Source organism: Actinomadura formosensis NBRC 14204 (assembly GCF_001552155.1).
Classification (GTDB): domain Bacteria; phylum Actinomycetota; class Actinomycetes; order Streptosporangiales; family Streptosporangiaceae; genus Spirillospora; species Spirillospora formosensis.
Genome location: NZ_BCQQ01000056.1, coordinates 1 through 41,815, shown reverse-complemented (window position 1 = coordinate 41,815; position 41,815 = coordinate 1). Strand labels below are relative to the sequence as shown.

39 protein-coding genes and 1 pseudogene are annotated in these 41,815 nt (G+C 71.4%); 13 read left to right on the top strand and 27 right to left on the bottom strand.

Going from position 1 to position 41,815, the window contains the following annotated elements; genetic code table 11:
• Nucleotides 1-173: 173 nt before the first annotated feature.
• From AF1_RS16545 to guaB, 5 genes are all read right to left on the bottom strand, one after another.
• A complete protein-coding gene (locus tag AF1_RS16545) occupies nt 174-1,925 on the bottom strand; it encodes a GMC oxidoreductase (RefSeq protein ID WP_067799319.1) in 1,752 nt (583 codons plus the stop codon).
• Nucleotides 1,926-1,934: 9 nt separating this feature from the next.
• On the bottom strand, nt 1,935-3,515 hold the full coding sequence (locus tag AF1_RS16540) for a succinic semialdehyde dehydrogenase (RefSeq protein ID WP_067799315.1): 1,581 nt from the start codon (nt 3,513-3,515) through the stop codon (nt 1,935-1,937).
• A 90-nt stretch (nt 3,516-3,605) separates the two neighbouring features.
• The gene (gene glpD, locus AF1_RS16535; protein WP_067799312.1) at nt 3,606-5,345 is read right to left on the bottom strand and encodes a glycerol-3-phosphate dehydrogenase; all 1,740 of its coding nucleotides are present in this window, start codon (nt 5,343-5,345) and stop codon (nt 3,606-3,608) included.
• 136 nt (nt 5,346-5,481) lie between these two features.
• Nucleotides 5,482-6,597, bottom strand: a complete 1,116-nt coding sequence (locus AF1_RS16530) for a GuaB3 family IMP dehydrogenase-related protein (protein ID WP_067799310.1) — start codon at nt 6,595-6,597, stop codon at nt 5,482-5,484.
• 113 nt (nt 6,598-6,710) lie between these two features.
• Nucleotides 6,711-8,207, bottom strand: coding sequence for an IMP dehydrogenase (gene guaB / locus AF1_RS16525; RefSeq protein ID WP_067799308.1), 1,497 nt, complete (start codon nt 8,205-8,207; stop codon nt 6,711-6,713).
• A gap of 254 nt (nt 8,208-8,461) precedes the next feature.
• Between guaB and AF1_RS16520 the strand changes: the two genes are divergently transcribed.
• Nucleotides 8,462-8,851: a DUF5319 domain-containing protein gene (locus AF1_RS16520; RefSeq protein ID WP_067799304.1), complete on the top strand. Its 390-nt coding sequence runs from the start codon at nt 8,462-8,464 to the stop codon at nt 8,849-8,851.
• A 41-nt stretch (nt 8,852-8,892) separates the two neighbouring features.
• On the opposite strand, the gene AF1_RS16515 is transcribed toward AF1_RS16520, so the two are convergent.
• From AF1_RS16515 to groES, 4 genes are all read right to left on the bottom strand, one after another.
• Nucleotides 8,893-9,702, bottom strand: coding sequence for a hypothetical protein (locus AF1_RS16515; RefSeq protein ID WP_067799301.1), 810 nt, complete (start codon nt 9,700-9,702; stop codon nt 8,893-8,895).
• A complete protein-coding gene (locus AF1_RS16510; RefSeq protein ID WP_084263008.1) occupies nt 9,699-10,355 on the bottom strand; it encodes a sigma-70 family RNA polymerase sigma factor in 657 nt (218 codons plus the stop codon). The genes AF1_RS16515 and AF1_RS16510 overlap by 4 nt, the downstream gene beginning before the upstream one ends.
• A gap of 276 nt (nt 10,356-10,631) precedes the next feature.
• The gene (gene groL, locus AF1_RS16505) at nt 10,632-12,260 is read right to left on the bottom strand and encodes a chaperonin GroEL (RefSeq protein ID WP_067799298.1); all 1,629 of its coding nucleotides are present in this window, start codon (nt 12,258-12,260) and stop codon (nt 10,632-10,634) included.
• 85 nt (nt 12,261-12,345) lie between these two features.
• Complete coding sequence (gene groES / locus AF1_RS16500) at nt 12,346-12,654, bottom strand: co-chaperone GroES (protein ID WP_067799295.1); 309 nt, start codon at nt 12,652-12,654, stop codon at nt 12,346-12,348.
• 233 nt (nt 12,655-12,887) lie between these two features.
• Here groES and AF1_RS16495 point away from each other — a divergent pair, with 233 nt between their 5' ends.
• From AF1_RS16495 to AF1_RS16490, 3 genes are all read left to right on the top strand, one after another.
• Nucleotides 12,888-14,117 carry a class I SAM-dependent methyltransferase gene (locus AF1_RS16495; protein ID WP_067799294.1) on the top strand — a complete coding sequence of 410 codons (1,230 nt, stop codon included), beginning with the start codon at nt 12,888-12,890 and terminating at the stop codon, nt 14,115-14,117.
• A gap of 219 nt (nt 14,118-14,336) precedes the next feature.
• The gene (locus AF1_RS34450) at nt 14,337-14,867 is read left to right on the top strand and encodes a hypothetical protein (RefSeq protein ID WP_131732698.1); all 531 of its coding nucleotides are present in this window, start codon (nt 14,337-14,339) and stop codon (nt 14,865-14,867) included.
• Nucleotides 14,855-15,790, top strand: coding sequence for an aminoglycoside phosphotransferase family protein (locus tag AF1_RS16490; protein ID WP_067799291.1), 936 nt, complete (start codon nt 14,855-14,857; stop codon nt 15,788-15,790). The genes AF1_RS34450 and AF1_RS16490 overlap by 13 nt, the downstream gene beginning before the upstream one ends.
• Nucleotides 15,791-15,813: 23 nt before the next feature.
• Here AF1_RS16490 and tsaD read toward each other — a convergent pair whose 3' ends face one another.
• The 8 genes from tsaD to AF1_RS16450 form a co-directional block, all read right to left on the bottom strand.
• On the bottom strand, nt 15,814-16,848 hold the full coding sequence (gene tsaD / locus AF1_RS16485; RefSeq protein WP_207394074.1) for a tRNA (adenosine(37)-N6)-threonylcarbamoyltransferase complex transferase subunit TsaD: 1,035 nt from the start codon (nt 16,846-16,848) through the stop codon (nt 15,814-15,816).
• Nucleotides 16,845-17,339, bottom strand: coding sequence for a ribosomal protein S18-alanine N-acetyltransferase (gene rimI / locus AF1_RS16480; RefSeq protein ID WP_067799288.1), 495 nt, complete (start codon nt 17,337-17,339; stop codon nt 16,845-16,847). Before rimI ends, tsaD begins: the two co-directional genes overlap by 4 nt.
• On the bottom strand, nt 17,336-18,004 hold the full coding sequence (gene tsaB, locus AF1_RS16475) for a tRNA (adenosine(37)-N6)-threonylcarbamoyltransferase complex dimerization subunit type 1 TsaB (RefSeq protein ID WP_067799286.1): 669 nt from the start codon (nt 18,002-18,004) through the stop codon (nt 17,336-17,338). Before tsaB ends, rimI begins: the two co-directional genes overlap by 4 nt.
• 32 nt (nt 18,005-18,036) lie before the next feature.
• Nucleotides 18,037-19,074, bottom strand: coding sequence for a hypothetical protein (locus tag AF1_RS16470; RefSeq protein ID WP_131732697.1), 1,038 nt, complete (start codon nt 19,072-19,074; stop codon nt 18,037-18,039).
• Nucleotides 19,075-19,201: 127 nt separating this feature from the next.
• Entirely contained in the window at nt 19,202-19,633 is a 432-nt protein-coding gene (gene tsaE / locus AF1_RS16465; protein WP_084263007.1) for a tRNA (adenosine(37)-N6)-threonylcarbamoyltransferase complex ATPase subunit type 1 TsaE, read from the bottom strand.
• 35 nt (nt 19,634-19,668) lie between these two features.
• Nucleotides 19,669-20,760 carry an alpha/beta fold hydrolase gene (locus tag AF1_RS16460; RefSeq protein WP_067799276.1) on the bottom strand — a complete coding sequence of 364 codons (1,092 nt, stop codon included), beginning with the start codon at nt 20,758-20,760 and terminating at the stop codon, nt 19,669-19,671.
• A gap of 11 nt (nt 20,761-20,771) precedes the next feature.
• Nucleotides 20,772-21,896 carry an alanine racemase gene (alr, locus tag AF1_RS16455; RefSeq protein WP_067799325.1) on the bottom strand — a complete coding sequence of 375 codons (1,125 nt, stop codon included), beginning with the start codon at nt 21,894-21,896 and terminating at the stop codon, nt 20,772-20,774.
• 140 nt (nt 21,897-22,036) lie between these two features.
• Nucleotides 22,037-23,509: a bifunctional ADP-dependent NAD(P)H-hydrate dehydratase/NAD(P)H-hydrate epimerase gene (locus AF1_RS16450; RefSeq protein ID WP_067799275.1), complete on the bottom strand. Its 1,473-nt coding sequence runs from the start codon at nt 23,507-23,509 to the stop codon at nt 22,037-22,039.
• A 237-nt stretch (nt 23,510-23,746) separates the two neighbouring features.
• On the opposite strand from AF1_RS16450, the gene AF1_RS16445 reads away from it, so the two are divergent.
• From AF1_RS16445 to AF1_RS16440, 3 genes are all read left to right on the top strand, one after another.
• Nucleotides 23,747-24,607, top strand: coding sequence for a helix-turn-helix domain-containing protein (locus tag AF1_RS16445; RefSeq protein WP_067799274.1), 861 nt, complete (start codon nt 23,747-23,749; stop codon nt 24,605-24,607).
• Nucleotides 24,564-24,869 (top strand): DUF397 domain-containing protein, encoded by a 306-nt coding sequence (locus AF1_RS33365; protein WP_084263006.1) that lies wholly within the window; start codon nt 24,564-24,566, stop codon nt 24,867-24,869. The genes AF1_RS16445 and AF1_RS33365 overlap by 44 nt, the downstream gene beginning before the upstream one ends.
• Nucleotides 24,870-25,128: 259 nt before the next feature.
• Nucleotides 25,129-25,335, top strand: coding sequence for a DUF397 domain-containing protein (locus tag AF1_RS16440; RefSeq protein WP_067799271.1), 207 nt, complete (start codon nt 25,129-25,131; stop codon nt 25,333-25,335).
• A gap of 282 nt (nt 25,336-25,617) precedes the next feature.
• On the opposite strand, the gene glmS is transcribed toward AF1_RS16440, so the two are convergent.
• The gene (glmS, locus tag AF1_RS16435) at nt 25,618-27,462 is read right to left on the bottom strand and encodes a glutamine--fructose-6-phosphate transaminase (isomerizing) (RefSeq protein ID WP_067799268.1); all 1,845 of its coding nucleotides are present in this window, start codon (nt 27,460-27,462) and stop codon (nt 25,618-25,620) included.
• A gap of 123 nt (nt 27,463-27,585) precedes the next feature.
• Between glmS and coaA the strand changes: the two genes are divergently transcribed.
• The gene (coaA, locus tag AF1_RS16430) at nt 27,586-28,527 is read left to right on the top strand and encodes a type I pantothenate kinase (protein WP_084263005.1); all 942 of its coding nucleotides are present in this window, start codon (nt 27,586-27,588) and stop codon (nt 28,525-28,527) included.
• A gap of 42 nt (nt 28,528-28,569) precedes the next feature.
• Here coaA and AF1_RS16425 read toward each other — a convergent pair whose 3' ends face one another.
• The 6 genes from AF1_RS16425 to AF1_RS16400 form a co-directional block, all read right to left on the bottom strand.
• Nucleotides 28,570-29,895, bottom strand: a complete 1,326-nt coding sequence (locus AF1_RS16425; protein ID WP_217999826.1) for an alkaline phosphatase PhoX — start codon at nt 29,893-29,895, stop codon at nt 28,570-28,572.
• 188 nt (nt 29,896-30,083) lie between these two features.
• Nucleotides 30,084-30,800 carry an ABC transporter permease gene (locus tag AF1_RS16420; protein WP_067799261.1) on the bottom strand — a complete coding sequence of 239 codons (717 nt, stop codon included), beginning with the start codon at nt 30,798-30,800 and terminating at the stop codon, nt 30,084-30,086.
• The gene (locus AF1_RS16415; protein WP_067799258.1) at nt 30,797-31,708 is read right to left on the bottom strand and encodes an ABC transporter ATP-binding protein; all 912 of its coding nucleotides are present in this window, start codon (nt 31,706-31,708) and stop codon (nt 30,797-30,799) included. Before AF1_RS16415 ends, AF1_RS16420 begins: the two co-directional genes overlap by 4 nt.
• Nucleotides 31,705-32,583, bottom strand: a complete 879-nt coding sequence (locus tag AF1_RS16410) for an ABC transporter permease (RefSeq protein WP_067799255.1) — start codon at nt 32,581-32,583, stop codon at nt 31,705-31,707. Before AF1_RS16410 ends, AF1_RS16415 begins: the two co-directional genes overlap by 4 nt.
• The gene (locus AF1_RS16405) at nt 32,580-33,527 is read right to left on the bottom strand and encodes an ABC transporter ATP-binding protein (RefSeq protein WP_067799252.1); all 948 of its coding nucleotides are present in this window, start codon (nt 33,525-33,527) and stop codon (nt 32,580-32,582) included. The genes AF1_RS16410 and AF1_RS16405 overlap by 4 nt, the downstream gene beginning before the upstream one ends.
• Nucleotides 33,528-33,612: 85 nt before the next feature.
• Nucleotides 33,613-34,605 carry a DUF389 domain-containing protein gene (locus AF1_RS16400; protein WP_067799246.1) on the bottom strand — a complete coding sequence of 331 codons (993 nt, stop codon included), beginning with the start codon at nt 34,603-34,605 and terminating at the stop codon, nt 33,613-33,615.
• 141 nt (nt 34,606-34,746) lie between these two features.
• Here AF1_RS16400 and AF1_RS16395 point away from each other — a divergent pair, with 141 nt between their 5' ends.
• Both AF1_RS16395 and AF1_RS16390 read left to right on the top strand, forming a co-directional pair.
• Nucleotides 34,747-35,415 (top strand): HNH endonuclease family protein, encoded by a 669-nt coding sequence (locus AF1_RS16395; RefSeq protein ID WP_242608858.1) that lies wholly within the window; start codon nt 34,747-34,749, stop codon nt 35,413-35,415.
• 18 nt (nt 35,416-35,433) lie between these two features.
• The gene (locus tag AF1_RS16390) at nt 35,434-35,739 is read left to right on the top strand and encodes a hypothetical protein (protein WP_067799243.1); all 306 of its coding nucleotides are present in this window, start codon (nt 35,434-35,436) and stop codon (nt 35,737-35,739) included.
• Nucleotides 35,740-35,746: 7 nt separating this feature from the next.
• Here the strand turns inward: AF1_RS16390 and glmM are convergent, their stop codons facing one another.
• The 3 genes from glmM to rplM all read right to left on the bottom strand — a co-directional run bounded on the left by glmM (nt 35,747) and on the right by rplM (nt 38,269).
• Nucleotides 35,747-37,090, bottom strand: a complete 1,344-nt coding sequence (glmM, locus tag AF1_RS16385) for a phosphoglucosamine mutase (RefSeq protein ID WP_067799241.1) — start codon at nt 37,088-37,090, stop codon at nt 35,747-35,749.
• Nucleotides 37,091-37,209: 119 nt separating this feature from the next.
• Nucleotides 37,210-37,725, bottom strand: coding sequence for a 30S ribosomal protein S9 (gene rpsI / locus AF1_RS16380; protein ID WP_067799238.1), 516 nt, complete (start codon nt 37,723-37,725; stop codon nt 37,210-37,212).
• 91 nt (nt 37,726-37,816) lie between these two features.
• Complete coding sequence (rplM, locus tag AF1_RS16375) at nt 37,817-38,269, bottom strand: 50S ribosomal protein L13 (protein WP_067799235.1); 453 nt, start codon at nt 38,267-38,269, stop codon at nt 37,817-37,819.
• Nucleotides 38,270-38,730: 461 nt separating this feature from the next.
• Here rplM and AF1_RS16370 point away from each other — a divergent pair, with 461 nt between their 5' ends.
• The 3 genes and pseudogenes from AF1_RS16370 to AF1_RS16360 all read left to right on the top strand — a co-directional run.
• Nucleotides 38,731-39,732, top strand: coding sequence for a CAP domain-containing protein (locus AF1_RS16370; RefSeq protein WP_131732696.1), 1,002 nt, complete (start codon nt 38,731-38,733; stop codon nt 39,730-39,732).
• A 121-nt stretch (nt 39,733-39,853) separates the two neighbouring features.
• Nucleotides 39,854-40,990: a hypothetical protein gene (locus AF1_RS16365; RefSeq protein ID WP_067799231.1), complete on the top strand. Its 1,137-nt coding sequence runs from the start codon at nt 39,854-39,856 to the stop codon at nt 40,988-40,990.
• Between the two features lie 25 nt (nt 40,991-41,015).
• Nucleotides 41,016-41,815: pseudogene (locus tag AF1_RS16360) on the top strand (hypothetical protein); the annotation flags it as partial.

Here is a 41,815-nt window from a genome sequence, read left to right as displayed (position 1 = left end):
GGCACTGGACCTGATCCTGAAGCACCGGATGTCCCCCACCAGGCAATGGGGTCAGCCGCATTGAGGGCACGGCGGACCACAGCGCGCCGTTTTCCACAGGATCGCGTTCTGCTTCCAAGCCGTTCGCGGCGGCCCGAGAATCCGGTCAACGAGTCTGATCGGGGGTTGTCGTGTCAGGTGATGTCGACGATCGGAAGGTTCAGGGCCGCCGGGGCGGCGGCCGGGACGACCGGGTTCTTCGGGGCGACCGGGCTGAGACGGCGGTACGGCTCCCCCAGGGCGGGGCGAAGGTCGTCCTCGGAGCGGTTCGGCCAGAACGACATCGCGCGCTCGGCCTGGGCGGTGATGGTCAGGGACGGGTTGACGCCCAGGTTGGCCGAGACGGCGGAGCCGTCCACGATGTGCAGGCCGGGGTGTCCGTAGACGCGGTGGTAGGCGTCGATCACGCCGGACTCGGCGGAGTCGCCGATGACGCAGCCGCCGAGGAAGTGCGCGGTCATCGGGATGTCGAACAGATCGCCCCAGGAGCCGCCGGGGATGCCGCCGATCTCCTCGGCGATCCGGCGCGTCGCCTCGTGCCCCTCCGGGATCCAGGTCGGGTTCGGCTCACCGTGCCCGGCGGACGCGCGGACGTCCCACCCGAACGGCCCCCTCTTCGGGCGCAGCGTGATCGAGTTGTCGCGGGTCTGCATGACCAGCGCGATGACCGTCCGCTCCGACCAGTGCCGCACGTCGAACAGCTGGACGAGGTCGCGGGGGCGGCGCACCGCCTGGCGGGCGAACTTCAGGATGCGGGGCGTGTGCCGCTCGCCCGGACGGTCACCGTCCACGAGAAGCGTCTGCAGGCCGGCGAGGAGGTTGGAGCCCCGGCCGTAGCGGACGGGCTCGATGTGCGTGTCCGGGGCGGGATGGAACGACGAGGTGATCGCGACGCCCTCGGAGAAGTCGGGGCCGGGCCTGCCGTTGCGGCGGCCACCGCCGAGGATCGCCTCGGAGTTCGTGCGGGTCAGGGCGCCCAGCCGGCCCGACAGGCGGGGCAGGGCCCCGGCCGACTTGAGCTTGTGCAGGAGCTTCTGCGTCCCGTAGGTACCGGCGGCGAAGACGACCTGCTCGGTGGTGAACGTCTTGCGGTTGCGCCCGAACGAGCCCGTCCGGACGATCTCGACCTCGTAGCCGCCGCCGGGCAGCGGCCTGACCGACGTGACGCGGCTGAGCGGCATCACGCGGGCACCGGCCTTCTCGGCAAGGTACAGGTAGTTCTCGGTGAGCATGTTCTTCGCGCCGTGGCGGCAGCCCACCATGCACTCGCCGCACTCAAGGCAGCCGCGCCGGCGCGGGCCCGCCCCGCCGAAGTACGGGTCGGCGCTCTCGATCCCGGCGCCGCGCCCGAAGTAGACGCCGACCGGGGTCTTCACGAACGTGTCGCCCTTGCCCATCCCGTCGGCGACCTTCTTCATGACCTTGTCGGCCTCGGTCGTCGTGGGGTTCTGGACGACGCCGAGCATCCGCTTGGCCTGGTCGTAGTAGGGCGCCAGCTCGTCCCGCCAGTCGGTGATGTGCGCCCACTGCCGGTCCTTGAAGAACGGCTCCGGCGGGACGTACAGGGTGTTGGCGTAGTTGAGCGACCCGCCGCCCACGCCCGCGCCCGCGAGCACCATCACCCGGCTCGACTTCGCCCCCCGGATGAGGTGCATCCGCTGGATGCCGGTCAGGCCGAGCGCCGGTGCCCAGAGATACCGCCCGATGCGCCAGTTCGTCTTGGGCAGCTCCGGATACCGGGATCCCGGCGCGCCCGACGGGTTCGTGTCGAAGCGGCGGCCCGCCTCGATCACGCCGACCTTGTAGCCCTTCTCGGTCAGCCGCAGCGCCGAGACGCTGCCGCCGAATCCCGACCCGACGACGAGCACGTCGAAGTCATGCTTCACGAACGATCCCTACTTGATGTGCAGCTTCTTCATGAGCTTGATGCCGGACGCCATGTAGTCGGCGAACTTGTCGTAGCCGATGCCGGCCGGCGGTTCGAGGTCCATGAGGTGCTGGCTGGCGATCGTCTGCACCTCGGTGAACTTCAGCAGGCCCTCGGCCCCGTGGCGGCGTCCCACACCGGACTGCTTCATCCCGCCCATCGGCGAGTCGTAGGACGCGTACGCGGCGCCGTAGCCGTCGTTGATGTTCACCGTCCCCGCCTGGATGCGGGCGGCGAGCCGGCGGGCCCGCGCCGGGTTCTTCGTCCACACCGACGCGTTCAGCCCGTACGGGGTGTCGTTGGCGCGGGCGACGACCTCGTCCTCGTCCCGGTACTTGTAGACCGCGACGACGGGCCCGAACGTCTCGTTCGCGCACAGGTCCATGTCGCCGTTGACGTCCGCGAGGATCGTCGGCTCGTAGAAAAGCGGGCCCACGTCGGGACGGGCCTTGCCGCCGGCGAGGACGGTCGCACCCTCCTTGACGGCCTGGTCGACATGCCGCGTCACCGCGTCCAGCTGGCGCCGGTGGGTCAGCGAGCCCATGTCGGCGTCGAAGTCGAGTCCCGCGCCGAGCCTCATGTCCTTGGCCAGCTCGACGAACCGGGGGACGAACCGGTCGTAGATGTCCTCGTGCACGTACAGCCGCTCGATCGAGATGCACAGCTGGCCGGCGTTGGTGAAGCACGCGCGGACGGCGCCGCGCGCGGTCCGCTCGACGTCGGCGTCCGGCAGGACGATCATCGGGTTCTTGCCGCCGAGCTCCAGCGAGTAGCCGACGAGGCGCGGCGCGACCTTCTCGGCGATGGCCTTGCCGCCGCGCGTCGACCCGGTGAACGAGACATAGTCGGCGTTCTCCACCAGCGGGTCGCCGATCTCGGCCGGCTCGCCGACGACGATCTGCCACAGGTCCTTGGGCAGCCCGAGCGCGACCAGCAGGTCCAGCACCCACAGGCTCGACAGGCACGTCTGGGTGTCCGGCTTGTGGATCACCGCATTGCCCGCCATCAGCGCGGGCGCGATGTCGCTGGCCCCCAGCGCGAAGGGGTAGTTCCACGGGGCGATCAGCGCGACGACGCCCTTCGGGTGCCGCAGTTCCCGCACCCGTGTCAGCCCCGTCACCATGCCCTGCCGGCGTTTCGGCTTCAGCAGCCTCGGGGCCCGCCGGGCGTAGTACAGCGAGCACAGCGCCACATCGAGGAACTCCTCCATCGCGTGGCGGCGCGCCTTGCCGGTCTCCAGCTGGATGATGTCGAGGATCTCCGCACGCCGGTCGACCAGCGCGTCCGCCAGGCGGAGGAACGGCTTGACCCGCTCGCCGGCCGGCAGCGCCGCCCAGGCCCGCTGTGCCTCGCGGGCGCGCTCATAGGCCCCGCGGACGTCGCCGGCACCGGAGCGCGGAACGGTCGCGAGGGGCTCACCCGTGAACGGGCTGGGGATCGTCGCGCTGTCGGTGCCGTCCGAGACGACGTGGGAGGCCAGCCGGTCGATCAGGGGCTGGGGGAGCCTGTGCTCTGCCGCACCTTTGGCAGGGACCGTGGGGGATGCCATGCAGGCAGCGTAGGACCCCGCGATCATTTTTGCTACCCGCAAGTAACGCACTACTTGCAGTGATATGCCCCACCCGGTTCCGTTCCCAGGTCAGGGGGTGGCGATTGGGACGATGTCGGGGGCGCCTCGGCGGTGGGCGTCGGCTTCCTGGTCGCCGTCCTGGGTCTGGGAGGCTCGTTCGGCTTCCACCCGCTTGCGGTAGTACTCGATCTCGCGGTCGCGCTGCTTCTTGGACCAGCCGAGGACGGGGGTGAGGAGGTCGGCGGCCTCCTGCGCGACGCCCACGCCGCGGTCCCAGGTCTCGATGGAGATGCGGGTGCGGCGGGCCAGGACGTCGTTGAGATGGCGGGCGCCCTCGTGGGTGGCGGCGTAGACGACCTCGGCGCGGAGGTAGTCCTCGGCACCGGTCAGCGGTTTGCCCAGGTCGGGCTTGTCAGAGATCAGGTCGAGCAGGTCGTCCACGAGGGTGCCGTAGCGGCGGAGAAGGTGCTCGACGCGGGCCACGTGCAGGCCGGAGCGGGCGGCCAGGCGGTGGCGGGCGTTCCACATGGCCTGGAAGCCGTCACCGCCGACGAGGGGCACGCGGTCCGTGCAGGATTGGGGGATCTTGCCGTCGAGGCCGTGGGCGACGGCGTCGATGGCGTCCTTGGCCATGACGCGGTACGTGGTGTACTTGCCGCCGGCGACGAGGACCAGGCCGGGGACGGGGTGCGCGACGACGTGCTCGCGGGAGAGCTTGGAGGTCTCCTCGGTCTCCCCGGTGAGCAGCGGGCGCAGGCCCGCGTAGACGCCCTCCACGTCGTCGTGGGTGAGGGGGGTGTTGAGGACGGCGTTGACGTGGTCCAGGACGTAGTCGATGTCGGCCTTGGAGGCGGCGGGGTGGGCCCGGTCGAGGTCCCAGGCGGTGTCGGTGGTGCCGATGATCCAGTGGCGCCCCCACGGGATCACGAACAGGACGGATTTCTCCGTGCGCAGGATGATGCCCGCCGAGGAGTGGATGCGGTCCTTCGGGACGACGAGGTGGATGCCCTTCGACGCCTTCACGTGGATCTGGCCGCGACCGCCGACGAGTTCCTGGATGTCGTCCGTCCACACTCCGGTGGCGTTGACGACCTGCTTGGCGCGGACCTCGCTGGTCGTGTTCGCTTCGAGATCGCGGATGCGCAGGCCGGTGACGCGCTCCCCTTCGCGGAGGAAGCCGACGCACTGGGTGCGGGACGCGATCTGGGCGCCGTACTCGGCGGCCGTCCGCAGCACGGTCATGACGTAGCGGGCGTCGTCGACCTGCGCGTCCCAGTACTGGATCGCGCCCGTGAAGGCGTCCTTGCGCAGGGACGGCGCGAGCCGCAGCGCGCCGCGCCGGGTCAGGTGCCGGTGGTGCGGGACGCCCCGGGTGCTGCCCATCTGGAACGCCAGCACGTCGTACAGCGCCACACCCGCGCCGAAGTACGCGCGTTCCCACACGCGGTGGGTGGTCGGCAGCAGGAACGGGACGGGCTGCACCAGATGCGGCGCGATCTGCTGCAGCAGCAGGCTGCGCTCGGTCAGCGCCTCCCGGACGAGGTCGAAGTTGTACTGCTCCAGGTAGCGCAGCCCGCCGTGGATCAGCTTGGACGAGCGCGACGACGTTCCTGACGCGAAGTCGCGGGCCTCGACCACCGCGACCGACAGTCCCCGGGTGGCCGCGTCCAGCGCCGCGCCCGCGCCGACGATGCCGCCGCCCACGACGACGACGTCGAACTCCTCGCGCGCCATGCGGTCGAGCGCCGCGGCCCGCTCGGCAGGGCCCAGCCGCGAGCTTCCAAGGCCGGTCACCGGTGATGCCGTCATCGCATATCCCCCCATAGCGTTCGGTTTCCCAGCAGTACCTACCCAAGAGTAGGGATGGGCCCACCCCGGAAACGATCGAGTTCCCTCCGGGGAGGTCCAACAGCCGGGACAAACCCCGACGCGCGAGGGGGTCCGCTCAGTCGGTGGACCGGCGGGGAGCCACCACGACCTGGACCCGCTGGAACTCCTTCAGCTCCGTGTAACCGGAGGTCGCCATGGCGCGGCGCAGCGCGCCGATGAGGTTCATGGAGCCGTCCGCGACATGGGACGGCCCGTGCAGGATCTGCTCCATCGTCCCGATCGTCCCGAGTTCGAGGCGGGTGCCGCGCGGGACGTCGCCGTGGTGCGCCTCGCTGCCCCAGTGGTAGCCGCGTCCGGGCGCCTCGGCGCAACGGGCGAACGGCGACCCGACCATCACGGCGTCGGAGCCGCAGGCGAACGCCTTGGCGATGTCGCCGCTGTTGACCATGCCGCCGTCGGCGATCACGTGGACGTACCGTCCGCCGGACTCGTCCATGTAGTCGCGGCGGGCGGCGGCGACGTCCGCGACCGCGGTGGCCATCGGGACGGCGACGCCGAGGACGGTCCGGGTCGTGTGCCCGGAACCGCCGCCGAACCCGACCAGCACCCCGGCCGCGCCGGTGCGCATCAGGTGCAGCGCGGCCGTGTAGGTGGAGCAGCCGCCGACGATCACGGGGACGTCGAGGTCGTAGATGAACTGCTTGAGGTTCAGCGGCTCGGCGCGTCCCGACACGTGCTCGGCGGACACGGTCGTCCCGCGGATCACGAACAGGTCGACGCCCGCGTCGATGACGGCCTTGTGGAACTGCGCGGTGCGCTGCGGCGACAGCCGTGCCGCGACGGTGACGCCCGCGTCCCGGACCTCCTGGATCCGGCGGCCGATCAGCTCCTCCTTGATCGGCTCGGTGTAGATCTCCTGGAGCCGCCGGGTGGCAGCCGCGTCGTCCAGCGAGGCGATCTCGGCGAGCAGCGGCTCGGGGTTGTCGTACCGGGTCCACAGCCCTTCGAGGTCGAGGACGGCGAGGCCGCCGAGCCGGCCGACGGCGATCGCGGTGGCGGGGCTGACGACGCTGTCCATCGGGGCGACGAGCAGCGGGATCTCGAACCGGTAGGCGTCGATCTGCCAGGCGACGCTGACCTCCTTGGGATCGCGCGTCCGGCGGGACGGCACGATGCCGATGTCGTCGAAGGCGTACGCCCGGCGGCCGCTCTTGCCACGGCCGATCTCCACCTCAGCAGCCACTGCGCCCTTCCTCCACGTGATCGGTGTTCCCGGCGACCCCGGAACCAAGCCCCGGAAGAGCTTACGTCACCCGTCCCGGCACGTCGCACGGGCGGCGGGCGTCAGCGGCCCTGGTAGTTCGGGGCTTCCACCGTCATCTGGATGTCGTGGGGGTGGCTTTCGCGGAGGCCGGCGACGCTGATGCGCATGAGCTGGCCGCGCTCCTGGAGTTCGGGGATCGTGCGCGTCCCCGCGTACCACATGGACTGGTGGAGGCCGCCGACGAGCTGGTGCGCGACGTTGGCGAGCGGGCCGCGGTAGGGCACCTGGCCCTCGACGCCCTCGGGGATCAGCTTCTCCTCGGAGGTGACGTCGGCCTGCGCGTAGCGGTCCTTGGAGAACGAGGCGCCGCGCTCGCGGTTGCGCATCGCGCCGAGCGAGCCCATGCCGCGGTACGACTTGTACTGCTTGCCGTGGACGAAGATCAGCTCGCCCGGGGACTCCTCGATGCCGGCGAGCAGGCTGCCGAGCATCACCGTGTCGGCGCCCGCGACCAGGGCCTTGGCGATGTCACCGGAGTACTGCACGCCGCCGTCCCCGATCACCGGGACGCCCGCCTCCTTCGCCGCGCGGGACGCCTCGTGGATCGCGGTGATCTGCGGGACGCCGACGCCGGCGACGACGCGGGTGGTGCAGATCGAGCCGGGGCCGACGCCGACCTTGACCGCGTCGGCGCCCGCCTCCACCAGGGTCTTCGCGCCCGCGTAGGTGGCGACGTTGCCGCCGACGACCTGGACGGACGAGCTCCCCTTGATCGCGGCGATGGTGTCGGCGACGCCCTTGGAGTGGCCGTGCGCGGTGTCCACGATGATCACGTCGGTGCCGGCCTCGATCAGGGCGCGGGCCCGGCGGACGGCGTCCTCGCCGACACCGACGGCCGCGGCGACGAGCAGCCGCCCGCCGGCGTCCTTGGTGGAGTTGGGATACTGCTCGCTCTTGGTGAAGTCCTTGGTGGTGATCAAGCCCTTGAGCCGGCCGTCGGCGTCCACCAGCGGGAGCTTTTCCACCTTGTTGCCCCGCAGCAATCGGAACGCCTCGTCCCGCGACACGCCCACCGGCGCGGTCACCAGCGGCATCGGCGTCATGACCTCGCGGACCGGACGGGACAGGTCCGACTCGAAGCGCATGTCACGGTTGGTCACGATGCCGACCAGGACGCCCCGCACATCGGTGACCGGCACGCCGGAGATCCGGTAGTGCGCGCACAGGGCCTCGACGTCGGCGAGCGTGGCGTCCGGCAGGCAGGTCACCGGGTTGGTGATCATCCCGGACTCGGACCGCTTGACCCGGTCGGCCTCCTCGGCCTGCTCCTCGATCGGCATGTTGCGGTGCAGGACGCCGATGCCGCCCTGCCGCGCCATCGCGACCGCCGTCCGGGCCTCGGTCACGGTGTCCATCGCCGCCGAGACGAGCGGGATGCGCAGCGAGATCTCGCGGGTGAGGCGGGTCGTGGTGTCGGCCTCGCCGGGCTGCATGTCGGAGTAGCCCGGCAGCAGGAGCACATCGTCGAAGGTCAGGCCCTGCGGGAGGAACTTGTCGGGCTCGGCGGCGGGGTTCATGACAACCTTCCCGTGGTGGTGGCGGCATCGGGCCAGGTCGCGAGGGCCCTGCTTCCATGGTAGGGCGTGCGCCCGCGCCGGGACGGGCTGTTGCCCGCGACCGCCGCGTGGTCTTGCTGACATCACGCAACAAGCAGGACGGTCCTGAACATTCCCGGCCTATTTCGGACACGCGCGCACGCCGCGTGATTGTTCACGCACAAAGAAGACTCGGGGGGTGCACCTCGCGGGGCGTCCCGCAGTAGCGTGGGAGTGTGCACGACGACGCACCGCTCGACCCGTTCGCCGGAGATCCGGATGACCCGGCGGCGGCGCTCGGCGACCCAGGTGGCGATACCGCTCCGCTCAGCGTGACGGAGCGGGAGGACGTGCTGGCCGACATCGCCGACCTGGAGGTGTTCCGGGCCCTGCTGGAGCCGCTCGGGGTGCGCGGGCTCACCGTCGACTGCGGCGACTGCGGCAAACTCCACTACATCGACTGGGAACTGCTGCACGGAAACCTGCGCCACCTGCTGGACGAGGGCCTGCCCCGCGTGCACGAACCCGCCCTGTCCCCCGATCCCGTCGACTACGTGAGCTGGGAATACGCCCGCGGCTACGTCGATGGCGTGATCGACAGCGAAGAGGGACGCGACGACGGCTGACCCCGCCGCCCTGGCCGCCCGCTAGTCGTCCCAGCGGGCCGTTAGTCGTCCCAGCGGGGGTTGTCGTAGCGGTTCGCCTGTTTCCCGGCTTCGCGGCGCAGGTCGTCCAGGCGGCGGAGCGGGTCGTCGTCCGGCGGGGTGTTCGGACGGGCGGCCGGGGCCGAGCGCGTGATCAGGGTGGGGACATCCGGGCGGCCGGCGCGGGGACGGGGCGGGAACAGGTACTCCAGGCGCCGCTTGAGGCGCGCCATGTCCTCGCGTTCCGGGTCGCCGGACGGCTCGCGCGCCGCCGGGGGCGCCGGTGCGGGACGGGCGGCGGCCTGCGGGCGGGTACGCGTCTCGGCATCGAGGTCGCGGACGGGTTTGTCCGCCTTCCCCGAGATGCCGGACGCGCTCGGCACCGGGGCCGCGGACGTGCGGTCGGCGACGCCGCCGCCCGCCGCCGCGACGCCGGTGCTGGCGAGGACGGCACCCGCCACGCCCAAGGCCACGATCGTGCGCGACCCCCGGCGGCGGGAACCGGGGCCGGGCGGCGCGGGCGGCGGTGCGGACGGGCCGGGGTCGCCGTCGCGGCCGGGGTCCTGGTCGTCCACGTCGATGATCAGTGCGCGCAGCAGCCGCACCGCCGGGTCGGAGTCGTCGGCCTGGCGTCCGGCCCCGCCCTCGGGGCGGACGGCGCGCCGCGCGGCCAGCGCCTCGATGAGCGCGTCGGTACGGCGGACCGCGGCCAGGTCCACGGCCGGGACGGCGGCGGGCGGGCGGCCCGCCGGCGCCGGGGCATCGCCGGAGTGCGAGGACCCGGCCGGATTCGGGGCGCCCCCGATGCCGGTACGGGGGCCTCGCTCCGTCAAGCGATCGACTCCTCTCTGGCCATTGCCCGGAGCCGGGTGAGGGCCCGGTGCTGCGCGACCCGCACCGCGCCCGCGGACATGCCGAGCACGTTGCCGGTCTCCTCGGCCGACAGGCCCGCGACGACCCGCAGCAGCACCAGTTCGCGCTGGTGGTCGGGCAGCCGCGTCAGCAGGTCGCGGGCGCGCTGGGCCTCGATGCAGCGGACCACCGTCTCCTCGGGCCCCGGGCGGTCGTCCGGACCGTCCGGCAGGTCCTCGGTGGGGACGGCCGCGCGGACCGCGCTGCGCAGCGCGTCCGCGATCTTGTGCGCGGCGATGCCGAAGACGAAGGACGCGAAGGGGCGGCCCATGTCACGGTAGCGGGGCAGGGCCGACACGACCGCGATGCAGACCTCCTGGGCCACGTCGTCGGCGATGTGGTACTGCCCGGAGATCCGTCCGAGCCGGGCCCGGCAGTACCGGACGACCATGGGGCGCACCTCGGCGATGAGGACCTCGATCGCGCTCGGGTCGCCCTGCACGGCGAGGTTCGCCAGTTCCCTGAGATCGCCGTCGGCGCTGTCCGCCGCGCGCCGGGCCCGCGCCCCGCGGCCGGGGTCGCGGGGCTGTGGAGGGGCGGGCCCTCCCGAGGGTTCGGCAGCGCGCGCGGTCATGGTCCCGGCGTAGCATCCCTCGGTCACGTCAAGCATGATGCCCAGCACCGCCGGTCATGTCTGCCCCGTCCTTTACAACGGAATGGTCACAGTGCTGGAACGAACCTGGGGTTATTACTCCACGCGTTCATCTGACTGCCCGGCGTTACTGAATCTTAAATAGCCCATTAGGTGATGAACACCCCATTAGCCGACATAAAGGCAAGACCCCCGGCCCGGGACGGGACGGGGGTCTGCCGACGCGCTCCGGACGGGACGGACCCGTCCGGAAGGCGATCAGTGGCCGTGACCGTGGCCGTGGCCGTGACCGCCGCCGGCGGCCTCCTCGGCCTCCTCCGGCTTGTCGACCACGAGCACCTCGGTGGTGAGCAGCATGCCCGCGATCGAGGCGGCGTTGGTGACCGCCGAGCGGGTGACCTTCACCGGGTCGATGACGCCCTGGGCGACCAGGTCGCCGTACTCGCCGGTGGCGGCGTTGTAGCCGTGCCCGGCCTTCAGCTCCTGCACCTTGGAGACGACGACGTAGCCCTCCTGGCCGGCGTTCTCGGAGATCCAGCGCAGCGGCTCGCTGAGCGCACGGCGGACGGCCTCGGCGCCGGTGGCCTCGTCGCCGGACAGGCCGAGCGCGTCGAAGCCCTCCTTGGCGACGTGGACCAGCGCGCTGCCGCCGCCGGACACGATGCCCTCCTCGATCGCCGCGCGGGTCGCCGAGATGGCGTCCTCCAGGCGGTGCTTCTTCTCCTTCAGCTCCACCTCGGTGGCGGCGCCGACACGCAGCACGCAGACCCCGCCGGCCAGCTTGGCCAGGCGCTCCTGGAGCTTCTCGCGGTCCCAGTCGGAGTCGCTGTTCTCGATCTCGACCTTGATCTGGTTGATCCGCGCGCTCACGTCCTCCGCGGAGCCCTCACCGTCGACGATGGTGGTGTTGTCCTTGGTGACGGTGATCCGGCGGGCGCGGCCGAGGTCCTCCAGCCCGATGGAGTCGAGCTTGAGGCCGATGGCCTCGCTGACGACCTGGCCGCCGGTCAGGGTGGCCATGTCGCCCAGCATCGCCTTGCGGCGGTCGCCGAAGCCCGGCGCCTTCACCGCGACGGACGTGAACGTGCCGCGGATCTTGTTGGCGACCAGCAGCGCCAGGGCCTCGCCCTCGACGTCCTCGGCCACCACGAGCAGCGGCTTCTTGGTCTGCGCGACCTTCTCGGCCAGCGGCAGGAACTCCTGCACGTTGGAGATCTTGCCGTCCACGATGAGCACGTAGGCGTCCTCCAGGACGGCCTCCATGCGCTCGGGGTCGGTCACCATGTGCGGCGACAGGTAGCCCTTGTCGAACTGGAGGCCCTCGGTGAACTCCAGCTCCAGGCCCATGGTGTGGGCCTCCTCGACGGTGATGACACCGTCCTTGCCGACCTTCTCGAACGCCTCGGCGATCAGCTCGCCGATCTGCGGGTCCTGCGCGGAGATGGTCGCGACGTGCGCGATCTCGCCCTTCTCCTCGACCTCGCGGGCCGACTTGAGGAGCCGGTCGGACACGTACTGGGCGGCCGCGTCGATACCGCGCTTGAGCGCGAGCGGCGACGCGCCGGCCGCCACGTTGCGGGTGCCCTCCCGGACCATCGCCTGCGCCAGGACGGTCGCCGTGGTGGTGCCGTCGCCCGCGATGTCGTTGGTCTTGGTCGCCACCTCCTTGGCGAGCTGGGCCCCGAGGTTCTCGTAGGGGTCCTCCAGCTCGACCTCGCGGGCGATGGTGACGCCGTCGTTGGTGATCGTCGGCGCCCCGAACTTCTTGTCGATGACGACGTTGCGGCCGCGCGGGCCGATCGTCACCTTGACGGCGTCCGCGAGAGCGTTGACGCCGCGCTCAAGAGCCCGGCGAGCGTCCTCATCGAACTCCAGGATCTTCGCCATGCGGATACTCCTCTCCACGCGATCCGCCCCGGCGGGCCCGCCGAAGGCGGCGCCGACCGGGGCGGGTGCATCACGTTCTCGGTGATTACTTCTCGATGACCGCGAGCACGTCGCGGGCGGAGAGAACGAGGTACTCCTCGTTGTTGTACTTGACCTCGGTGCCGCCGTACTTGCTGTAAAGCACGACCTCGCCGACCTTCACGTCGACCGGGATACGCTCGCCCTTGTCGTCGACACGACCCGGGCCAACGGCAAGGACGGTGCCCTCCTGGGGCTTCTCCTTGGCCGTGTCCGGAATCACCAGACCCGACGCGGTGGTGGTCTCGGCCTCAAGCGGCTGGACGACGATGCGGTCCTCAAGCGGCTTGAGAGCAACCTTGGTGGCGGTCGTCACGATCTGACCTCCCCTTCGATTGGTCCTCGGCCGGCCATGGATGACCGGCCAGCACATGTGGCAGAAGAGGCGACCCTGGACCGGCCTGTCGTCGCGGGTGCCAGACCGACCTTGTCGCTTGTTGGCACTCTCAGTACGAGAGTGCCAGTCATGGAGACTATTCCGTGCCCGGGAGCCCGTCAACACGGACACGGAGGAGCCCGGCGGTGTTCACCGGCGGCTAACTTCTCTTTGTGGACATCGCGTCGTTCCGGGCTCTGCTCGCCCCCTCCGGCCAGGCGGTCCTCAGCGAGGCGTCCGCCGCGGACCTGAGCGAGGACGGTCTGCTCGGCACGGCGACGCGGCTGCGCGAACGGCACGATCCCGCGCTCGTCGCGGCGGCGCTCACGCAGGTGCGGTTGCGGGAGCGGGCGCGGGCCAAGTTCGGCGCGGACGCCGGCCGCATGTACTTCACGCAGGCGGGGCTTGAGCAGGCGACCCGGGCGAGTGTGGCGGCGCATCGTGCCCGGCGGTTCGCTGCTCGCCTGGACGGCGCGCGTGTGCTGGAACTGGGATGCGGGATAGGAGCGGATCTCCTCGCACGCGGGCGCGCGGGCCTTGCCGGGGAGGGTGTGGAACTCGACCCGCTGACGGCTGAGGTGGCGCGGGCGAACGTGGCCGTTTTCGGACTGGACGCCCCTGTGCGCGTGGGGGACGCGACCAAGGTCTCTTTGGACGGGGCCGCCCTGGACGAGTTCGACGCGCTGTTCGCCGACCCTGGACGCCGTACTGCCCGGGGCAGGGTCTTCGATCCCCGCTCCTACGAGCCGCCGCTTGATGCCGTCCTGGACATGGCCGCGAAGGTGCCTGCGGCGTGCGTGAAGGTGGCGCCGGGCATTCCGCATGAGGCCGTGCCGGACAGCGCGGAGGCCGAGTGGATCTCGGTCCACGGTGACGTTAAGGAGGCGGCCCTCTGGCTGGGTGGGCTCGCAGGGGACGTGGAGCGCCGGGCCACCCTGCTCTCGTCCGACATCGACCCGGAGGTCTCGACGCTGACCCCGCAGGGCTTGGACGACCCGGATGTGCGCGCGTGGGGGCGTTACCTGTACGAGCCCGATGGAGCGGTGATCCGCGCCCATCTGGTGGGTGAGGTCGCCCAGTTGGTGGACGGCGGGCTAGCGGACTCGCACATCGCCTACATCACGTCCGACCGGCTGCGTCCGACACCATTCGCGACCGCCTACGAGGTCGAGGACGTGATGCCGTTCTCCGTGAAGCGCCTGCGCGCGGAGCTGCGGCGCCGCGGGATCGGCGTGCTGACCGTCAAGAAGCGCGGCTCGGCCGTGGACGTCGACCGGCTGCGCCGCGACCTCGGCTTCGGCGGACGCAAGGCGGGCCGGGGCGCGCAGGAGCTCACCCTGGTCGTGACCCGTGTCGGACGCGACCCGGTCGCGCTCCTCACCCGTCCGGTCCCGGGCCGGTGACCCGCCCGGCACCGCGGCCGGTCCTGACCCTTTCCGAAGATCTTACGCCCGGCCGAAAACACCAAGGCGGGTTCATCGGAATGCCGTCCGAAAGCGACGCACGGCGCCACGGCCCGGCCGACGCGTGCCGGCCACCCGTATTCGCCACCGGTTCGGGAGCCGCTGATTTCGGGCGTGATGCGCGGACACGTCCCCCACCGTCCGCACCACCCCGTCACCATGATCACCCCGATGGCCGCGAAGCGGGAGAACAACCTGTACCCGGCCGTTTCTCTCTATTCACCCCAGCCGGATAAGAGGCACATTCCACAGAACTCACATTCTTCTCTGCCCCTCGTTTTCAGCGGCGCTCCGTGTGCGCACTACAGTGGCCATCTCAGCGATTCATCTGCCGTGCATCATTTCGTCGCGCCGGCACACGAAGGAGCATTGGGTGGAAACGAGGCACAACTTCCCGTGGACCGGGGATCGACCGATCTCGGCGAGATGTCCGAGCGGATCGGCCGGCTCCCCGGCACGCCGGAGATCGCCGAGCCGCACCGCCCGCTGACCCGAACCGCGCGGCGTCCGATGCGGGCCCCGCCCGGTCCACTCGGATGCCCAACGGAATCCGTGGCATTTGTCCGGTCAACCGCCGCGACGACCGAAGCCGCACCGACCAACCATCCCGATGACGTGCAGTTTGTCACGATACGTCCTCGGAAAATCACTCCCAACACCCTTCGGAATCCGTTTTCATGGATCAGGTGACTCACACACCGGCCCCCTGCCTGCCGACCGGCGCCCCACCCGGCCCCACCACTTTGCGCTGGGTCGAGAACTGCCTCGGCAAGGGCGCCGAAGTCCGCATGGTGCGGCCCCTCGCAGGCGGCACGGCGCACACCAACCACGCCCTCCTCGTGGAGAGCGGCTCCGGCAGCGCCCACCGTCTCGTCCTGCGCCGCTGGACGGCCCGCGACCCGGCACGCCGCTCCCCCGGCGACGCCGGTTTCTCCCCCGAACGCGAGATCGCCGCGCTCGCCCTCCTCGCCGGCTGCGAGATCCCCACCCCGCAGCTCGTCGCCGCCGACCCCGCGGGCGCCTACTGTGACGTCCCCGCCCTGCTCGTCACCCGGCTCGGCGGCCACCCGCCCCGCCCGTCCCCCGACGACCTGCCCGAATACCTCATCCAGTGGGCCGCCGCGCTGCTGCCGGTGCACGCGCTGAACGGCGCGGCCACGATGCCGCCGTACGTCCCGCACAACCGGCTCGACGTGCGCCGCCCGCCCGAGCACGCGCTCCGCCCCGCCCTGTGGGAACGCGCCTTCGAGGTCGCCGCCCGGCCCGCCCCCGAGGCGCCCGCCCGCTTCATCCACCGCGACTACCACACCGACAACACCCTGTGGTCCTACGGCAGGCTCACCGGCGTCGTCGACTGGTCGGACGCCTCGTCCGGCCCCGCCGCCGTCGACATCGCCCGCATGCGCCGCGGCCTGGCCCTCCGCTACGGCCCGTCCGTCGCCGACCGCTTCCTGTCCGCCTTCGACCAGGTCTCCGGCGGCCACCTCCACGACCCCTACTGGGACGTCCGCTGCCTCCTGGACCTGCTCCCCGAAACCGACGACCGCCCCTTGGACGAGGCGGCAGTCCCCCTCTACGAGGACTACCTGAGCAGGCTCCTGGCCGACTGCTGACCCCGAAGCCAGAGGGTGCAGGGTCAGAGGGTGATGGACTCTATGGGGAGGCTGGAGTCGGCCGGCAGGTCCAGGGCCGAGGGCGCTCTGCCGGTGGCGACCAGTTCGGACCCCAGGGCGGCCACCATCGCGCCGTTGTCGGTGCACAGTTTGGGGCGGGGGACGCGGAGGCGGACGCCGGCCGCTTCGCAGCGTTCGGCCGCCAGGGCGCGCAGGCGGGAATTGGCGGCCACGCCGCCGCCGATCAGGAGGTCGTGGACGCCGTTGTCCTTGCAGACCTTCAGTGCCTTCTGCGTGAGGACGTCCACGACCGCCTCCTGGAAGGACGCGGCGACGTCGGCGACCGGAACGGGCTCGCCGGCGCGCTCCTTGGCCTCGACCCAGCGGGCCACGGCCGTTTTCAGGCCGGAGAACGAGAAGTCGTAGGTGCCGTCCTTGTACTTGCCGCGCGGGAACGCGATCGCGGCCGGGTCGCCCTCGCGGGCCATGCGGTCGATGACCGGGCCGCCCGGGAAGCCGAGGTCGAGGACGCGGGCGACCTTGTCGAACGCCTCACCCGCCGCGTCGTCCACCGTGCTGCCGAGCGAGCGGACATCGGCCGCCACGTCCGGGACGAGGAGGATCGAGGAGTGGCCGCCCGACACCAGGAGCGCGACGCACGGCTTGGGCAGCGGGCCGTGTTCGAGCTGGTCGACGCACACGTGCGCGGCCAGGTGGTTGACGCCGTACAGCGGCTTGCCCAGCGACAGCGCGTACGCCTTGGCGGCGGCGACGCCGACCATGAGGGCGCCCGGCAGGCCGGGGCCGGCGGTGACCGCGAACGCGTCCACGTCGGCGAACCTCACGCCGGCGTCCGCCAGCGCGCGTTCCACGGTCGGCGCCATCGCCTCCAGGTGCGCGCGGGACGCGACCTCCGGCACGACGCCGCCGAACCGGGCGTGCTGGTCGACGCTGGAGGCGATGGCGTCCGCGAGCAGGGTGTGCCCCCGCACGATCCCGACCCCGGTCTCGTCGCACGAGGTCTCAATCCCGAGCACCAGCGGCTCGTCCCGAATCACGTGTTCTCCCTGTTGAAACCCATGGGCGGACGCGGCGTGAACCGGCGGCTCATGACGATCGCGTCCACGTTCGAGGGCTGGTAGTAGCGCTTGCGGAGACCCACCCTGGCGAAGCCGAACCGCTCGTAGAGGCGGCGGGCCGCGTCGTTGTCGGCGCGGACCTCCAGGAACACCGCCTCGCTGCCCCGGCGTACGGCCTCGTCCAGCAGTTCGGTGAGCAGCGCGGCGCCGATGCCGTTCTTGCGGTGGTCGGCGCGCACCCCGATGGTCTGCACGTCGGCCTGCCCTCCGGCCGCGGCGAGGCCCGCGTAGCCGACGATCTCGCCGCCGGGGCCCTCCGCGACGACGTAGTGGCGGGTGCGGGGCTGGTCGGCGAGCTCGCCGCGGAGCATCTCCTCGCTCCAGGCGTCCTCGGGGAACAGCAGCCGCTCCAGGCGGTGGACGGCGGGCAGGTCCGCGCCGGTCATGGGCCGCAGGACGACGCCGGTCATGCGGGAGTCACCTTCTTGCGGGGGCCGGGCTCCCTCGCGTCCGGTCTGCGCAGGTAGAGCGGTTCCGGGGGGAGGAGGCCGGGTCCCTTGAGGCCCGCGAGGCGGGCGACGGTCAGTTCCGCGAGGGCACTGGCGGTGGGGAGCAGGGGGTCGTGGCAGGAATCGCCGAGGATCTCCGGGTACAGGGCCGCCCCCTCGCCGACGACGGGGAGCCCTTCCGGGACGTCCGACGGCGGGCCCACGGCCGGGCCGGTGACGCGCGTGCGAAACGAGTCGTACCGCGCCCAGTAGACCTCCTTGCGGCGGGCGTCGGTGGCGACGACGAACGGCTCCGCACGCCCGGTGGCCCAGGCGATGACGTCCAGCGTGCAGACACCGTGCACGGGGATGGTCAGGGCCTCGCCCATGGCGCGGGCGCTGACCAGGCCGACACGCAGACCCGTGTACGGTCCAGGCCCGACACCGACGGCGATGGCGCTCAGGTCGTCCGGCGCCGCCCCGGCCTCCGCCATCACCGCCGCGATGGAGGGGGTGAGCAGTTCGGTGTGCCTGCGCCGGTCGACGGCCTCGGCCACACCGCGCGGCACGGCACCCTCGCCCGGAGTCCACTCGTACAGCGCCACGGTGATCGCGGCGGTTGCGGTGTCGAAAGCCAAGACCAGCACGGATTGTAAGCCTACCGGTCGGCGGGAATGGCTCAGCCCTGGTTGAGGGCCTCCACCACGGCCTTGGCGACCTCGGTGGCGCCACCGGTGGCGGCCTTCGACGACAGCGGGTCGCCGGAGTTGGAGCCCGAGTAGTGAATCGTGATGAGGACGTTCACCAGCCGGACGTTGCCGACGGCCTCGCCCGCTCCCTGCTTGTCGTCGACGCTGTAGACGATGTAGCCGTCGTCGCCGACGCCCGTCAGGCGGATCTTCTCGGTGAGCTTCTGGCCGCTCAGCAGTGCCTTGCCGGACTCGTCCGCGGCGCGCTCGGCCATGAACGTCTTGACGGCGGTGCCCGTGGGCGTCTGGCCGCCGCTCCCGGCGATCGTGCGCAACTCGATGGTGAGCTGGCGCTTGTTGTCGCCCGTGTAGGCGCCCCACACACACTGGTTCTGCTGGTCGTTGCCCTGGTAGTTGTCGGCCTGGGTGCGCTCTGAGCCGGGGGCGAGCCTGTCGATGAGGCCCTGCCCGACGATCGTGCAGGAGTCGGGAACGAGGGTGCGCTCGCCCTTGGCCGCCGGGGAGTTCTCGGTGGCGCCGCTGCCGACGATCTGGCCGCCGTCCTTCTCCTTGTCCGCGCCGGCGCCGCTCAGCACGAGGAACACGGCGAGGACGCAGACGCCGACGCCCGCGCCGGCCCCCGCGAGGATCGCGGCCCAGTGCCGTCCGCCGCGGCGCCTGCGCGCGACCCGGTGGCTGCCGGTGCGGGATCCGCCGCTGCCGCGCGGGTAGCCGCCGTCCGCGCGGTAGCCGCCGGTGCCGGTCCGATGGCCGCCGGTGTCGGTGCGATATCCGCCGGAGCCGGACCGGTAATCGCCGCTACCGGTCTGGTACGGGCCGGTCTCCCGCTGATACGGACCGCTGTCCCGCTGGTACGGGTCGGCCTCGCGCCGGTAGGGGCCACTCTCCTCCTGATAGGGCGTGCCGTATCCACCGCCGTCCGGCCGGTAACCGCCGCCTTGCCCCTGGCCACCGCCCAAGCCGCGGTAGCTGTCGCGGTCACTGCCGCTGCGATCGCTACCACTCACCGGTTCCACTCCTGCTGAGGAAAACGATATGTCGCGTAGTGGGGTTCGTTCCGGCAAAGAGTACGACACGCAACCGTAAAGTGGCTCAACCCGCCCGGCGAAAAACGCAGAAGTTGCCGGACACCTGTCATCCGGCGTCGAGTTCCAGGTCAGACCAGCGATGACCGACCCCGACGATCCTTACTTCGCGCTCCTCGCCGGACCCGGCTCCGCGTGAAATGATCACTTCCAGACGATCTTCGGCAAGGCCCTCGGCGAGCCCTTCTCCCCATTCCACGACCGTCACCGATTCCGCGACCGACGCGTCGAGATCGAGATCGTCCAGTTCCGCGAAACCCCCCAGCCGGTAAGCGTCGACGTGCACCAGCGGCGGCCCGCCCGCGAGCGACGGATGCACCCGCGCGATGACGAACGTCGGCGAGGTGATCGGGCCCCGCACCTTCAGGCCCTCGCCGATGCCCTGGGTGAGCGTCGTCTTGCCCGCACCCAGGTCACCCGTCATCACCAGCAGGTCGCCCGCGCGGACCAGCCCGGCAAGGCGCACGCCCAGCTCGTGCATGTCCGCCGCGGTCGGGACGGTGACGGTGATCGCGTTCACGCGGTGCGCTCCTCCTCGTCGTACTCGGACCCGCCGTACTCGGACCGGACGCGCTCGACCAGCCGGCGCAGCCCGCCGGTCACCACCCCCGGACACTCCAGCGGCAGCACATGCCCGGCCACTTCCACCTCTACCAGCTCCGCGTCCGCCAGCACCTCCGCGATGCGGCGCGAGTGCCCGGCCGGGGTGAGCCGGTCCCGCCCCCCGGCCAGCACCAGGACCGGCACCCTGCCGAGGACGCCGAGGGAGCCGCTCTTGTCGTGGCCCATCAGCTCCGGGTAGAACTCCGCGATCACGTCGATCGGCGTCGCCCTGATCATCTGCTCCAGGAAGTCGACGACGGACGGGCTGACGTACTTGTCGGCGAACGCCATCTTCCGGGTGATGACGAACGCGAGGTCGGCGCCGAGGCCGCGCGCCTTGTCCACGAGGCCAGGGCGGCGGCCGAGGCCGCGCAGCGTCCCGGGCGCCAGCGGCCGGACGGCCTTCGCCAGCACCAGCGGCAGCCCCAGCGTCATCTCCGCCAGATCACCGCAGGAGGTGTTGACCAGCGCGACCCCGGCGACCTGCCGGTCGAACAGCTCGGGATGCCGCTCGGCCAGCGCCATGATCGTCATCCCGCCCATGGAGTGCCCGACGAGGATGACGGGCTCGTCCGGGCGCACGGTCGCCCCCAGCACGGCGTACAGGTCGTCGCCGGTCTGGTCGATCGTCGCGTGCGCCGGCCGGCTGCGCCCCGACCGGCCGTGGCTGCGCTGGTCCCAGAACACCATCCGCAGCCCCCGCAGGTCGCGGCGCTGATAGTGCCACGAGTCCTGGTTGAGGGTGTAGCCGTGGCAGAACACCAGGGTGAGTCCGGCGTCGTCGGGACCGTCCACCTCCACGTGCAGCGGGACGCCATCGTCGGCCTCGACGGTCAGCTCCCGCCCGCGCAGTTCGCCGAACGGCTCGCCGGCGTCCGGGTCGGGCTGCAGCCGCACCCGGCCGACGGCGAAGTGCCGCAGCCCGACGGCCGCGCCCACGCCCGCGGCGCCGATGCCCGCGACGGCGCCGAGGACGCCGATCCTGCGCTTGCTCTTGCTGTCCATGCACGCGCCCCCTACAGCGCCCGTCCCGGATACGCCCTCGGCACCCGGGACCCGATGCGGGTGACGATCTCGTAGGAGATCGTTCCCAGCGCGTCCGCCCACTCCTGCGCGGTCGGCTCGCCCTGGTCGCCCGGCCCGAACAGGATGATCTCCTCACCCGCCGACAGCCGGTCGTCGCCGAGGTCGATGACGAACTGGTCCATGCAGACCCGTCCGGCGATCGTCCTGCGGCGGCCACCCGCGAGGACCTCCAGGAGGTTGGACCCGTGCCTGGGGATTCCGTCGCCGTACCCCACGGGCACCACAGCCAGATTGGTCTCCCGCGGAGTGGTGTACGTGTGACCGTACGACACTCCACGACCTGCTGGGACCCGCTTGACCAGCGCGGTGTCCGCCACCAGCGTCATCGCGGGCCGCAGCCCGAACGTCCCGAGCGCCGGGACCGGTGTCAGCCCGTACGTCGCGATCCCCGGGCGGACGAGGTCGAACCGGGCCTCCGGAAGCGTCAGCGCGGCGGCCGAGTTCGCGATGTGCCGGACCTCGAACCGCGCTCCCGCGCGCTCCGCGTACGCCACCATCGCGGTGAACGCTTCGAGCTGCGCGGCGATCGACGGGTGGCCCGGCTCGTCCGCGCAGGCGAAGTGCGACATGACCCCGACGACCCGCACGTGGCCGGCGGCCTCCGCCTTCAGCGCCGCGTCGACCAGCGCCTCCCAGTCCCCGCCGCTCACGCCGCCCCGGGACATGCCCGTGTCCGCCTTGAGGTGGACGCGCGCCCGGCGTCCCGCCCGCTCCGCCGCCCGGACGATCTCGTCCAGCAGCCACACCGCCCCCACGGTCAGGTCGATGTCGCGGGCGACGGCCTCCTCGTACGGCTCGCCGGGCACACCGATGCACGTCAGCGTCCGGGCGGTGAGACCCGCCTCCCGCAGCCGCAGTGCCTCGGCCAGTTTCGCGACCCCGAGCCATGCCGCGCCCCCGGCGAGCGCGGCCCGCGCCGCCTCGACCAGCCCGTGCCCGTACGCCTCGGCCTTCACCATGGCCATGACCTCGGCGCCCCGGGCGCGCTCGCGCAGCAGTCCGATGTTGGCGCCGATGGCGCCGAGATCGACGCGCGCCTCCGCAGGAACCTTCATGGTCACCCAGTGTGCCGTCCCGGCGGCAATGCCCGGGCATTATCGCCAGGTCAGGCCCGGGAGGCCGCCGTCCAGTGAGCGCTCCGTCAGCCCTCCACACCCGGTAGGACGCGTGGGCCCGCCCCGGAGTTCGCCGCCGGTCAGGCGACGCCGCGGAAGGCGGCGGGGAGGGCGTCGATCACGTCGCAGGCGCTGATCGGGGCTTCGGGGCCCGGGGCCGGGGCGGCGGCCAGGCGGGCGGCCAGGCCGTGCAGGTAGGCGCCGGACGCGGCCGCCTCCAGGGCCGGCAGGCCGCCGGCCAGCAGGGCGCCGATCAGGCCGGACAGGACGTCGCCGGTGCCGGCCGTCGCCAGGCGGGGAGTGCCGGTCGGGTTCACGCGGACGGGGCGGTCCGCCTCCGCGACCAGGGTCGTCGAGCCCTTGAGCAGGACGGTGGCGGACAGTTCGGCGGCGGCGCGGCGCACATGGTCGAGGCGGGCGGCCTCGATGTCCTCGCGGTCCGCGGCGATGAGACGGGACAGTTCACCGGCGTGCGGGGTGAGGACGGTCGGGGCGGCGCGGCGCAGCAGGTCGCGGCGGTGGGACAGGACGGTGAGGCCGTCGGCGTCCACCAGCACGGGCAGGTCGGTGGTGAGGGCGGCCTCCAGCAGCGACTCGGCGGCGTCGCCGGTGCCGAGGCCGGGGCCGACGACCCAGGTCTGGACGCGTCCGATGCGCTCCAGGACCTTGCCGTTGTGGCGGCCCGGCTCGATCACCGTGGTCACGGCCTCGGGCCAGCGGTGCCGGACGAGCTCCACCGGGCGCGCGACCGAGGCGAAGCGGACCATCCCGGCACCACCGTGGACGGCGCCGCCGGTGCACAGCACGGCCGCGCCGGTGAACGCGTCGCCGCCCGCGAGGATGCCGACGACGCCCCGGCGGTACTTGTCGGACTCGGCGCCGGGCTCGGGCGGCTGGACGTCCGCCGGGAGGGCCGCGACGACGTCCGGGTCGGGCAGGTCGGCGCCCAGTCCGATGTCGACCAGTTCGACCACTCCGCAGTAGGACGCTCCGGGATCGATGAGAAGGCCCGGCTTGTGCGTCCCGAACGTGACGGTGACGTCGGCGTGGACGGCGGTGCCCTCGACGCGGCCGGTGCTCGCGTCCACGCCGCTCGGCACGTCGCAGGCGACGACGATTCCGCTGGACCGGGAGGCCAGCGCGGCGTACCGGGCGTGCGGTTCGCGGAGACCGCCCGTCCCGCCGATGCCGGTGAGGCCGTCGATGATGAGGTCGGCGGCGGCGATGGCGGGCTCCTCGCCGCCGTCCAGGAGCCGCCCGCCCGCGGCCCGCAGCGCCGCCAGCCCGGCCTCGTGGATCGTGGTGCCGGCCTGGACGGCCTGGACGCGGGCACCGCGCCGGGCGAGCCCGGCCCCGGCGTAGAGGGCGTCGCCGCCGTTGTCACCGCCGCCGATCAGGAGGACGACGCGGGACCCGTACACGGCGGGCAGGACGCGGGCGCAGACCGACGCGAGGCCGGCGGCGGCGCGCTGCATGAGGGTGCCCTCGGGGAGCCGGGCCATCAGGGCCCGCTCGGCCGTCCGCACCTTGCCGACCTCGTGCGCGTACCTCATCCGCGACTCCCCCAGTCGATCACACCCCTAGGGTGCCACGGGAACGCGTTCGGCAACCCTTCGTGCGGCGTCCGTGCAGGTTATTTGCAACTTACGCCGCAAATTTCAGTGTCACGTGCGCAAAAGAATCATGGGTCGTAGAATCTTCCTCATCCGCTCCGATGTATTCGCACTGCGGCACCGAGGTGCGGCAGAATGCGCCCAGATCAGTCCGCCGGGACTGGAGAGGCCCCAGCAATGAGCACTTCCCGAGGTCCCTCCGTCCGGCAGCGGCGGCTGGCCGCCGAGCTCCGGAGGCTGCGCGAACGCCGGGGTCTCACCGGGGACGAGGTCGCCGAGCGGCTCACCTGGTCCACCGCCAAGGTCAGCCGGATCGAGAACGCCCGGACCGGAGCGAAGATCAGCGACGTGCGGCGGCTGCTGGAGCTGTACGAGATCGACGGCGCCCGGCACGAGGACCTCATCGCCCTGGCGCACGACGCCGCGCAGCGCGGATGGTGGGAGGAGTACCGCGACCTGCCGAGCCCGCTCGCGAACTTCATCGCGCTCGAATCCGAGGCCAGCGCGATCAGGGAATGGGGCAGCACGGTCTTTCCCGGCCTGCTGCAGACGGAGGACTACGCGCGGCATGTGATCGGCGGCTGGAGCGACCTCGCCACCCTGCCGCCGCAGGAACTGGAGCGCCGGCTGGACGTGCGAATGCGCCGCCGCGAGCTGCTGGACGGGCCGCATCCGGTCGAACTGTCGGCGGTTCTGGACGAGGCGGTTCTGCAGCGCCGGATCGGTGACCGGAAGGTGATGCGCGAGCAACTCGAACATCTGTACCGGATGACCGAGCTGCCGCACGTGACCGTGCAGATCCTGCCCTTGGGGATCGCACACTCGGTGTTGGCCGAATCCTTTATACTTCTGGAATTCTCATCGGTGCACGACATCCTTTTCCCTGATATCGTGCACGTGGAATCCCTGACGATCAGCCACCTTGCGGACGAGTCCGTTACCTATATGTACAGGCTCGCCTATTCGAGCCTGGCCGGCCAGGCGCTGGACGCCGATGAATCCCGGCGCCGCATCGTCGCGGCCAAAAACGCCTGGTGACGGGTCCGCCAAGTGGCTTAATCCTTGTGAAAGGCACCGAGTGTCCCCTTTCGCCACTCCTGCTCCACACTGGAGGAGAAGCGCCCACTGCGGGGCGAGCAACACATGCGTCGAAATCGCCACACTGGCCGGTTCGCCCCATTCCGTTGGGGCGCGGGATGCCAAGCACGGAACGCAGAGCCCGGTCCTGTCGTTCTCTCCGGGAGAGTGGCGGGACTTCCTCGAACGCGCCAAGAACGGCGAATTCGATTTGGGCCGATGACACGGCGCTGACACGCCGTTGAGCCCCGCCGCCGCCTCACGAGGGCCAGGGCGGGCGCCACGCCGAACGGGCCGGGTCCACCGTCAGACCCGGCTCGTCGCCACCCCACCGGACACTCCGCACCTACCTCGACACGCCTGTCACACGGGTACCGCGTCACCCGTTCGTGATCAGGCGTTTTTTGCGATCTTGTTACCGTGTGCTTGATGCACCGCCAGCGCGGCCGCGGGCAAGGCAACTTTCGATGCAGGGAGCCTGAATGAGTTTCCATGGGACACCGCCCGCCCAGTGGAGGAAGAGCACCCGATGCGGCGCCAGCAACGGCTGCGTCGAGGTGGCCAGACTCGACGAGAGCGTCATATCCGTGCGAGACACCGAGGACACCTCCGCACGCCTCGCGTTCGGCCTCGGCGAATGGCGAGCGTTCACCGAGGACGTCAAGGAGGGGCATTTCGACAGCCGCTGAAAGTGACGCTGAAAGTGACGCTGCAAATTACACCCGCCTGAGATTCTCACACGGCCCGAGAATTGCGTTTTGGTCGCGGGTTATCTGACCGTTACCCGCATTAGGGAAATTCCCCTCAGGCGATGCGGGCGCCTCTTGGCACACGGTGAAGAGGCGTCCGCAGACGGGCGCGGCACACCGCGGGCCTCGACCCCGAGGTCGCCATGTCCTGCCCCCGTCACCCCACCCGGGCCGGTCCCGGTCTTTCGCCGGACGCGGCCCGGTGGGGCGGACGGTTCCGGACTATTCGACCGTGACGGACTTGGCGAGGTTGCGCGGCTGGTCGACGTCGTGGCCCTTCGCGGTGGCCAGCTCGCATGCGAACACCTGCAGCGGGACGGTCGTGACGAGCGGCTGCAGCAGCGTCGGGACGGCCGGCACGCTGATCAGCGTGTCCGCGTACGGTTCGACCGACTCGTCGCCCTCCTCGGCGATGACGATCGTCCGGGCACCGCGGGCGCGGATCTCCTGGATGTTCGACACGATCTTGTCGTGCAGGACGGCCCGCGCCCGCGGCGGCACGACCACCACGACCGGCAGGTCGTCCTCGATGAGCGCGATCGGGCCGTGCTTGAGCTCACCGGCGGCGAAGCCCTCGGCGTGCATGTAGGCGAGCTCCTTGAGCTTGAGCGCGCCCTCCAGCGCGACCGGGAAGCCGACGTGGCGGCCGAGGAACAGCACGCAGTGCTCGTCCGCCAGCGACCGGGCCAGCTCGCGGACCGGCTCCATGGTCTCCAGGACCTTCTCCACCTTCTCCGGCATCCGCTCAAGGAGCTGCACCATGGCGAACACCTCGTCCCCCCACTTGGTGCCGCGCACCTGCGCGAGGTAGAGCGCGATGAGGTAGACGGCGACGAGCTGGGTGAGGAACGCCTTGGTGGAGGCGACCGCGATCTCCGGCCCGGCGTGGGTGTAGAGGACGCCGTCGCATTCGCGCGGCAGCGTGGACCCGTTGACGTTGCAGATGCCGAGCAGCTTGGCCTTCTGCTCGCGGGCGTGCCGGACGGCCATCAGCGCGTCCATCGTCTCGCCCGACTGGGAGATCGCGATGACCAGCGTCGCCGGGGACAGGATCGGGTCGCGGTAGCGGAACTCGCTGGCCAGCTCCACCTCGCAGGGCAGCCCGGCCCAGTGCTCGATCGCGTACTTGGCGATCAGGCCCGCGTGGTAGGACGTCCCGCACGCCACGATGATGATCTTGTCGACCTCGCGGAGCTCCTGGTCGGAGATGCGCATCTCGTCCAGGCGCAGCCGCCCGTCGGCGCCGATCCGGCCGAGCAGGGTGTCGGCGACCGCGCGCGGCTGCTCGGCGATCTCCTTGAGCATGAAGTAGTCGTAGCCGCCCTTCTCCGCGGCCGACACGTCCCAGTCGACGTGGTACTCCTTCACCTCGGCGGGGCGCCCGTCGAAGTCGGTGACCGTCACCCCGGCGGCGCGCAGCTCGACGACCTGGTCCTGGCCCAGCTCGATCGCGTCGCGGGTGTGCTCGATGAACGCGGCGACGTCGCTGGCGAGGAAGTTCTCGCCGTCCCCCACACCGACGACGAGCGGCGAGTTGCGGCGCGCCCCGACGACCAGGTCGGGGTCACCGGTGTGCACGGCGACCAGCGTGAACGCGCCCTCCAGCCGGCGGCAGACACGGCGCATCGCCTCGGCGAGGTCGCCGCCCGCCTTCAGCTCGTTCTCCAGCAGGTGCGCGACGGCCTCGGTGTCGGTGTCGGACGCCAGGCCGTGCCCGCCCTCCTCCAGTTCGGCGCGCAGCGCGGCGAAGTTCTCGATGATCCCGTTGTGGATCACCGCGACGGAGCCGGTGCAGTCGACGTGCGGGTGCGCGTTCCGGTCGTTCGGCGGGCCGTGCGTCGCCCACCTGGTGTGCCCCATGCCGAGCGTCCCCGCGGGCGGCGGCTCCTCCTCCAGGGCGCCCCGGAGGTTCACGAGCTTGCCCGCGCGCTTCGCCGTCGCCAGCTTCCCGTCGGCCAGCACGGCCACCCCGGCCGAGTCGTAGCCGCGGTACTCCAGCCGCGCCAGCCCGTCGACGACCACGTCAAGGGCCGGCCGGCCGCCCACGTACCCAACGATTCCGCACATGGCGGCAACTCTATTCGGTGTCCTGGCCTGGACCTACCCGCAGGCGGCGAAACAGGCGGCGCTAGCGTGTAACGGGCGGTGAAAACCCGGTGACGGGCCGACCCGCGCGAATAGTGTTCAGTCATGACGAGCGGATGGGACAGCATGCCGAGCCCCTATGTGGAACTCTCCCGCGAGTCCTGGCGCGGCCTGCGCGCGAACACCCCGCTGCCGCTCACCCCCGGCGAGCTGAACGCGCTGCGCGGGCTGCGCGACCCGATCGACATCACCGAGGTCGAGGAGGTCTACCTGCCGCTGTCCCGGCTGCTCAACCTGTTCTTCCTCGGGGACGGACGGCTCCGCGACACCGTCAGCGGGTTCCTCGGCGGCGAGGTGCGGCCGACCCCGTTCATCATCGGTGTGGCGGGCAGCGTCGCGGTCGGCAAGTCGACCACGTCCCGGGTGCTGCGGACACTGCTCGCGCGCTGGCCGGAGCATCCGAGCGTCGAACTCGTGACGACCGACAGCTTCCTGTACCCGAACGCCGTGCTGTCCGAGCGCGGGATCATGGACCGCAAGGGGTTTCCCGAGTCCTATGACCGCCGCGCCCTCGTCCGCTTCGTCTCGGCGATCAAGGCGGGCGCCGCGGAGGCGGCGATTCCGGTGTACTCCCACCTGGAGTACGACATCGTGCCGGACGCGCTGCAGACCGTCCGGCGTCCGGACATCCTCATCGTCGAGGGGCTGAACGTGCTGCAGGCCCCGCCTCCCGGCGCCCTTGGCGTGTCCGACTTCTTCGACTTCTCCATCTATGTGGATGCGCGGGTCGAGGACATCCGGCAGTGGTACATCGACCGGCTGTTCGCACTCCGCCGGACGGCGTTCACCGACCCGCGCTCCTACTTCCACAAGTACGCGCACGAACTGGACGAGGACGAGACGGCCGCGTTCGCGCAGCGCGTGTGGCGGGACGTCAACGAGATCAACCTCGTGTCCAACATCCTGCCGACACGCGCGCGCGCCACTCTCGTCTTGCACAAGGACCGCGACCACGCCGTCCAGCGCGTCCGGCTCCGCCGGATCTGACCGGGGCCAGACCTGACGCGGCCAGACCTGACGCGGCCGGATCTAACGCCAGGGACCGGTGACCGCGAACGTCGTGCCCGGGTTGTAGACGTTGACGAACATCGTCCGCTGGTCGGGGGAGAACGTCACGCCGGCGAACTCGCCCCAGGCCGGCGCCTGCTCCGTGCCGATGTTCTGCCTGTTGCGCGCCATGGGGTACACGGTGCGGTTCCGCGACACGCCGAACACGTGCTGCGCGCCGTTGCCGTCCTCGCACACCATCAGCCCGCCCTGCGGTGCCAGGCAGATGTTGTCGGGCGACTCACCGGCCTTCTGGACGTCGGTGGCCGGGCCGAACACGATGACGAGGGTCAGCCGGCGGTGAGCCGGCTCGTACGACCACACCTGCCCGAAGTGGTCGGCCTGGGAGCCGTCCTTCGTCTTGGCGAAGCTCGACACGAAGTAGACGCGGTCGCCGCCCCAGTAGCAGCCCTCCAGCTTCTGCGCGTGCGTGATGCCGCCGGAGCCGAAGTCCTGGAACCGGATCGGCGTCTCCTGCGCCAGCGGGTCGGGCACCTTCTTCCACTCGACGCCGTCGAACACCGTGCCCGCCTCCTGCACGACCGACAGGTCCGGGACGCCCGGGACGCACAGCGCCTCAAGCCGTCCACCGGCCCGCAGGCTGTCGAACCCGCCGCGCGGCTTCTTCGGCAGGAACCGGTAGAACAGCCCGAACGGCTTCTGGAACGCGTCCTCGGTCTCGTAGACGGTGCCGTCGCGCGGGTCGACGGCGATCGCCTCGTGCGCGAACCGCCCCATCGCGGTCAGCGGCTCGGGGACGGTCCGGTCCTGCCGGTACGGGTCGACCTCGAAGATGAACCCGTGGTCCTTGGTGTAGCCGTTGGTGCCGGCCCTGTCCTCGGTCTCCTCGCAGGTCAGCCAGGTGTGCCAGGGGGTCGGGCCGCCCGCGCAGTTGACCGCCGTCCCGGCGATGGCGACGCGTTCGGTGTGGACGCGGCCGGCCCGGTCGACCTCCAGCGCGGTGCAGCCGCCGAGGCCCTGGGGGTCGTAGGTGACGCCGTCGACGGCCGGTACCCGGCGCTCCGCCGTCGGCTTGTTCTCGTGGTTGCGGACGAGCCAGGTCCGCTCCCGCGGGCCGGGGAACGCCGACATGCCGTCGCAGTGACTCGGCACCGCGCCCTCTCCGGAGCGCAGCGGCTCCCCCTCGCGGGACAGGACGGTGTACCGGAACCCGCGGGGCAGGTCCAGCAGGCCCTCCGGGTCGGGCACGAGCGGCCCGTACCCGTCCTGACGGCCGGTCGGCGCGGCGGACGCGCTCCCGGCGAACAACTGCTCGATGGCGCCGGTGAAGGCGATACCCGCCCCCACCGCTCCCGCCCTTGTCATGAGTTGGCGGCGTGTCACTGACATCGGCATGCACACTCCCAGTGGTTCGGATCATCAAGAGATCCCAAACCGTTTGTAACACGAGTCACATGCCAGAAGTGGCCAGCCCGAAAATCCTCCACATTACGCGCATTTCGCATATTCTGCTCACGGAATCGGAATGTTCCGCGCTAGTCGGCGCTGGCGACCGGGAGGGAGCGCAGGCGGAACGCGGCGAGGAACGTCGCCACGGCCGTGACCGCGATGAGCAGGGTGACCGCCACCGGAAGGTCCACCGACGACCTCACCGGCGACGCGTCGGTCAGCGCGTCCGTGATGGACAGGCACCACTGCTGGATGGACGCCGACTTGGCGCCCGGCGCGAAGCTGCCCAGCAGCGACTCCCAGACCAGCGCGTACAGCAGGCCGATCGTGACGGCGTTGCGGCTGGCGACCGCGAGCGCGACGAACACCGCGCTGTAGGCGAAGCCGCCGACCAGGACGCCGACCGTGAAGGCCGGGGTCAGCCCCGCGGTCGTCCCGGCCAGGACGAGCCCCGCCAGCAGCGTCGGGACGACCGCGAACACCGTCACCAGGACGATCGCCACGACGAGCTTCGTCAGCACGATCACCTCGCGCCGGATCGGTTTCGTCAGCACGTACATGATCTGGCCGTCGTCGATCTCCGGGCCGATCACCCCGGTGCCGGCGATCAGCGCGAGCAGCGGCAGCAGCGTGGCGAGGCCGAACCGCTGCAGGGTCTGCGCCGAGACGTCCAGGTCGTCGTTGCCGGTCGCCCGCAGGCCGACCGCCAGGACGAGCAGGAGCAGCGGCAGCCCCAGCAGGAGCAGCGCGCGCTTGCGTCCGAGCATCGCCCGGAACGTGATCATCGCGATTGTGCCGTTCATCGGGCCACCAGGTAGGAGAAGACGCTTTCGAGGGACTCGTCCGCCGGGGAGACCTCCCACAGCCGCACGCCGGCGTCCCGGGACACCTGCGGGAGCAGCCAGGTGAAGCGCTGGAAGTCGACCGCCTCGATCCGCAGCCCCTTGTCGGTGAGCTGGACGCTGCGGGCCGAGCCGTCCGCGATGACGGCGGCGGCGAGCCGCCGGTCGTCGGACGAGCGGACCAGGAAGATGTGCGGCCGGTCGGTCATCAGCCGCCGGATCTTGCGGAAGTCGCCGGACGCGGCGTGCCGGCCCGCGACGATCACCTCGATGTGGCTGGCGAGCCGCTCGACCTCCTCCAGGATGTGCGAGGAGAACAGGATCGTGCGGCCCTCCCCGGCCATCCGGGTGATGAGGTCCATCAGCTGGAGCCGCTGCCGCGGGTCCATGCCGTTGAACGGCTCGTCCAGCAGCAGGACGGGCGGGTCGTGCACCAGCGCCGACGCCATCTTGATGCGCTGCTTCATGCCCTTGGAGTAGGTGCCGATCGGACGTCCGGCGGCGTACTCCATCTCGACCAGGCCGATGGCGCGGCGCGCGGCGGCGACCGGGTCGGGCAGCTTGTGCAGCTTCGCCATCGCGACGATGAACTGCTCGCCGGTCAGAAAGTCGTACGCCGTCTCCCGTTCGGGAACGAGCCCCAGCCTGCGGTAGACACCGGGGTTGCGCCAGATCGGCGTCCCGTCCAGCGTGACACTGCCGGACGACGGCGCGAGGAACCCGCCCATCATGTGGATGAGCGTCGACTTGCCGGCGCCGTTCGGGCCGAGGAGCCCGGTCACGCCGGGGCCGATCCTCATCGACACGCCGTTGACGGCGACGACGTTCCCGTACCAGCGGGACACGTTCTCCAGGATCAGCTCGCTCATGAAAGGCCCGCCTTCCGGAAACGGCGGTACAGGACCGCGATGGACCCGGCGACGACCGCGGCGATCAGCGCGAGCGCCACCAGCCCGGGGGTCACCCCGGACGGGACGCTGGGCACCGTCGGTTCCGCGCCGAGCAGCCGGACCTGGGCGATCTCCACCAGGTTGAACGGGGACAGCAGCCCGATCCAGCCGGACAGGGTGAAGTTCGTCCGCGCCTCGGCGATGCCCTGGACGACCGCGACGAAGCCGGTGCTGAGCATGTAGACGGCGATGACCGCCGCGACCCCGAATCCGCGGCGCGGCGTCCACGCCGCGACCACCAGCCCCACCGCCGACAGCAGCGCGGCGAACAGCACGCAGCCGGCCAGCCCGCCGAGGTAGTCCAGCAACTGCCGTCCAGGGTCGGGCGCCTTGGACACCAGGCCGCCCGCGTACAGCACCGTGACCGGCACCGCCATCAGGGCGAACATCGCGGTAGCCAGGGCGCCGAGCTTGGCCAGGACGAAGTCGAGATGCCCGACCGGACGCGAGAAGTACAGCGGGACGACGTGGAACCGCAGTTCCCTGGAGGCCAGCACCGGTGCCTGCGTGGCCAGGAAGATCGCCACGATGACCTGCATGAGGTTCGCGTAGGCCGAGTAGTCGATCAGCGCGTCCGGCTCCTTGGTGAACGCGAACGCCGCGACCGAGCCGGCCGCGGGCAGCAGCATGATCGCCCCCAGCAGGAACGGCATGATCTTCGCGCGGGCGGGACGTCCGAGCCCGTAGGCGGCGCGCAGGTTGTGCGTGTACAGCGACCGCAGCACGTACGCGCGGCCATTGCGGCGCCCGCCGTAGTGGCGGTAGCCGATGTCGTGGATCGTGCTCGTGCTCATCGGGGCGCTCCCTGCTGGACGGTTCCGGCGGGGGCCTGCGGCGCGGGCGGCGCGGTCTGGAAGACCTCCTCGATGTGGTGGCGGCGCTGCTCCATCCGGATCAGCCGCAGCCCGAGGTCGGCGACGCCGTCGCGGATCAGGTCGTAGGTCGTCTCACCGGCGATGTCGACGATGAGGAACCGGCCCTCCGGGCGGACGGAGACGCCCTGGTCGAAGAGGTGCTGCCCGAGCACGTCCCGTCCCTCGTCGACCTCGACGGTCAGCACGCCGCTCGCGGCGGTGTACGCCTCGACGGCCTGGGAGCGCAGCAGCCTGCCGCCGTCGATGATGACGACGTGGTCGCAGACCCGTTCCAGCTCGCCCAGCAGGTGGGACGTGACGAGGACACTGATCCCGAACTCGGCGCCGATGCGGCGGATCAGGTCGAGCATCTCGTCGCGTCCGGCCGGGTCGAGGCCGTTGGTCGGCTCGTCCAGGAACACGAGCTTCGGGTCGTGGACGAGGGCCTGCGCGAGCTTCACCCGCTGGCGCATGCCCGTGGAGTAGCCGCCGATCGGGCGGTAGCGCTCCTCGTACAGCCCGACGTGGCGGAGGGTGTCGGCGGCGCGTTCGCGGGCCGCGGCCGGGGGAAGCCCGCACATCCGGGCCATGTGCACCACGAACTCGGTCGCGGACACGTCCGGCGGCAGGCATTCGTACTCGGGCATGAACCCGACGCTCTCCCGGATCCGCAGGCCCTCGCGTGCGATGTCGAGTCCCAGCACGGTCGCGGTGCCGGACGTCGGCGGCAGCAGCCCGAGCAGGATCTTGATGAGCGTCGACTTGCCGGCGCCGTTGGCTCCGACCAGCCCGACGACGCCCGGTTCGACGGCCACGGAGAGGTCGTCCAAAGCGGTCACCCGGGGGAACCTCATCGTCAGGCCCTGGGTGGCGATGATCGGCATGCTCCGAACCTAGCGGCTGGTTTCGCGCGGCACGTCCCCCTGAAGGGCGATGAGTAGGCAGCCTTTCGTCTGATCCGGCATCGACCTAAGTTCCCCCCGGACGGCTCTTTTCGCCCCGGCCGGCCGGCCTCGCCGGCCACCCCGGCCGTACACCCCGGCGGAGGACGATGCCCCACAGCACCTTCTGGACGAGCAGCGTCAGCGTCCCCGCGATGATCATCCCGGCGAAGTTGACGGCGAGCTGGAGCAGCGACCCGGTGATCTCGCTGCCGTGCTTGAGCGCCAGCGCGACCGCGAGGTTTCCGGCGGCGGGCACGGTGGTGACGGAGATGAACACCCCGACCAGCGCCGACGACTTGCCCGCGGTGAGCGAGAGCACCCCGGCGCCGCCGGCGAGCAGCGCGACGATGAACGACCAGCGGTCCGGGCTGTAGATGAACGCGGTGAGCGGACGCTCGTCGGGCAGCCGGTCCAGCTCGATCACGCCGGTCCACCGGCCGGCCAGCGCGCCCACGTAGGTGAGCACGACCGCGGCGGTGAACCCGATCAGCAGCACCCGCACCGCCCGCACGATGCGGAACGGCTGCCACCGGACGATCCCATAGCAGATCGCCGCGACCGCGCCGAACTCCGGCCCGAGGACCATCGCGCCGACCACCAGCACCGGCGAGTCGATCAGCGCCGCGATCCCGGCCAGCTGGGTGGCGAGCACGAGGAACGCGACGAACGACCAGGTCAGCGCCGTCCCTTCGCTGACCTGCCGGTCGAATTCCTCCCAGACGACCGCGTCGTCACCGTGCCCCGGTGCCCGGTCCCTGGCCTCCTCGGCGGTCTCCGACAGCGTCAGATCGACCTTGTCGAGAGCGATGGAGCCGTCCCGGTCGACGCCGAGGGCGCGCAGCGCGTCCAGCACCTCGTTGGCGGCCTCGCGGGCCACGTCGCTGGTCACGAGGTCCCCGCGCGGGGACAGGGCCGCGTCCTCGATGAGGACGACGTTGGTGGCCCCGGCACAGTCCGCCAGTGCCTTGCAGACCGCGTCCGTGCGGTCCGCCGGGACGATCGCTCTGAGATGCAGCACATACCAATCGTGCCGTAAACGACAGGTCTGTGTCGCCAAGACGTAAGGTCATACGATTTGATCGGCTATTTACTGCTCAATCGGCAAATATGCGCAGAAACTTTCTGGGACGGTGACGACGTGGCACGGACGGCGGTACGAGTGAAGGCTGGACGGGCGGCTGTGGCGGGCCTGGCGCTCGCCCTGCCCCTGGCGGCGGGCTGCGAGGCGGACGTCGGCCTGTCACAGACCGCGTCCCCGTCCCCGGCCGGCTCCAGGCCCGCGGCCGGCGAGCAGGCCCGCGCCCGCAAGGACCTGTCCGGTCTGCGCATCGCGTCCGAGGGCACCGGCGGCGGCTACGCGCGCGACAAGTTCGGGACGCGCTGGAAGGACACCGACCACAACGGCTGCGACCAGCGCAACGACGTCCTCGCCCGCGACCTGGGACAGGTCGAGAAGCAGGGCCGCTGCATCGTCGTGGCCGGGCGCCTCACCGACCCCTACAGCGGCAAGGCGATCACCTTCGAGAAGAAGGACGCCGCCGAAGTCCAGATCGACCACGTCTACCCGCTCGCGCTCGCCTGGCGGATGGGCGCCTCCCGCTGGAGCGAGGACAGGCGCGAGCAGTTCGCCAACGACCACGCCAACCTGCTCGCCGTCTGGGGCGTCCCCAACCGCCAGAAGAGCGACTCCGGCCCCGGCGAATGGAAGCCCCAGAAGAGCTTCCAGTGCGCCTACGCGATCAAGTACATCACCGTGGCCGAGAAGTACTCCCTCCCGGTGACCCGCCCCGACCACGACGCGCTGCAGAACTTCCTCACCCGCTGCTGAGCTCCGTAGGCTGCTCCCATGAGCGATGAAGCTGACGAGCAGGGTGCAGTGGACGAGCGGCCGCGGGTCCGCACGGAGCGGGGCGTCGGCGCGCGCGCCACCGGGGCCGAGGTGACCGGGGCGTCCGCCACCGGGCTCACGGTGCGGCTCGGGAACGGGCTCGGGTCCCTCGCGGTGGGGTCGATGGCGCTCGGCGCGCTGGCGGTCGGTGCCGTCGCGATCGGCAAGCTCGTCGTCAAGCGCGCCGTCATCGCCCACCTTGAGGCCGGGACCGTGGAGATCAGGCACCTGAAGGTGGGCCGGCTGGAGATCGACGAGCGGTAGCCGAGCGTCAGCCGAGGGCCGTCTTCACCACACCGGCGAGGTGTTCGGCGACCGACTGGGCCTGGTCCTGCGACGCCGCCTCGACCATCACGCGGACCATCGGCTCGGTGCCGCTGGGGCGGATCAGGACGCGGCCCGTGTCGCCGAGGCCGGCTTCGGCGGCGGCGACGGCCTCGGCCAGTTCGGGGGACGTCTTCGCGCGGTTCTTGTCGACGTCCCTGACGTTGATGAGCACCTGCGGAAGACGGGTCATCACCTTCGTCAGCTCGTCCAGCGGACGGCCCCGGCGGGCCATCGCGGCCAGCAGGTGCAGGCCCGTCAGGACGCCGTCACCGGTCGTCGCGTGGTCCAGCATGATGACGTGGCCGGACTGCTCGCCGCCGAAGCCGAAGCCGCCCGCCTTCATCGCCTCCAGGACGTACCGGTCACCGACGGCGGTCTCCACCACGGTGATCCCGGCCTCCCGCATGGCGAGCTTGAAACCGAGGTTCGACATCACGGTCGCGACGACGGTGTCGGCGGGCAGCGCGCCCGCCTCGCGCAGGTCCAGGGCCAGGATCGCCATGATCTGGTCGCCGTCCACGATCTCGCCGGCCGCGGTCACGGCCAGGCAGCGGTCGGCGTCGCCGTCGTTCGCGATGCCCACGTCCGCGCCGCGTTCCCGGACGGCCTTCCGCAGCGCCTCCAGGTGCGTGGAGCCGCAGCCCGCGTTGATGTTCAGGCCGTCCGGCGCCGTCCCGATCGTGTGGACCTCGGCGCCGGCACGGCGCAGCGCCTCCGGGGCCACGTCGCTGGACGCGCCGTTCGCGCAGTCGACCACGACGCGCAGGCCGTCCAGCGACACCGTGACGGTCGACAGCAGGTGCGCCACGTACTGCTCGACGGCGCCGTGCGCCTCCCGGACGCGGCCGACGCCCGCGCCGGTCGGCGGGTCCCACCGCGCGCCGAGACTCGCCTCGATCCGGTCTTCGAGCTCGTCCGGCAGCTTGTAGCCGCTGCGGTCGAAGAACTTGATGCCGTTGTCGGGGGCCGGGTTGTGCGACGCCGACAGCATCACGCCGAGATCGGCGTCCAGCGCGTGGGTCAGGTACGCGACCGCCGGGGTCGGCAGGACGCCGAGGCGCAGGACGTCCACCCCGGAGCTGGCGAGACCCGCCACGACCGCCGCCTCCAGGAACTCACCGGAGGCCCGCGGGTCGCGACCGACCACGGCGAGCGGCCGATGGCCCTTGAAGGCGCCCTGCTCGCCCAGCACCCGCGCCGCCGCGACGGACAGGTCCATGACGAGCGGGGCGGTCAGGTCGCGGTTGGCGAGCCCGCGTACACCGTCGGTCCCGAACAGACGAGCCACAGTTCAACTCCCGATGAGACAGGGTGACCCCGGAAAAGCGGACGAGCCGCCGCACCGGAGCGCCCGCCACGCGGACCGGCCGCGTGGAGGCCACGGGGTGCGACGGCTCGTACCGTCGATCAACGCTTGCTGTACTGCGGAGCCTTGCGGGCCTTCTTGAGACCGGCCTTCTTGCGCTCCGGCACCCGCGCGTCACGGGTGAGGAAGCCGGCCTTCTTCAGCGCCGGGCGGTGCTCGATGTTCGCGAACTGCAGCGCGCGGGAGATGCCGAGGCGCAGCGCACCGGCCTGGCCGGTGGTGCCGCCGCCGTTGACGCGCGCGAGCACGTCGAACTGCCCCTCCAGGCCCAGCAGCACGAACGGCTCGTTCACGATCTGCTGGTGCACCTTGTTCGGGAAGTACTGGTCCAGGGTGCGGCCGTTGATCTTCCACTGGCCGCTGCCGGGGACGATGCGGACCCGCGCGATGGCCTGCTTGCGGCGGCCGGTGCCGGCGGCCGGGCCGGTCGCGACCGGCTGGCCGAGGTAGCCCTCGCCGGCGGCCTCGGGGGTCTCGGTGCTGTACTCGGACGGCGCGTCCTCGTACGAGTCGAGCTCGGCGCTCTCAGCGCTCTCGGCGCCGGTGGTGTCGTCCACGGTTCTCCTTGGATGTTCTAGCCAGGGCGGCAGGCCCGTTCAGGGTGCCCCGGCGGCCTCGTGTTTCCTGGTGCGCCCGGAGGCGCGGGTGTCACTTCGCGGTCTGGCTGATCTGGGTGATCTCGAACGGGACCGGCTTCTGCGCCTGGTGCGGGTGGTCCGGACCGGCGTAGACCTTCACCTTGCCGAACATCTTCCGGCCGAGGGAGTTCTTGGGCAGCATGCCCTTGATCGCCTTCTCGACGGCCCGCTCGGGGTGCTTGGCCAGCAGCTCGGCGTAGGTCACCGAGCGGAGTCCGCCCGGGTACCCCGAGTGCCGGTACGCCTTCTTGCGCTCCGCCTTGTTCCCCGACAGCGACACCTTGTCGGCGTTCACGATGACGACGAAGTCACCGGTGTCGAGGTGCGGGGCGTAGATCGGCTTGTGCTTACCCCGAAGCAGCTGTGCGACCTGACTGGCGAGACGGCCCAGCACGACATCGGTCGCGTCGATGACGTACCACTGACGCTGGACGTCAGCGGGCTTAGGGGTGTACGTGCGCACGGTCGTAAGCCTTCGTTTCTCGTCGACTTCTCAGCGGTTCGATCCTCCGCCCGTCCTCGCGGACGGGCGCCACTTGGCAGCGGAATCCTGCTCGCGCCGATCAGAGGATCATCCGACCTGGCGCTCCGGGAGGCCGGTGCCCGCATGCGGCACGGGGCGCACATGGCGGGGACACATCGGCACGTCGTCGCGTAGCCTCCCGCCCGCACTGGGCAGGCGTCAACGCACACAACAGAAACGCAGGATACTCGGCCTCTTGGTCACGGGTCAAAACGAAGCCGCCATGGCCGGCCCCGACCGCGCCTGCCACATGACATATCCCCCAAAGTCTCCCAAAAAGCAGGGACGGACGGCGCCCCGCCCGTCACGAAGCGTAGCGATTTTCAGGTTTTTTGGGGGATCTTCGTAACTCGGGGTGCATACAAGGATATGGTGCCGGGCGACCGGATCAACGCCGGCGTGTGCCGGCCCGTACCCGGGAGCCCCCGCTGTCCACTCCCCGAAGACCCGGCGGTCCCGCCGGAGGCCACCAGCCCAGGCACGACGGGCGCGGTGGCTCAACGCCTCGTCCCAACGTCTCCCCTCCCCGTGACGAACTCGTCGCCGGCGGCCCGCGGCACGGCACGGCCCGCTCCGGTCCTCCGGCCGGTGGACGCCGGCCGGACGGCGGCGCATCCCGCGCCGGCCGGTCCCGGGCGAAGAGCGCGACCGGGCTCGTGCTGGCCGTCACCGCCTCCGGTCTCGCCATCGGCGCCGGCGTCGCGATCGACCGGCTCGTCCTGCCCGAACTGCGGTCGGAGAGGACCTCCGCGGCCGGGCCGCGGTCACAGCCGTCCAGCGCGGCCCCGCCGGGGCCGCGGGGCGACGTGCCGACCGCGCCGGACGACGGGTCCCCCACCGGCACCGGCACCGGTGAGCCGAGTTCGCCGCCGCGGCCCGCCGCGGAGGAGCAGACGCCGCCGCTGAAACCGATCCACCCGCCGAAGAGCGCGGCGGCGAAGCCGTCGAAGTCCGCGAAGGCGGCCGAGCCGGACGCGCCGCCGTCGCCGGACGCGGGCGGTGGTTCGCCGGGCGGGGGCGGTTCGTCCGGCGCCGAGGCGACCGTCGTGTCGCTCACCAACACCGAGCGCGCCAAGGAGGGCTGCAAGCCGCTGCGCACCGACCAGCGGCTCGCCGTCGCCGCCCGCCGGCACTCCGCGGACATGGCGGCACACGACTACTTCGACCACACGTCCCGCAACGGCGACAGCCCGTGGGAACGGATGGAGGACGCCGGTTACCCCAGCCCCGGCGCCGAGAACATCGCCAAGGGCTACCCGACCGCCGCCGCCGTGGTGAAGGGCTGGATGAACAGCCCGGGACACCGCGCGAACATCCTGAACTGCGACCTGCGCGCCATCGGCGTCGGGATGGCGACCGGGCCGGGCGGCACGCTGTGGACGCAGGACTTCGGCTGGAAGTGACCCGGTCCACACCGTCCGGAACATGACCTTCGGCAAACCGCTGACGTCCGGTTCGCCCCCCATGTCATGGTGGTTGTCCAAAAGTCCAGAGCCCTGAATAAGGAACGGTAAGGTCCAACCCATGGGTTATCCGGGCAATCAAGGCAAACCCGGCGACTGGCCCTCCCGGCAGTCGCCGCAAGCGCCGTACGGACCCGGAGCCGAAGCGCCGCCGTACGGACACGACAAGGACGAAGCCCCCTTCGCACCACGCGACGGGGGAGACGAGCCCACCCCGTGGGCCGACCAGCCCACCGCGTGGGACAACCAGCCCACCGCGTGGGACGACCAGCACGCCGCGCAAAACGACCAGCCCACCGCACAGACCGACCGGCCCGCCGCGTGGAGCGACCAGCCGGTCATGCAGAGCGGCCAGCCCACCGCATGGGCGGACGAGCCCGTCGCGGGCAGCGCGGTCGGTGATGGCTCCTTCGGGTCCTACGAAGGGGCGCCTCCGGGACCGTCCGGCGAATCGTCCCGGCCCGAGAAGCGCCGCAACCTGCCGCTGATCATCGGCGGCTCGGCGGTCGCCGGAATCCTCCTCATCGGCGGCGGCGTCGGCCTGTCGTCCATGCTGAAGGGCGACCCCAAGCCGAAGGCGACGCCGACGCAGACCCCGTCCACGCAGGCGCAGCCCACACCGAGCCCCACCCAGCCCGTCCTTGCGCCGGTGAAGCTGCAGAGCCGCACCACCGACCCCAAGCCGCTGACCCTCAAGGAGGTCTTCGGCAAGGCGTCGTTCAAAGCGGGCGGCTACAAGTACGTGCGGACGGCCGTGAACGCGCAGAAGAGCTGCACCGGCGTCGTCGGCGGCACCGCCCTGGAGAAGGCACTCAAGAAGGGCGGCTGCACCCAGGCGCTGCGGGCCACCTACGCACTCTCCAGCGGTTCGCTCATCGGCACGGTCGGCGTGTTCAACCTCAAGGACGAGACCGCCGCGAAGAAGGCCGTGAAGGCCGCCGCCGCCAAGGAGGCGTTCCTCCAGGCACTGCCCGGCAAGGGCGTCTCCAAGACCAACGGCAAGGGCGAGGCGTTCGGCACCTCGCAGGCACGCGGCCACTACGTCATCATGACGTGGGTACAGCGGCCGGACGGCAAGAAGATCGTGAGCAAGTACCATGCGGCCGTCCAGGTCTTCGGCACGCAGATGGTCAAGGGCAGCAACCTGGCCCTGGCTCTGCACTACAGAGAGACCGAAGGCAAGCCCCTCCAAAAGTGACCCCCTCCGGAAACCCTCACTGCTTATGTCTGGACCTAGAGACTCCCGGGAGACCGCCGGGTCGGCGGGAACGTCCGGCGTCCCCGCCGACCCGGCGCCGCCCAGCTTCGGCGGCACGGCTCCCCCGGCCGACGCACCGCCCCCCGCGGACGCGTCGCCGCCCGCGGCCGAGACCGCAGGCGAGCCGCCCGGCGAGACCGAGACGGCCGAGCCCGCCCCGCTTCGGCTGCCCGCATTCGGCCTGCAAACCCCCTGGTGGGCCGCCGAGTCCACGGACACGGCCCCGCCCGCCGGCGAACCGGCCGCGGAACCCGTCCCGGCCGGAGCGGAGCCCCCGGCAGAGGCGGCCGAGCCCCTGGCGTCCGGCACCGGGCAACTGCCCGGGACGCTCGTCGCCGGCGCGGGAATCCCGGCCGTCGACTCCCGCGGCGCCGTCCCCGCCGAACCGTTCGTCAAGCCCCCGATCTCGGGCGCCGACACCGACCCCGACGGCTTCCAGCCCGTTCCCCCAGCGGGCGACACCCCCGCCGTCACGACCGCAGAGGACGAGACCGCCGTGGACAACCCCCTCGTGAACGAGGCCGCGGAAGACCGTTCCGCGTCGCCCAACGCCTTCGAGAAGGCGAAGGAGGCCGAGAACGCGTCCGCGTCCCCGGCGGTCGTGCTGGTGCCCGACGCGATCCTGCCGCCCGGCTTCGTGCCGCCCACCGGCAGCGGACCGTTCCCGAACACCGGCCCGGCCGGCGGGGGCACGGCGACCGCCGAGCAGCCCGTGATCACACCGGTCCACCACGCCGAGGGCGGCACCCCGCCCGTCGGCTCGCC

Coding starts and splice junctions, on each gene's coding strand:
- AF1_RS16490 (WP_067799291.1), top strand. CDS start 14,855: ATGGATCAGGTGACTCACACACCGGCCCCCTGCCTGCCGACCGGCGCC.
- AF1_RS16510 (WP_084263008.1), bottom strand. CDS start 10,355: ATGACCGCGCGCGCTGCCGAACCCTCGGGAGGGCCCGCCCCTCCACAG.
- guaB (WP_067799308.1), bottom strand. CDS start 8,207: ATGAACCCCGCCGCCGAGCCCGACAAGTTCCTCCCGCAGGGCCTGACC.
- glmS (WP_067799268.1), bottom strand. CDS start 27,462: ATGTGCGGAATCGTTGGGTACGTGGGCGGCCGGCCGGCCCTTGACGTG.
- AF1_RS16450 (WP_067799275.1), bottom strand. CDS start 23,509: ATGAGGTACGCGCACGAGGTCGGCAAGGTGCGGACGGCCGAGCGGGCC.
- AF1_RS16420 (WP_067799261.1), bottom strand. CDS start 30,800: ATGAACGGCACAATCGCGATGATCACGTTCCGGGCGATGCTCGGACGC.
- AF1_RS16365 (WP_067799231.1), top strand. CDS start 39,854: ATGGGTTATCCGGGCAATCAAGGCAAACCCGGCGACTGGCCCTCCCGG.
- AF1_RS16460 (WP_067799276.1), bottom strand. CDS start 20,760: ATGGACAGCAAGAGCAAGCGCAGGATCGGCGTCCTCGGCGCCGTCGCG.
- AF1_RS34450 (WP_131732698.1), top strand. CDS start 14,337: ATGATCACCCCGATGGCCGCGAAGCGGGAGAACAACCTGTACCCGGCC.
- AF1_RS16410 (WP_067799255.1), bottom strand. CDS start 32,583: ATGAGCACGAGCACGATCCACGACATCGGCTACCGCCACTACGGCGGG.
- alr (WP_067799325.1), bottom strand. CDS start 21,896: ATGAAGGTTCCTGCGGAGGCGCGCGTCGATCTCGGCGCCATCGGCGCC.
- AF1_RS16405 (WP_067799252.1), bottom strand. CDS start 33,527: ATGCCGATCATCGCCACCCAGGGCCTGACGATGAGGTTCCCCCGGGTG.
- rimI (WP_067799288.1), bottom strand. CDS start 17,339: ATGACCGGCGTCGTCCTGCGGCCCATGACCGGCGCGGACCTGCCCGCC.
- groL (WP_067799298.1), bottom strand. CDS start 12,260: ATGGCGAAGATCCTGGAGTTCGATGAGGACGCTCGCCGGGCTCTTGAG.
- AF1_RS16445 (WP_067799274.1), top strand. CDS start 23,747: ATGAGCACTTCCCGAGGTCCCTCCGTCCGGCAGCGGCGGCTGGCCGCC.
- coaA (WP_084263005.1), top strand. CDS start 27,586: ATGACGAGCGGATGGGACAGCATGCCGAGCCCCTATGTGGAACTCTCC.
- AF1_RS16415 (WP_067799258.1), bottom strand. CDS start 31,708: ATGAGCGAGCTGATCCTGGAGAACGTGTCCCGCTGGTACGGGAACGTC.
- AF1_RS16440 (WP_067799271.1), top strand. CDS start 25,129: ATGAGTTTCCATGGGACACCGCCCGCCCAGTGGAGGAAGAGCACCCGA.
- AF1_RS16540 (WP_067799315.1), bottom strand. CDS start 3,515: ATGGCATCCCCCACGGTCCCTGCCAAAGGTGCGGCAGAGCACAGGCTC.
- AF1_RS16390 (WP_067799243.1), top strand. CDS start 35,434: ATGAGCGATGAAGCTGACGAGCAGGGTGCAGTGGACGAGCGGCCGCGG.
- tsaE (WP_084263007.1), bottom strand. CDS start 19,633: ATGCACGAGCTGGGCGTGCGCCTTGCCGGGCTGGTCCGCGCGGGCGAC.
- glpD (WP_067799312.1), bottom strand. CDS start 5,345: ATGACGGCATCACCGGTGACCGGCCTTGGAAGCTCGCGGCTGGGCCCT.
- AF1_RS33365 (WP_084263006.1), top strand. CDS start 24,564: ATGAATCCCGGCGCCGCATCGTCGCGGCCAAAAACGCCTGGTGACGGG.